Source organism: Paenibacillus sp. lzh-N1 (assembly GCF_002872435.1).
In the GTDB taxonomy this organism is placed as follows: domain Bacteria; phylum Bacillota; class Bacilli; order Paenibacillales; family Paenibacillaceae; genus Paenibacillus; species Paenibacillus polymyxa_C.
Map to the genome: position 1 here is coordinate 2354730 of NZ_CP025696.1, position 57671 is coordinate 2412400.

Consider the following 57671-nt stretch of genomic DNA (forward strand, 5'->3'; position numbering starts at 1 on the left):
GATATAGAATATTGGGGTTCATTCATTCATTATTATATAACCTCTAGAAAAATAGATATCTTGTTTATTTCAAACAGCTACTTTGGATACTATTTAATCCCTTGGTTGAGAAAAGAGTTTCCCGATATATCTATCATTGATTATGTCCATATGGAAGAATGGTATTGGCGTGCAGGAGGCTATGCAAGGACTTCAGGGGCTTTTGGTGATTTTATAGAAAAAACCTACGTATGTAATGATCATCTAAGGCATGTCATGATTGAATCCTTTGATAAAAAAGATCATGAAGTAGAAACAGTTTATATAGGTGTTGATGAAGAAGAATTTAATCCAGATTATACGAAGGAAGGTCACATCAGGGTAGATCTTAATATCAGCCAGGACCAGCCTTTGATTTTGTTTCCATGTAGGCTTCATCCACAAAAGAGACCGTTCTTAATGGTCGAAATTGTAAAAAGGCTAAAAGTGCTGTTGCCTGATGTTATTGTAGTTGTTGTAGGAGATGGTCCTCAATGGGATGAACTACTGACCGTTATAAAAAAAGAAAAACTACAGCACTCGATATATTGCGTTGGACGGAAGGATGACATGAGGCCTTATTACCGAGATAGTCAGGTCACACTAGTTTGCTCGCTTAAAGAAGGGCTAAGCTTAACAGCTTATGAATCGTTAGCTATGGGAGTACCTGTAGTTACCTCAGATGTTGGGGGACAGAAGGAGCTAATCAATAATGAAGTGGGAAGGGTGATACCACTTTATCAAAGTGAAGAGGCTGACCTAGATAATCGTCATTTTATGAAAAAAGAAGTGGATGAATATGTAGCTGCTCTTTTTGATATTCTTAGTATGGCAAAGGCAGATAAAGAAAAAATGGGCAAACAATGTCGTGAAAGAATTGAACAGGACTTTACGAAAACGAATATGGTCCGTTTCTTCGAGGAGGAATTCACAGCATGGAAATATCAGCGCAGTAAAGAAGAAAACAAGAGGATGTCTGAGTATCTTAAAACTTTTCCCAGACTAATTGATGATTATATATCTTTGTATATAGAGTATGAAATTACTGCAATATCTAGTAATAGAGCGTTCCAATTTCTAAGTTATGTCAAACAAGTATTAACTCTAAAGAAGAACCCGATATCTTTGATAAAGGATATTATCTATTTTAGCAAGAATAAGTATTACTTGAAACGTTATCTATATCGTTTCAAGTCCAATTCATTATTCCGTTATCTTACTAAATTAATCAAAATTAATAGGTAATATGTTATGACCTACTTGGGGGTAATTATGCAAATTATACAGAAATATTTCATGAACTTTAGTAAATATCGTTATTTGTTGAAGCAACTTGTTATCAACGATATTAAAATAAAGTATCGTCGTTCAATTTTAGGGGTGATTTGGAGTGTCCTTCAACCTTTGATGATGATGATCGTTTTAACTATGGTATTTGCTTCGCTATTTAAAAGTAATATACCACATTTTGCTGTATATGTCTTAACAGGAAGGATTATTTGGGATCTTTTTTCAAGCGGAACTATTATGGCGATGGATTCGGTAGTCAGTAATGCTTCGTTAATTAAAAAAGTTTATATTCCAAAATATATTTTTCCACTTTCCAAATGTTTCTCTTCATTAGTTAATACTGCATTTGCGTTAATAGCATTAGTTATAGTTGCGATAGTTAGTGGTGGAGTGAAATTTACTCCTAATCTTTTTTTAATTCCAATTCCTCTGCTCTACACATTTTTATTTGGTGTTGGATTGAGTTTTATTCTATCAGCATATACGGTTTTCTTTAGAGACTTGAAATACTTATACGAAGTTCTTCTTACTGCATGGATGTATTTTACACCTCAGTTTTTCCCAATGAGTATTATACCTAATAATCTGAAAATAGTTTTCGAGTTAAATCCACTATACTATACTCTTCAGATGTTTAGGGATGTTGTTATGTACGGAGTTACACCTACTTTACAACAACATTTGATTTGTGCCTCAATAGGAATTGTGACGTTAATTATTGGGCTTCTAGTTTTTAGAAGAAAACAAGATGACTTTATTCTATATATATAAATGGATGTGATATTAAATGAGTAGGGAATTGGCAATAGAGGTTAAAGATGTATCTATGACTTTTAATATGAGTGAGGAAAAAATAGATAACTTAAAGGAACACATTTTGAAATTAATTAAAGGCCAGCTTTTTTATCAGGAGTTTAATGCGCTGAAAAATATTTCTTTTGATATAAAAAAAGGCGAAGTTTTTGGGTTGGTAGGATTAAATGGTGCTGGTAAGAGCACATTACTCAAGATCATTGCGGGAGTTTTAAAACCTACTTCTGGTAGGGTAGTTGTTAATGGAACAATAGCTCCTTTAATAGAGTTAAGTGCAGGGTTTAACCTCGATTTAACAGGTAGAGAAAACATATTTTTAAATGGTGCGGTGTTCGGTCACTCTAACAAATTTATGAGTGAATGCTTTGAGAGAATTGTTGACTTTTCAGAGCTACATGATTTTATAGATGTACCTTTGAAAAATTATTCATCAGGCATGTTAGCCAGACTTGCATTCTCTATAGCAACAATTGTAGATCCAGATATATTAATAGTAGACGAAGTTTTGTCTGTTGGTGATTTTAGGTTTCAGGAAAAATGTGAGGCATATATATCTTCACTAATAAATAAAGGCACTACCGTTTTATTTGTTTCACACTCTATGAAACAAGTCGAAAAATTATGTCAAAGAGCTTTATTGTTGAATAAAGGAGAGCTTGTTCTTGTTGATGAAATATCCAAGGTTGTAGAAACATACAAAAATATATCCTAGGTGATTATAGTGAATAAGGTCTCTATTGTGGTACGAACTAAAGACAGGCCTCTTCTCCTTAAAAGGGCAATTAATAGTATCTTGTCGCAAACTTATGCAGACTGGGAAATAGTACTTGTAAATTCAGGAGAGGATAAAGAATTAATTGAGTCAATCATTCATGATTTCAAATCAAAAAGTTCGAATGATATTATACTTTTTCATATAAAAAGTAATCTTCATATAGATGAATTAATTAACTTTGGGGTTTCGAAAAGTACCGGATATTATGTCACACTTTTAGATGATGATGACACCTGGGATGCTTCCTTTTTAGATGAATGCATTTCGTTATTAGATGAAAACAAGGGAATAGACGGCGCTGTAACTCAGACTAATATCATTGAGGAAACATTAGAGGCTAATAAAATTTGTTTTATAAACAGTTATGTCTTCAATAACAGGCTGCAAAAAATTTCTGGTTGGAAAATAGCAAGATGTAACTTGTTTACAACTAATTCATTTGTCTACAAAAGAGAGGCGTATGACAGGATAGGGGGATATCGTAAAGATATACCTTTGCTGGGAGATTGGGAATTTAATATGCGTTTTTTTCTGAAACATAAAATCGTTGTTATACCGAAAGCCTTAGCTAACTATCACAAAAGGATAGATGCTGGGAATAATAGTGGAAAATTCTATGCGAATACCTCATTAACTAAACATCTTAGATACGACCGTATAATTAGAAGAGAATATCTCAAGCAAGGGGTAACGAATGGTCCCTTCCTTTTCTGCCTTTTAGTTTATCTTTTTGGTTATATAAATGTGATGATTAAATTGACCAAGAGTTTCATTTATCGTAAGTGAAAAACGAAAATACTTCAATGATAGTACTTTACTATCATTGAAGTTGAGGGGGAACATTGCGTGAAAATAGCAATTGCGGGAACTGGATATGTTGGGTTGGTTACTGGTATATGTTTGGCTGAAATAGGGCATGAGGTAGTTTGTATAGATAAAAATCAAACGAAAATCGAACTATTAAAATCAGGGATGCCCCCTTTTTATGAAAATGGATTAGAGGGTCTATTGAAAAAGAACCATAATATACAATTCACTTCTGACTTTAAGACTGCTTATAAAGAGGCAGAGATTATATTTATAGCAGTAGAGACACCAGAAAATGTCGATGGTTCTGCAAATTTGACTTATGTATATGAAGTTTCAAAAGAAATAATTAACAACCTTCAGCATGATTGTACTGTAGTGCTTAAATCAACAGTTCCTGTAGGAACAAGTGATGAAATTGAAGAGTTTATGAAAAAAAATATACACAACAATATTAATGTTGAAGTATTATCTAACCCAGAATTTTTATCTCAAGGGACAGCAATTAAAGATACAATGGAAGCTAGTCGTATTATTATTGGTGCTAATTCGACAGAAGCAGCTAACATACTGAAGCAGGTTTACGAACCTTTTAATAGACCATTTGTAGTAACAAGTCGAACTAGCGCAGAAATGATTAAATATGCTTCTAATGACTTCTTAGCTCTAAAAATATCCTTCATCAATGACATAGCTAACTTATGTGAACTGGTAGGTGCAGATATTGAAGATGTTACTAAAGGTATGAGTTTTGATGAGAGAATAGGAGCAAAATTTTTAAGGGCAGGAGTAGGATACGGTGGATCCTGCTTTCCCAAGGATACTAAGTCACTACACTGGTTATCAAAAGACCGTGGTTACGAGTTAAAGACAGTCAGAGCAGCTATAGAAGTTAATGAATTACAAAAAACAAGATTGATCCAGAAAGCTAAAAAACAATTTGTCTCATTTGATGGAATTAGGGTTACTGTACTTGGACTAACGTTTAAACCAGGTACTGATGACTTGCGAGAAGCACCATCTATAAATAATATTGATATTTTACTGAATGAGGGCGCAATTGTTACTGTTTATGATCCGGTGGGAATGGAAAATGTGAAAAAGATGTACTCTAATAAGATTACATATGCCCAAACACCTGAAAGCGCACTCCAAGATTCTGAAGTCTGCTTTATCTTTACAGAGTGGGAACAGATAAAGCAAATTTCACCTAGCCAGTTTAAAAAAAATATGAAAACACCAAATGTTTATGATGGGCGAAATTGTTATAGAATATCTGATATGATTGATGCAGGAGTTAATTATATTTCAATAGGAAGACCCTGAAAATTTTTAGGAGGTGTTTGGTTATATGGATTACAAGATCAGTGTAATTGTACCAATATATAATGTTGAAAAATATCTCCCTGAAGCAATCGATTCTATTAAAAGGCAAACAATTGGATTCAATAACATAGAGGTTATCTTGGTTGATGATAACTCTACTGATAAAAGCAAGAATATCGCTGATCAATTTGCAAGTGAGAATCCTAATGTCATCTCTATACCCTTGAGTAGCAGTAGTGGAGCAGCTGGAAAACCACGGAATATAGGCATTAAGAATGCAAGCGCAGAATATATAATGTTTTTAGACCCAGATGACTACTACACTGATAATGCCTGTGATTTACTTTATCAGAAAATATCTGAAAAAAATACTGATTTTGCTTTTGCTTCATACAGGACTATATCAGAAGACGGAAGTATCATTTTGGATAATGTGTTACCGAAGGGATTTCCTGATGAAATTGATTCAAAAACTATAGAAGAAAATCAACAGTTGTTAGAAATAGCCCCTTCAATATGGACGAAAATTTATAAAAAATCATTTGTAGAAAACAACAATATTGAATTTCCTGAGAAAATTGTTTCCCAAGACTTTGTATTCAATATTCATGCTATGTTAAGTGCTAGGGGGATATATTTCTTTAATGATATTGTGTATAACTATAGAATTAGAAATAAAGACAGTAAATCAATTAGTTATATATTGAATGAAAATTATTTTGATGGAATTAACAAAAGCCAATTAATGGCGTATGAACTTTTTAGAAAATTTAACAAGGAACATCTTTTTAACATCATTTTAGCTAAATATTTGGATTTTAATATTAAAAATATTTTTTTCAGTCAGTTAATATCTAATTCGCAAAAAAAAGATATTATTCATAAAATGTACTGGTTTTTTGAACAATGCTTTGAAAAGAAAATTAAGCCTAAAGAAAAGTTAAATGAGAAGTTGTATGCTTTAATTTTTGAAAAAAAATATAATGAAGCTTTGGATCTATATAATCATATTTACCCTCTTATTTCAGAATATGAGGAATGGATAGTGAAACAAGAGGAAGGTAAAAAGTGGCTGGAAGATCAGCTCGCAAAACTTGAATCTAATCTTATTGCAAAAGAAAATATCATTATCGATTTAAAAAAATATAATAACGAATTGATAGAAGGAAATAAATGGTTAGAGGGGAAACTCAGTGAAAGTAAAGAAAGTATCTCTTCACAAATTAATGTCATAGAAGATATGAAAAACTGGATTAATGAACTTGAAAAAGGAAAAGGTTGGCTCCAAACTCAACTTGATAATTATAAAAAAGAAGTAGAAAACCTAAATATTATTATTGATGATTTGAAAATGTGGAATCAGCAGCTTATAGAAGCCAAAGAGAGCCTGGAGAAGGAAAATAATGATAAGTGATAAAGGAGATTTTGGAAATTGAATTATAACTATGAACAGCAGCCGGGAATAAAAATGAGTAAGAAAAAATGGGGTTACACTGAAGCTCCTTTAGTCAGCGTTATTACGCCGTTTTATAATAGCGCCCAATATATAGAACAGACAGCAAACAGTTTATTTAATCAAACCTTCCCCTATTTTGAATGGATTATTGTGAACGATGGAAGTACTAATAAAATGGATGTTGAGAAGCTTGCTGTACTTGCTGAAAGTGATACTAGAATTTTACTGCATCATCAGGAAAATGGTGGGCCATCTGCTGCTCGCAATAAAGCTGTTGAATTGTCTTCTTCTGAAATAATTATACCTCTTGATGCTGATGATTTACTTGATCCTACTTATATTGAGTGTGTATATTGGTCTCTTCATTGTAACCCTCAAGCTAGTTGGACATATAGTGACAGCTTAGGGTTTGGAACTCAGGAGTACCTTTGGAAGAAAAACTTTAATGCTCAGCAAATGAAAACTGAAAACTTGCTTACATGCACAGCAGGGATCAGAAAAAAGGACTTTTTCGAAGTTGGGGGATACGACGTTTCAGAAAGTCTGCACTACGAGGACTGGGCTCTCTGGCTAAAGCTACTTTCAAAGGGGAAATATCCAGTACACATGGGTTGGTATGGTTTCTGGTATCGAAAGACCGATACAGGTGGTTTAGCGAATACTAGCAGAAATGCAGATAAGCATGAACATGCTATGAGTATTATAAAAAAATTAGGGAAAAAAGTTGATACCAATGTTCAGGCTATTGAGTTTCCAAGATTCAGAGGGGTGAATTTTGAAAAACCTCGAAAATGGGACTGGTCTAGAAATAGGCTTGATTTTAATAATAAAATAAAAATGCTCATGATCTTACCTCATATGGTTATGGGTGGAGCTGACCTTTTTAATCTCGATATTGTATCTCGTTTGAATAAAGAGGAATTTGAAGTGTCGGTAATTACTACTAATCCAGGGGATTCGACATGGAGACAAAGATTTGAAAAACATACAAATGATATTTTTGACTTAACTACATTTCTTGATGTTAAAGATTGGAGTGCATTTATCCATTACTTTATAAAAACAAGAAAAATAGATGTTGTAATGGTTTCAAATAGTTACTATGGATACTATCTAATCCCATGGTTAAAAAAAGAGTTTCCGCAGCTTAAAATCATTGATTATGTACACATGGAAGAAATGGGATGGAGAGCTGGTGGTTATGCAAGAACTTCCGCTGTAGTTAGTGATATAATTGATAAGACTTATGTATGTAATGATCATCTAAGGGAACTGATGATACAAACATTTAATAGGAAACCAAGCGATGTAGAAACTTTATATATAGGCGTAGACATAGATGATTATAACCCTGCTAAATATCCTAAATTATCAGTTAAAGATAAGTTAGGAATTAGCGCAGAACGTCCTGTTGTGTTATTTCCGTGTAGGATAGCTGAGCAAAAAAGGCCATTTTTAATGATTGCTATAGCAAAAGAGGTTGTGAAGAAAATCCCGGATATTGCATTTTTTGTTGTCGGAGATGGCCCTCAGCTAGAGGAAATCAAGCAAAAAATCAAAAATGAAAAGCTTGAAGATAATGTTTATCTTTTAGGAAGGCAAAACGATATGAAGCCCTTTTATAAGGACAGTGATCTGACATTGATATGTTCTATTAGAGAAGGGCTGGCATTAACCGCATATGAATCATTAGCAATGGGAGTGCCTGTTATTAGTTCAGATGTAGGCGGACAAAAAGAACTTGTTGATGATGAAGTTGGGAAAATCCTCCCATTTTTACAAGAAAGAACAGAATTTATTGATATAGAGGTTAGTAAAGAGTACAGTCGAAACGAAATAAATCAATATGTTGAGGCTATTGAATCACTTTTAAGAAATAATGATCAATACAACACAATTAGCAAAAATGCTAGAGAAAGAATTATAGATAAGTTTGATAAAAATAATATGATTAAGACTTTAGAAGTGGTATTAGTGAACTTATTAAATAACAAATGTGAGGATGAAAAAGTTCACAACTTAAAATCGTTATCTAATTTAATTGATGATTATCTTACGTTGTATTGTGAATTTCTACAGCGCGAGGCTGATCTTGAGTGGATATGGAATGAAAGAAATAGATACAATTTGGATGTGAGGTCAAATGATTTAAATAATGTAAATAATAATTCGATTACTGAAGCTGCTTCCTTATTGGAGTTACAAAAAATTTATAGTATGAGATCATGGAAATTGATTGGAAAATATCAAAATTTTATGGACAACTCCCGAATTGGTTTATTGCTTAGTAAATTAAGAAATTTTGTATTGAAAGTTAAATGATAAATAAAGATGTAAAGGAGATTTACATGAAAGGTATAATTCTTGCAGGCGGGACTGGTTCTCGCCTTTTTCCTTTAACCAAGGTAACTAATAAGCATTTGCTTCCTGTCGGTAAGTATCCCATGATCTTTCATTCCATATATAAGCTGAAAAAAGCCGATATTATGGATATTCTTATTGTAACAGGTAAAGAACATATGGGGGATGTTGTAAATTTGCTTGGAAGCGGTCGCGATATGGGCGTAACCTTTACTTATAAGGTGCAAGACGAAGCCGGTGGTATTGCCCAAGCATTATACTTGGCAAAACAATTTGTTGGCACGGATCAGATGGTTGTCATTTTAGGAGACAATGTGTTTGAAGATGATATCTCTCCGTTTGTGGAAAATTTTCGTGAACAGAATGTCGGTGCTAAATTATTATTGCAAAAGGTTCATGACCCGCAGCGATTTGGTGTGGCAGAAATTCAAAATCAACGTATTCTATCTATAGAAGAAAAACCCCAGGTACCTAAAAGTGATTATGCAGTTACGGGTATTTACATGTTTGACCACAGAGTGTTTGATATTGTTAAAACACTAAAACCTTCGACACGTGGAGAATTGGAAATCACGGACGTAAATAATGCATATATTGCTAACGGAACATTGACCTATGATATTCTTCAAGGTTGGTGGACGGATGCAGGAACGCATACTTCGCTTGCAAGAGCAAATGAACTTGCGCAAAACATTATATTTGGTGAGGAATTTGGTAAATTAAAGCTTTAAAGGGAAGTTTCACAGCATTGAGGGAAGGAGGTATAGTATGAAGGTGATACCTTTAAGATTGGCAGGCGCCAGTGTAATAGAGCCAATTGTTCATGGTGATCAACGTGGTTTTTTTATGGAAAGTTATAATCAACAGGTAATGCAAGATGAGGGGATTACTCATACGTTTATTCAGGATAACCAATCACTTTCTGCTGATGCAGGAGTTATACGTGGGTTGCATTACCAATTAAATCCGAAGGCACAAACTAAACTTATCAGGGTACTCACAGGTGCTATCTATGATGTGATTCTGGACATTCGAATAAGTTCTCCTACGTTCGGACAATGGATGAGTGTCATTCTAAGTGAGTATAATCATCGCCAGTTACTGGTACCTAAGGGGTTTGCTCATGGTTTTTGTACGCTTGTCCCAAATACGCAGGTGTTGTATAAAGTTGATGAATATTACTCTCCTTTACACGACAGAGGGATACTGTGGAATGACCCTACACTGAGTATTGATTGGCCTACCTCTAAGGCGATACTTTCAGAGAAGGATAAACAGCAGCCATTACTGAAAGATGCGGAAATCAATTTTAATTAAAAATTAATATGAAAATTAATATTTTGTATGCTTTTGAGCTAAGAAGATGAGTCAGAAGTCTAATATTACATTGCTCAGCATAGGAGGCTTTATGAAACTCTTTGTTACCGGCGGTGCCGGATTTATTGGCAGTAACTTTGTATTGTATATGTTGAAACAGCACCCCGATTACGAAATTGTGAATATTGATGCTCTTACGTATGCGGGTAACCTTGAAAATTTGAAATCCATTGAAAACCACCCTAAACACACCTTCGTAAAAGCAGATATTACTGATGCACAAGTGATTGACCAACTGATGCAGCAGGGAATTGATGTGGTGGTGAATTTTGCGGCAGAGTCGCATGTGGATCGGAGTATTTTGGCGCCGGAAGTGTTTGTAAAAACAAACGTACTGGGCACGCAGGTGCTGCTTAACGCCGCCAAGAAAAATAATGTGACCAAATTTGTACAGGTATCAACAGATGAAGTATACGGTTCTCTGGGTGAAACAGGACTGTTCACAGAGGAAACTCCGTTGCAGCCTAATAGTCCCTATTCTGCCTCCAAGGCAGGCGGTGATCTGTTAGTTCGTGCATATCATGAAACCTTTGGTTTGCCAGTGAATATCACGCGTTGTTCTAACAACTATGGTCCATATCAGTTCCCAGAAAAACTAATCCCTCTAATGATCTCCCGTGCACTGAGCGATCAACAGCTTCCAGTATACGGGGATGGCTTGAACATTCGCGATTGGTTGTATGTAGAGGATCATTGCAGTGCAATTGATCTGGTCATTCATCAGGGAAAACTGGGTGAAGTATACAATATCGGGGGAAATAACGAGCGAACGAATGTGCATATCGTCAAAACGATATTGGAGGAGCTGGGCAAGCCAGAATCTCTAATATCGTATGTACAGGATCGTCCGGGTCATGATCGCCGTTACGGTATTGACCCGAGCAAAACCATGAACGAGCTGGGTTGGAAGCCCAAGCACTCTTTTGAGACCGGCATTAAAGAAACGATTCGCTGGTACTTGGACAATGAGGAATGGTGGACCCGCATTCAATCCGGTGAATATCAGCAATATTATGCAAAGCAGTATGGTTCCCGCTTGGAGGATGCGTAGAATGAAGGTATTGGTTACTGGAGCATCTGGCCAACTCGGCAAGGATGTGGTAAAGGTCTTCCAAGAGCAGGGACATGATGTTGTTGGCTATGATCGGGAACAGCTGGATATTACGGATATGGACCAGACGATGAAAATAGTAGGACAATATCAGTCTGATGCCATAATCCACTGTGCAGCGTATACAGCGGTGGATGCGGCGGAGACTGATATGGATACAGCTTATCAAGTAAATGCGGCAGGAACACGTAATATGGTACTGGCTGCAGAAGAAGTAGGAGCTAAACTGGTTTATATCAGTACAGATTATGTATTTGATGGGACCGCCGAGCAGCCTTATCACGAATATGATAATACGAATCCACAGAGTATCTATGGGAAGTCCAAACGGGCGGGAGAGGTGTTAACCGAGACGCTTTCCTCTAGGTACTTTATTGTTCGTACGTCATGGGTCTATGGGTTGTACGGGAACAATTTCGTTAAAACCATGTTGAAGCTTGGACAAGAGAAGTCGCAGCTTCAGGTGGTAAATGATCAGAAGGGTTCACCTACCTATACGGTGGATTTGGCACGTTTTTTGGCGGAATTGATTCAAACGGAGAAGTATGGCGTATATCATGCATCCAATAGCGGTTCTTGCACCTGGTATGAATTTACACAAGCAATTTTTCAAGATGCGATAGAATTTCTAGGCACTAAAATTAGGGCCACCTTGGAGCCATGTAGTACGGAACAATTTCCTAGACCTGCAGCTCGCCCGCGTAATTCGGTTATGGAGCATATTGCAATCCGGACGAATGGGCTGCGTGATTTGCGTGATTGGCGTGAAGCATTGCGGGATTTCCTGAAAGAGTATATTAGCTAATCATAACTAATTCTGCTAACTCAAGTGAAAATTCAAAATAGTCTTACCTTAGGTAGTACTGATTTCAAATAAGTTATTTGAAAGTCGGGTTGATACTCGACTTTTTTTATTTTATTGAAACATTTTCCATGTTGCTGCGTCTGATAGATATAATGTAAACACTTTGCTGATTACAACAACTCTTTGAAATTATACTGGTTTGAACTATGATAGGTATAAGGACAATTGGAGTATATACGCCAAAATCTTATAAATGAGGAACTTGTAATCTATGATTAAATCCGTAAGTGTTCATATTGTAACGTATAACAGTGAAGAAGATATCAAAGAGTGCTTAAAGGCTGTCAGTATGCAAAGCTACCCCCTACAAGCAGTGGTTGTTATAGATAACCAGTCTAAGGATCATACGAAAGATAAGGTTAAAGAAGTAGCCCATTTGTTTGGTTCAAAACTCAAATTCATCCCTAATGTTCAAAATGTCGGTTTTGCACCTGGTCATAATCAGGCTATAGCGTTGAACGATACGGATTACGTGCTAGTACTTAATCCAGATGTTACTATAGGCTCTGATTACGTTGAGCGCTTGGTTGCAGTGATGGAGCACAATCAGCACATAGGAAGTGCTACAGGTCAATTACTGCGTAAGGCGAACCGGGAGATGATCGATAGCACGGGTATTGTTATGAATTCTGCTAGAAGAGCCTTTGATCGTGGAGCAGGAGAACCTTCAGTACTGTGGTCTGAATCAGGGAAAGTATTTGGCGTTTCTGGTGCAGCTGCGATGTACTCCAGGCGAATGATTAATGATATCGCTCTAAATGGGGAGTTTTATGATGATAGTTTTTTTGCGTACAAAGAAGATGTGGATGTGGCGTGGCGGGCAGCCTTACTTGGCTGGGAGGCTTACTATGATGCTCGAGCGATAGCCTACCATGAACGTGGTTGGAAGGAAGCGAGTCGTACATCCCAAACATTGTTTGTGCGAAGACTTTCATATATTAATCGTTATAAGATGATATATAAAAATGATACTTTCTCAAATTGGATGAAAAATATTATTTCTCTCCTTTCATATGAGATAGCAAGTAATCTCTATTTCCTTTTCAGAGAGCCAAAAGTGCTAGTAGCTTGGAAGACTTTTTTCAAAGAACTGCCCGAGCTTAGGGAGAAAAGAAGTCAACTTAGAAAGAAGATTGCCCTTCGTCATCATCAAGATAAATCAAAAATTCAATAAATACATTGATTTACTGAAAAACCCATCGAATGCGTGTTCCTTTTTGGAAATATATAGTATAATTGAAACGTGCAACCGATAGAGCTGGCAAGGGCGGTCGGCTAACTCTCCCGAGGAGGGGGGTGAAGCCTGTGACAGTGTTTGAGGCGCTCAGTTTAATGCTGACGTTCGGGGCGTTAATCGTCACACTGTTAGAGTTTAACAAACGAAAATAGACCGCCCCCGCAAGGAAGGGTCTATTTTCGGCCTGATTGTTCTAAAACCGTCCGCTCTTGGAGCGTTGGTTGCGCGGGGCTGGCTGGCACCAGCCCTTTTTCCATGTATATCTTACCACGATGAAATTTAGACCTCAACCGAGGATTTTACAAAAATCTAATAAACGACTTCCAATGAACAATATATAGATCAAAATGGTTTCGTTTGTCTATATTTGCACTTTGGAGCGACTGGAATCGAATTTTGTGAAATTCTACTAACTATGCAAGGTTACAAGTTATGTGCTTTTTTGCGCCCCGTGGCCTGCGCGGTATGCTATAATAGGCGATAGTAGAATAGATTACTGAATTTGTCAGGAGCGTTTTAAATATGGATGTAAGCATACTGGTCGTCAACTATAATACGTGTCGATTGACGCTGGATTGTTTGCAGTCAGTGTATGCGTCAAAGACGCAGTATCGATATGAAGTGATTGTTATCGATAATCACTCCAGTGACGGGTCTGTTGAGGCTATTCGTGCTGCGTACCCGGATATTACATTGATAGCTAATAAGGATAATACAGGGTTTGCCAAGGCGAACAATCAGGGGATGGAAGTAGCTAGCGGGCGTTATGTATTGCTATTGAACTCCGATACGTTGGTGCAGCCGGATACGCTGGATACAATGATTCAGTTTATGGATACACACCCGGAGATGGGGGCATCGGGCTGTAAGGTCATTCTGCCGGATGGCTCGCTAGACAAGGCTTGTAAGCGAGGGTTTCCAACGCCGTCGGCGTCTTTTTACTATGCTTTCGGCTGGTCGAAGCGTTACCCGGATAACCCGAAGTACAACCAATATCAGCTTGGGCATCTAAGCCCCGATGATGAGTATCCTGTAGATGTACTGGTTGGTGCTTTTATCCTGGTGCGTAAGGAGACGATTGACCAGGTCGGCGGATTGGACGAAACCTTTTTTATGTATGGTGAGGATATAGACTGGTGTTATCGGATTAAACAAGCCGGTTGGGGCATTTACTACTACCCACGCACATATATTATTCATATCAAAGGAGGCAGTGCTCGCCGTCGTCCTTTGAAAATTATTTATGAGTTTCATAGAGCGATGTGGGTATTTCATCGTAAGCATTATAAACAGCAATACAGCTGGATCACCAACATGGCTGTATATACGGGAATTACGGTGAAGTTTGGAATGGCTTTTCTTAAAAATAAGTTGTCTGCACCGGTTAAGCCGGACGGCGGGGAACAATCTCGTACTGAGGTGAAAGCATGATACGCAGAAATCAGCGTTTTTTAACCCAATTATATATTGTGGCGGATTTCGCGGTCATTCAGTTATCTTTTCTGATCGCTTGGTTTTTCAAATTTGAAAGTGAATGGATCACTTATAAAGAGCCGCTTCCTATTCAAGTATATGGAGGGTGGAGCTTAATATACGGTCTGATTGCTGTAGTGCTGGGGATGTTATTCTCACTCTATTCGCCAAAGCGCAAAAAGAGGTTTGCAGATGATGTATTTCGCGTTACCCAGATTCACATTGTTGGTCTGTTTGTGCTGTTGAGTGTAATGTTTTTCGTAAAGCAAATCGACATCTCGCGGTCCTACCTGGCGATCTATATGGTTGGTAATGTGCTGATTATTTTGTTTTATCGTTATTTTTTGAAGCAAATTCTTAAAATTCTCCGTCAAAAAGGATACAATAAGCAATTCATGCTCATTCTTGGAGCAGGTTCTTTAGGCCAACGATTTTATCATAATCTTGGACAATATCCTGATTTAGGTTATGAAGTAGTGGGATTTCTAGATGATAAACGGCATTGGAACGAAGAGGAAGAAGCTCATTTTCGTCCGATTCTTGGAGGATTAGATCAGTTGGAGGCAACGCTGTCACGCCTGATGATTGATGAGGTCATTCTGGCGCTGCCGCTGGATGCTCATGATAAGTATCCCAAGATTATCAACATGTGTGAAAAGGCTGGAGTACGCACGCTTATTATTCCCGATTTCTTTGATTATTTGCCGGCACGACCTTACTTTGACAACTTTGCAGGTATGCCGATGATCAATGTACGAGATATTCCACTGGATGTAGCAGGGAATCGATTGTTTAAGCGTCTGTTTGATATTTTATTTTCTTTATTCGCCATTATTCTGACCTCTCCCATTATGCTGGCCGTGGCGATTGGTGTGAAGGTCACATCGAGAGGCCCCATTATTTTTAAGCAGGAGCGGGTAGGCTTGAATCGTCGCACCTTCCGGATGTACAAATTTCGTTCGATGAGGGTACTGCCACCTGGAACTGAAGATACGGGCTGGACGACTGCTAATGACCCAAGACGCACACGTTTTGGTACTTTTATTCGTAAAACGAGTCTCGATGAGCTGCCACAGTTTTTCAACGTACTGTTAGGTGATATGAGTGTCGTTGGTCCACGTCCGGAACGGCCCTATTATGTGGATCAATTCCGTGAGGAAATTCCAAAATACATGGTGAAGCATCATGTTCGTCCTGGAATTACAGGTTGGGCACAGAGTAACGGTTTACGTGGAGATACATCTATTGAGGAACGGATTAAGCACGACATCTTCTATATTGAGAACTGGTCGCTCTTATTCGATATTAAAATTATTTTTCGTACAATCCGTAACGGCTTCAAAAACGCTTATTAATTCAGAGCGCCCTTCGGCTTAGCCGGAGGGTATTTTTGTGTCTATTACACTTCCATAGCCAACGTCCCGAGATTTCAATAATAAGGCCAATGAATACGCGCTTCACCAGTTCAGTACTATTTTGCCTACTTATATGTACATTTTTTAGTTCAGCTGATATAGATCTGTTTTGAGTAGGTGTATGTAGGGTATTGACCTGTACGAAAAGGATGTGACACCCTATGAAACGAGTGATTGCTGCGGTTATTCTTTTAATGTTAATCGGTACATTTTTACTGGCTTACAAAGGACAATCTACAGAAGAACATACTGGCTTTACCACACACCGCGTAATTTCGCATGCCATGGGAGCCGTTGATGGTTTGGCTTATACCAATGCGCGTGAAGCGTTTGTAGAAAATTATAAAAAAGGCAGCCGTGTATTCGAGGTCGACCTGATGTTTACTTCGGATGGACATTTGGTGGCACGCCATGAATGGACAGAATCCTTTACAAAACAAATGCAACAGGAACACGCAGTTGCTACAGAGCAGGGCGGAAAGCCCTGGAGCTATTATCAATTTAAAAACACCCCTATACACGGTTCCTATACTCCACTAGATTGGAAGGATGTATTGGATTTATTGGAAAAGTACCCGGATGCCTATATTGTGACCGATACGAAAGAGCAGGACTCTGCCCAAATCAAACGGTTGTTTGCACAACTGACCCTTCAGGCTCAGGAGAAAAATCCCGAACTTTTATCTCGTATTGTCCCTCAAATTTATAATGAGGAAATGCTGCAAACATTGCGGAGTATCTATCCTTATACATCCATTATTTATACGCTCTATGCTACAGAGGATACGGATGACCAGATCATTCAATTTGTTCAACAACATGATATAACGGCAGTAACTTTACCGGAAAATCGCGTGAGTGGTGCCTTAGTTGAAAGTCTGCGTCAGGCAGGGGCAGTGTGCTATGTAAATACGATTAACGAGTTGAAGGATGCTACTGAGTACGAACAGATGGGTGTAAGAGGTTTCTATACAGATGTTTTAACGGAAAAAGAACTTAGTAGAGGCAGTTGGTTGTATGCGCTGAGACCATAAGCTGTCTGAACTCGGTGTTCCCATTTGATACGAACATTGACACCTTTTAAGCACTGTCATAGACTTAGCATAGAACGCTTTTGGATATTAAAATTCGGCTCGTCTGGATGATGACAAAAGCAATGGATGCTGGAGGAATGTGTGTTGGCAGATTCAATTCAATCATGGAGGCATGTATTTAAGCTTGATCCTGACAAGGAACTGAATGATGAAGCGCTTGATGCCGTGTGTATGTCTGGTACGGACGCCATTATGGTAGGCGGTTCATCGGGCGTAACGTATGAAAATACGGTGGATTTGCTGTCACGGGTTCGGCGTTACGAGGTGCCGTGTGTGCTTGAGGTATCCGATCTGGAAGCTGTAGTGCCGGGGTTTGATCTATATATGATTCCCATGGTGCTGAATACCAGTGACAGTAATTGGATCATGGGCCAGCACCAACGTGCGATTGAGCAATTTGGTTATATGATCCCTTGGGATTTGCTTGTGACGGAAGGATATATTGTTTTGAACGGTGATTCCACCGTCGCTAAGCTTACCAGTGCGGATACTTCGCTGAGTGCTTCTGCTGCCGCTTCATATGCACAGATTGCTGACAAGCTTATGCATCTACCGATTGTATATGTGGAATATAGCGGTGTCTTTGGAGATATGGAGCTGGTACAACAAATACATCGTGGTATGGAGCGATCTCGTGTCCTATACGGAGGAGGGATCGTGGATAAATCTACCGCGTTACAAGCGGCAGCTGTTTGTGACACCATTGTAGTAGGAAACATTATTTATCGTGATTTGGCGAAAGCGCTGGAGACGGTAGCTGTGAAATTGGAAGTATAGAGCGTGAATTTTATGAAAGCTTAGGGAAAGGAGCATGCACGCATGCAATCAATAGATATACACGAGGCGGTAGCGCGCCTTAATCAGCCTCAGCGTCAGGCCGTGGAGGCGGTAGATGGTCCGCTGCTGATTATGGCTGGCGCAGGCAGTGGTAAGACACGGGTGCTCACGCACCGAATAGCTTACCTCATTGCGACCCGCAAGACGGCTCCATGGGGTATTTTGGCGATTACCTTTACGAATAAGGCCGCGCGTGAAATGCAGGATCGCGTATCCAAGCTAATTGGCCCGCAGGGGAGAGATGTGTGGGTATCCACCTTTCACTCCATGTGTGTGCGTATTTTACGCCGGGATATTGAGCGGATCGGATTTACCTCCAATTTCAGCATCTTGGATTCTACGGATCAATTGTCTGTCATTCGGAGCTGCATGAAGGACTTGAATATAGATACTAAGAAGTTTGAACCCAAAGCGGTTCAGTCTATGATGAGTACGGCTAAAAATGAATTGGTCACTCCCGAAATGTATGAGCGCAAGATTGGCGATTATTTTGAAGGAATTGTGGCGAAGGTATATACCAAGTATCAACAACGGCTCAAAAATAACAACTCTCTTGATTTTGATGATCTGATCATGGCAACGATTCAGCTCTTTAAAGAAGTGCCTGAGGTGCTTGATTTCTACCAAAAGAAATTTCAATACATTCATGTTGATGAATATCAGGATACGAACCGTGCGCAGTACATGCTGTGCAAAATGCTGGCTGACAAGCATCACCGGCTATGCGTTGTAGGTGACAGCGACCAATCCATCTATCGGTGGCGGGGGGCGGATATTAGCAACATTTTGAACTTTGAAGAGGATTACCCAGAAGCACGTACGATTTTGTTGGAGCAGAACTATCGCTCAACTTCGAATATTCTTAATGCAGCTAACGAAGTCATTGGCCAAAATACAGGCCGTAAGCCGAAAAAACTATGGACCGACAAAGAAGGCGGTGCCAAGATTAAGGTTTATCGTGCTGACTCCGAACATGACGAAGGCTACTTTATCGCCTCAGAAATTCATAAGAATATTAAGGCGGGCAAAACCTATAGCCATCATGCTATTTTGTACCGTACGAATGCCCAGTCCCGGGTAGTCGAGGAAATTTTGATTAAATCGGATATTCCTTACCAAATCGTGGGCGGAATCAAGTTCTATGATCGTAAAGAGATTAAGGATTTACTGGCGTATCTTCGCCTACTGTCCAATCCTGACGACGACATCAGCTTGATCCGAATCATTAATGTACCGAAACGAAGCATCGGCGACACAACGGTCGGCAAATTGCAGGCAGCTGCAGCGGAACGTGGCGTTTCAATTTTCCGTGTACTTCAAGTGGTAGATGACTTAGGCTTTGCTGGACGCACGCGCAATGCGCTTGTAGAGTTTTACGATATGATCGAGGGTTTAAGTCGGATGGTGGATTATCTGTCAGTTACTGAGCTGACCGAAAAAATGCTGGAAACCACCCAATATCGATTAGAACTGCAAAACGAGAATACACTCGAGTCACGCTCGCGTTTGGAGAATATTGATGAGTTCCTGTCGGTAACTATGGAATTTGAAAAAGGAACGGAAGACAAGTCACTTGTTTCCTTCCTGACCGATCTTGCTCTAATTGCCGATATTGATTCCATGAATGACGATGAAGAGGAGCAGAGTGATGCGGTTGTATTAATGACCATGCATAGCGCTAAAGGACTGGAGTTTCCTATCGTATTTATCGTTGGGATGGAGGAAGGGGTATTCCCTCACAGCAGGGCCTTTTTGGATAATGAAGAGCTGGAGGAAGAGCGCAGATTGGCGTACGTCGGGATTACCCGTGCTGAGGAGCAGTTGTTCCTCACATGCGCACAGATGCGCACTCTGTTTGGACGTACCACAGCTAACCCGCCTTCCCGCTTTCTCGAAGAGATTCCGGATGAGTTAAAAGAAGATACGATCATCAAGCGTGACCGCTACCGTCGTTCAGGCAATGTAGGAGGATCTTATGGTGGTCGCGGACTGGGCAAAAGCAGTGGCAGCAACTTTGGTGGAGAGCGCTCGTTTGATACGATGAGCCGTAGTGGCTCGTCTGCCTCCGCGTCGCCCCGCGTAACAGTGACCACTTCCTCGCCCGCAAAACCAACTTCGACTGCTTCGACAGGAGGTCCATCCATTTTTGCTGCCGGAGACAAGGTACAGCATGGCAAATGGGGAATTGGAACCATTGTAGCTGTAAAAGGGACGGGCAATGATATGGAACTTCAGATTGCTTTCCCTGCTCCGGTAGGGGTTAAGCGACTGTTGGCTGGATTTGCGCCGATTACAAAAGTAGAGTAAATCTCAAATCTCAAATTTCATTAAATCTCGAACCTCATAGGGCAGCTTGGCTTAGGTCTCTGCCCTAATGAAGTTCCCGGAGGGATACGCCTGCATGAACCCAATGCACAGGATGGAGCAGCTTGTTGCTGAACTGAACACATATAACTATCACTACTATACATTGGATGACCCCCAGATCAGCGACAAAGAATATGATGTGCTTTATGACGAACTGGTAGCGCTTGAACAAACAAGCGGTCTTGTTCTGCCAGATTCGCCAACACAGCGTGTGGGCGGGGAGATACTCAAGGGCTTCACACCGCATCGCCACCTCGCTCCATTATGGAGCCTTGATAAAGCTCAGAATATGGAGCAGCTGCGTGCATGGAACGCGCGTGTCGTGAAGCTGGTCAATGATTACAATACCAAGAACCCGGAGCAACCCTTGCCATCTCCAGGCTATGCGATAGAACTAAAATTTGATGGACTGACGCTGAACCTGACGTACACGGATGGACAACTGGTGCAGGCTTCTACCCGTGGTAATGGTGTGGTAGGTGAGGGGATACTGGCACAGGTAAAGACGATTAAATCCGTGCCACTTAAAATTCCTTTTCAAAATGGAACTATTGAGGTGCAGGGAGAAGGGATCATGAATCTCTCCGTACTGTCCAATTATAATGAGAAGGCCGTAGAGCCTCTTAAAAATGCACGAAATGCCGCAGCAGGGGCTTTGCGTAACTTGAATCCCAAAGTAACAGCAGAGCGGCGTTTGAATGCATTTTTCTATAATGTAGGCTATGCGGACCGTATTCAGTTTAACAGCCACCAGGAGATGATGACCTTCCTGCGTGAAAATCATTTCAAGGTAAACCCATACCTAACTTACTTTGATAATTTTGATGATGTAATGGAGCAGTTAATTGAGATTGAAGAATCCCGTGCCGGTTTGGATTATCTTATTGATGGGGCAGTATTGAAAATTACAGATATGCGCACACGTGAGGTTCTCGGATATACCGATAAATTCCCACGCTGGGCGGTGGCATATAAGTTCGAAGCAGAGGAAACGACTACGGTGCTTAACTCGGTCGAGTGGAATGTAGGAAGAACCGGGAAGATCACTCCACTGGCTAGGGTAGAACCGGTAGAGCTGGCGGGAGTCACTGTACAAAATTGTACGCTGAACAATGCTGGTGATATCGAGCGTAAGAACCTGAAGTTTGCCTTGGGGGCGCGTGTGTTTATTCGTCGCTCAAACGATGTTATTCCTGAGATTTTGGGAAAAGTAACATCTGAGAACGATGGGGAGGAAATTGTTGTTCCAGAGCATTGTCCAGCTTGTGGATTTCCGTTGCAGCAGCGAGGCGCCCATTTATTTTGTGACAATAAGCTAGGTTGTAAACCACAAATTGTGGCCCGCATTTCCCATTTTGCATCACGTGATGCCATGGACATTGAGACGTTCAGTGACAAAACAGCTATCCAACTGCATGATGAATTGGGAGTTCGTGAACCTGCGGATCTGTATACACTGCAATATGATGATCTTGTGAAGCTGGAGCGGTTTGGTGAGAAAAAGGCCAATAACCTCTTGGTGGCACTTGAAAAGAGTAAGGAGAGAGATTTGGCCTCTTTCCTTTATGCTCTGGGCATACCGAATACCGGTAAAGCGACGACACGCATGCTGGCTGAACACTATCGTGATTTGCACAAGACGATGTCCGCTACGGTGGATGAACTGATAGAACTGCCGGATGTAGGTGGGATTGTAGCTGAAAGCATTGTTGCATTCTTTGCCGATCCATTTACTCAAGCAGGGATTGAAAAGATGCTGTCTCTAGGAGTAAAAGCTCAGGCCCCCGAAGCTCCACAGGTGAAAAAGACAGACAGCTTTTTCAGTGGGAAAACGGTTGTGCTTACAGGTACCTTGCATCAGCTTACGCGTGATGAAGCTGCATCAAGGTTGGAGGCGCTGGGAGCCAAAGTTGCCGGATCTGTATCGAAAAAGACGGATCTAGTCATAGCTGGTGAAAAGGCTGGGAGCAAGCTGGCTAAGGCACAACAGCTCGGAATCGACACCATAGAAGATGAGGATGAATTCATCAGACTGTTAGAACAAGAATAATAGTTTTTGTAATGAGGGCAGTCATTCCGTTCCAGAGCGGAGTGGCTGCCTTATTATCTGTTATGTAGTAAAGAACAAGAGTATAAAAAAGTGCTTGCTAAATAACTTTAGACATGATATATTATTAGACGTTGCTTTGAGAATAGCATTTCTTGAAGCGAGGTTGTTGAAAAGATAATCAAAAAAAGATTTGACAAGTAAGTAACTAACATGATATGATCTAATTCCTGACTCGTTAAACAAACGAAGACAGACAAGTTCTTTGAAAACTGAACAAATGGATGATGAATAAAGATTACTTCTTTTATAAAGAAGAATCGCTAGCTTTAAAAATGAGCTAATCGCTCTTTCTATAACCAACTTCGGTTGGTCTTTAATGGAGAGTTTGATCCTGGCTCAGGACGAACGCTGGCGGCGTGCCTAATACATGCAAGTCGAGCGAGGTTATTTAGAAGCTTGCTTCTAAATAACCTAGCGGCGGACGGGTGAGTAACACGTAGGCAACCTGCCCACAAGACAGGGATAACTACCGGAAACGGTAGCTAATACCCGATACATCCTTTTCCTGCATGGGAGAAGGAGGAAAGGCGGAGCAATCTGTCACTTGTGGATGGGCCTGCGGCGCATTAGCTAGTTGGTGGGGTAAAGGCCTACCAAGGCGACGATGCGTAGCCGACCTGAGAGGGTGATCGGCCACACTGGGACTGAGACACGGCCCAGACTCCTACGGGAGGCAGCAGTAGGGAATCTTCCGCAATGGGCGAAAGCCTGACGGAGCAACGCCGCGTGAGTGATGAAGGTTTTCGGATCGTAAAGCTCTGTTGCCAGGGAAGAACGTCTTGTAGAGTAACTGCTACAAGAGTGACGGTACCTGAGAAGAAAGCCCCGGCTAACTACGTGCCAGCAGCCGCGGTAATACGTAGGGGGCAAGCGTTGTCCGGAATTATTGGGCGTAAAGCGCGCGCAGGCGGCTCTTTAAGTCTGGTGTTTAATCCCGAGGCTCAACTTCGGGTCGCACTGGAAACTGGAGAGCTTGAGTGCAGAAGAGGAGAGTGGAATTCCACGTGTAGCGGTGAAATGCGTAGAGATGTGGAGGAACACCAGTGGCGAAGGCGACTCTCTGGGCTGTAACTGACGCTGAGGCGCGAAAGCGTGGGGAGCAAACAGGATTAGATACCCTGGTAGTCCACGCCGTAAACGATGAATGCTAGGTGTTAGGGGTTTCGATACCCTTGGTGCCGAAGTTAACACATTAAGCATTCCGCCTGGGGAGTACGGTCGCAAGACTGAAACTCAAAGGAATTGACGGGGACCCGCACAAGCAGTGGAGTATGTGGTTTAATTCGAAGCAACGCGAAGAACCTTACCAGGTCTTGACATCCCTCTGACCGGTCTAGAGATAGACCTTTCCTTCGGGACAGAGGAGACAGGTGGTGCATGGTTGTCGTCAGCTCGTGTCGTGAGATGTTGGGTTAAGTCCCGCAACGAGCGCAACCCTTATGCTTAGTTGCCAGCAGGTCAAGCTGGGCACTCTAAGCAGACTGCCGGTGACAAACCGGAGGAAGGTGGGGATGACGTCAAATCATCATGCCCCTTATGACCTGGGCTACACACGTACTACAATGGCCGGTACAACGGGAAGCGAAGGAGCGATCTGGAGCCAATCCTAGAAAAGCCGGTCTCAGTTCGGATTGTAGGCTGCAACTCGCCTACATGAAGTCGGAATTGCTAGTAATCGCGGATCAGCATGCCGCGGTGAATACGTTCCCGGGTCTTGTACACACCGCCCGTCACACCACGAGAGTTTACAACACCCGAAGTCGGTGAGGTAACCGCAAGGAGCCAGCCGCCGAAGGTGGGGTAGATGATTGGGGTGAAGTCGTAACAAGGTAGCCGTATCGGAAGGTGCGGCTGGATCACCTCCTTTCTATGGAGAATCGTTTCCTGCAATGGAAACATTCAAATATGAAGCAGAGCTTCAACAGTTCATCATTCCATTTGTTCAGTTTTGATGGAACTTGTGAGGGGCCATAGCTCAGCTGGGAGAGCGCCTGCCTTGCACGCAGGAGGTCAGCGGTTCGATCCCGCTTGGCTCCACCAATTACAATTTCATCTATAATTGTTTGAAGATCATTAACTCTTCAGGAGTTAATTGATAATCACACAGCTTTGCACCTTGAAAACTGGATACCGAAACGAAATTGCGTTTTAGAATATTCCTTTAAGCTGATCTTGTGTAAACAAGTGAAATAAAGGTAGCATATCGTATTTACATTGTAGATACTAGGTTAAGCTACAAAGAGCACACGGAGGATGCCTAGGCGCCAGGAGCCGACGAAGGACGTGGCGAACAACGATAAGGCCTCGGGGAGCTGTAAGCAAGCTTTGATCCGGGGATGTCCGAATGGGGAAACCCGGCTGTCTTCATCGACAGTCACTACTCACTGAATTCATAGGTGAGTGAGAGGCAGACCAGGGGAACTGAAACATCTAAGTACCCTGAGGAAGAGAAAACAATAGTGATTCCGTCAGTAGCGGCGAGCGAACGCGGATTAGCCCAAACCAAGGAGCTTGCTCCTTGGGGTTGTGGGACGTCTCACATGGAGTTACAAAGGAATCGGTTAGATGAAGAGGTCTGGAAAGGCCCGCCAGAGAAGGTAAAAGCCCTGTAATTCAAAACTTGTTCCCTCCGAGACGGATCCCGAGTAGTGCGGGGCACGTGAAACCCCGTATGAATCCGGCAGGACCATCTGCCAAGGCTAAATACTCCCTGGCGACCGATAGTGAAGCAGTACCGTGAGGGAAAGGTGAAAAGCACCCCGGAAGGGGAGTGAAATAGATCCTGAAACCGTGTGCTTACAAGAAGTCAGAGCCCGATCGATGGGTGATGGCGTGCCTTTTGTAGAATGAACCGGCGAGTTACGTTCCCGTGCAAGGTTAAGGTGAAGAGCTGAAGCCGCAGCGAAAGCGAGTCTGAATAGGGCGAATGAGTACGTGGACGTAGACCCGAAACCGGGTGATCTACCCCTGTCCAGGGTGAAGGTGCGGTAACACGCACTGGAGGCCCGAACCCACGCATGTTGAAAAATGCGGGGATGAGGTGGGGGTAGCGGAGAAATTCCAATCGAACCCGGAGATAGCTGGTTCTCCCCGAAATAGCTTTAGGGCTAGCCTCGGAAAGAAGAATCGTGGAGGTAGAGCACTGATTGGGTGCGGGGCCCGCAAGGGTTACCAAGCTCAGTCAAACTCCGAATGCCATAGATTTAGTTCCGGGAGTCAGACAGTGAGTGCTAAGATCCATTGTCGAAAGGGAAACAGCCCAGACCATCAGCTAAGGTCCCCAAGTGTGTGTTAAGTGGGAAAGGATGTGGAGTTGCACAGACAACCAGGATGTTGGCTTAGAAGCAGCCACCATTGAAAGAGTGCGTAATAGCTCACTGGTCGAGTGACTCTGCGCCGAAAATGTAACGGGGCTAAACACACCACCGAAGCTATGGCTTGATGCATTTGCATCAGGGGTAGGGGAGCGTTGAATGCGGGTTGAAGGTGTACCGGAAGGAGCGCTGGACTGCATTCAAGTGAGAATGCCGGTATGAGTAACGAAAAGATCTGTGAGAATCAGATCCGCCGAAAGCCTAAGGGTTCCTGAGGAAGGTTCGTCCGCTCAGGGTAAGTCGGGACCTAAGGCGAGGCCGATAGGCGTAGTCGAAGGACAACAGGTCGAAATTCCTGTACCACCGTAATCCGTGATGAGCGATGGGGTGACGCAGTAGGGTAGTGACGCGGACTGATGGATGTCCGTCTAAGCAGTGAGGCTGATGTGTAGGCAAATCCGCACATCGTAAGGCTGGGCTGTGATGGGGAGCGAAAATTATAGTAGCGAAGGTCATGATCTCAGACTGCCAAGAAAAGCCTCTAGCCAGGAGAAGGTGCCCGTACCGCAAACCGACACAGGTAGGCGAGAAGAGAATTCTAAGGCGCGCGGAAGAACTCTCGTTAAGGAACTCGGCAAAATGACCCCGTAACTTCGGGAGAAGGGGTGCCTCGGTAGGGTGAATAGCCCGAGGGGGCCGCAGTGAAAAGGCCCAAGCGACTGTTTAGCAAAAACACAGGTCTGTGCGAAGCCGCAAGGCGAAGTATACGGGCTGACGCCTGCCCGGTGCTGGAAGGTTAAGGGGAGTGGTAAGCTCGCAAGAGCGAAGCTATGAACCGAAGCCCCAGTAAACGGCGGCCGTAACTATAACGGTCCTAAGGTAGCGAAATTCCTTGTCAGGTAAATTCTGACCCGCACGAATGGCGTAACGACTTGGGCGCTGTCTCAACGAGAGATCCGGTGAAATTTTAATACCTGTGAAGATGCAGGTTACCCGCGACAAGACGGAAAGACCCCATGGAGCTTTACTGCAGCTTGATATTGAATTTGGGTACGATCTGTACAGGATAGGTGGGAGCCGTTGAACCTTGAGCGCCAGCTTGAGAGGAGGCATCCTTGGGATACCACCCTGATCGTATCTAGGTTCTAACTTGGTACCGTGATCCGGTGCGAGGACAGTGTCAGGTGGGCAGTTTGACTGGGGCGGTCGCCTCCTAAAGAGTAACGGAGGCGCCCCAAGGTTCCCTCAGAATGGTTGGAAATCATTCGAAGAGTGCAAAGGCAGAAGGGAGCTTGACTGCGAGACCTACAAGTCGAGCAGGGACGAAAGTCGGGCTTAGTGATCCGGTGGTACCGCATGGAAGGGCCATCGCTCAACGGATAAAAGCTACCCTGGGGATAACAGGCTTATCTCCCCCAAGAGTCCACATCGACGGGGAGGTTTGGCACCTCGATGTCGGCTCATCGCATCCTGGGGCTGAAGTAGGTCCCAAGGGTTGGGCTGTTCGCCCATTAAAGCGGTACGCGAGCTGGGTTCAGAACGTCGTGAGACAGTTCGGTCCCTATCTGTCGTGGGCGTAGGAAATTTGAGAGGAGCTGTCCTTAGTACGAGAGGACCGGGATGGACGTACCGCTGGTGTACCAGTTGTTCCGCCAGGAGCACCGCTGGGTAGCTATGTACGGAAGGGATAAGCGCTGAAAGCATCTAAGCGTGAAGCCCCCCTCAAGATGAGATTTCCCAATTAGTAAGACCCCTTGAAGACGACGAGGTAGATAGGTTGGGGGTGGAAGTGCAGTAATGCATGGAGCTGACCAATACTAATCGGTCGAGGGCTTATCCTAAAGATAAGACGCAAGGAAGTTTCGGATCCAGTTTTCAGGGTATAAGTTCAGTATATCGTCAGCTCAAGTAGCTGAAGTTACACGGACAAACACACAGCATTTGGCGATGCTGATTCCTGAAAAAGAATTTACGGTGTAAATTCATGTTTGGTGGCGATAGCGGAGGGGTTCCACACGTACCCATCCCGAACACGACCGTTAAGCCCTCCAGCGCCGATGGTACTTGGACCGCAGGGTCCTGGGAGAGTAGGACGCCGCCAAGCAAAAGTGAAAAAGGATGATAACCTTAGCAGGTTATCATCCTTTTTTTTATGTATTTTGTGGATGGACACCTGCTTCTAAGGTTGACAGAGAGAAGATGCTTTGCGACACTCTAAGTGCGTATTTTTTTAAAAGGTCCAAGTATACGAGCGAGGTGACGAAGTTATGAAGATCAGGCAATTACAACGTGAGGAATTTGAAGCAGCTATTGAATTATCCCAGTATGCTTTTCAGTTTACAATGCCCCCGGAGGATCTGGAGAAAGCTAAGAAGAAATTCAAACCAGAACAAACATGGGGAATCTTCGACGGGCACGAATTGAATGCTAAACTGACTTTGCTGCCGCTACAAGTATACATACATGGTCAGGTTTTTGATATGGGGGGCATTGCTGGTGTGGCAACGTGGCCGGAAAAGCGTCGCGGGGGTATGGTTTCACGTTTGTTGACGCATGCGCTTGAAGAGATGAAGACTGCAGGACAAAGCCTTTCTTTTCTGCATCCATTCTCATTTGCCTTTTATCGTAAATTTGGATGGGAAACATATACGGAGTACAAAAAGTACGTCATTCCAATTGATAAATTCCCTGCTAAACTTAAAACAGAAGGTATAGTCAAACGGGATATCAAAAATATTTCAGAATTGGACCAAGTGTATCAATCGTATGCTTCACGTTACAATGGTATGCTGGTACGAGATAAGGAATGGTGGCAGGAACGGATTTTAAATGAAAATTATCGAACTGTAGTATATTACACGGATGCAGGCGATCCTCAGGGATATGCACTATACAAAATAGAAGATAAACAGTTAAATTGTGATGAGTTGGTATATGAAAATGAGACGGCACGTCGGGCTTTGTGGACTTATTTTGCAAATCATGACTCAATGATAACCCAAGGTAAATTTATTTACGTTCCAGCAGATGACAACCTGCCCTTTTTACTCGATGATCCGCGAATTCAACAGGAAACGGTGCCTTATTTTATGGGGCGTATTGTGGATGCAGTTGCTTTTGTAGAGAGATACCCTTTTGAGCAGATTGGAGAAGAAACAAGTTTGACCTTACATCTGACAGATCGGTATGCCCCTTGGAATGAAGGAGTATGGAGATTAACAATTACTACGGAGGGGCAAGGACATCTGGCAAGAGTGGATACAAGCAATTTATCTGACAACGCCTTAGCAGCTGACTTGAAACTGGGAATTCAGTCATTAACAACTTTAATGCTCGGCTACCAGCAAGCTGATAACCTGTCTAATTGGGGGCGTATTGAAGGAAGCAGTAAGTCTGTGGCTGCACTTAAACGTGTAATACCAATAAAACAAACATTCTTATTGGATTTTTTCTGATAAAGGTCCAATTGGTTCTTCTTAATGTCCAACTTTTTTTTAACCAAATAGGATGTGGTTTATCATAATTACTCAAAGCTCTTTCCATAATGGGAAGAGTTTTTTGTAATATGGTATAAAACATAATTAGATTGCGAAAAATGGTATTGACCCCTTGGCAAAAATGAAATTTGTGCTATAATACGAATATAGTCAAAGAAAGTCAAAGTCAATTGGAATCAGTGTGATTCCACAAAAGTATTATGTTGTTGGATTGGCCGTATATAACAATTTGACAGCAAAAAAGTAAAAAATAACGACCTGATTTGCGTATAGTTAGGAGCTGCTTCTTATGGACAGAAGAGAAGTGTATGATTTATCGCAAATAAAGGTCACACTAGAAACAAAACGGTACAATTCCAATGGATGTAGAACAGGCAATAGCCTGAATACAGCTTAGATTCGTGACTATACCGTTTGGTTAAGTTCAATATACGGCGGACTCTGTGGAGCGTGAAATGTACTTGAATACTTGCGTTTCCGTTAGTGGAGGATGATGAAATGCGCAATGTTTCCGACATTATTGAACAATATTTGAAGAGCATGCTGTTGGAAAGTCCCCAAGGCTTAGTGGAGATTCAGCGCAATGATCTGGCTGACCGCTTTTCCTGCGTACCGTCGCAAATTAATTATGTAATTAGTACCCGGTTTACGCTGGAAAAAGGTTATGTGGTGGAAAGTAAACGCGGTGGTGGAGGCTACATTCGAATTCAGCGAATTCAATTACCTGCACAACATGCGATCCATACACACCTTCATCAGAGCATCGGGGAGGAAATTAGCCAATCGGCAGCAGAAGGATTGATTTATCAGTTAGAGGAAGCTCATTTTTTAAGCAAAAGGGAAGCTGGTCTAATGAAGGCTGCTTTATCAAGAGATACATTATTGCTAAAGCTTCCCTATCGTGACCAACTGCGAGCAAGATTGCTTAAGGCTATGCTGATCTCGTTGCTGGCGGCCAAATAGCTAGTATCCACTAACCAGTGAATAGAGATTTGCAATTCAGATGTAGGGATTTGTAAAAATCCTGACGTTGAAGGAGGTGCTTTTATGCTGTGCCAAGAATGTAATATGCGGCCGGCAACTTTGCATTTCACCAAAATTGTGAATGGCGAAAAGACAGAGTTTCATATTTGTGAGACATGTGCGAAGGAAAAAGGGGAGATGATCCCTGGAACACCTAATGGCTTTTCGATTCATAGCTTGTTGTCGGGGATGTTGGATTTTGACTCCAGCACAAAGAGCCAGTCTTCAGGTCACACTGTTCCCCAAAATCTGCAATGCAAGGATTGCGGTATGACTTATACACAGTTTAGTAAGCTAGGACGTTTTGGATGTCCATCATGCTATCAATATTTTGATAGTCGTCTGGACCCTCTGTTCAAGCGTGTGCATGGTAGTACGAGTCATGTTGGGAAAGTTCCGGTCCGTACTGGAGGCCGATTAAAGGTTAAACGGCAAATTGATGATTTAAAAAAAGAGATGCAACAACACATTGTACAGGAAGAATTCGAATCAGCTGCTGAGCTTAGGGATCAAATCAGAAAGCTTGAAAAAGAAATGACTGAAGAGTAAAGTTTGTGAAGAGTAGGAGGGAATGCGTGATGCCCAATATCCGATTTACGGAAAAGCCGCTAAGTGATTGGATGCGTGGTGATGCTGCGGATTCGGAGATTGTCATTAGCAGCCGGGTAAGAATTGCGCGTAACTTGCAGCATTTGCCTTTTCCCATGCTTGCTACCAATCAGCAGTCGGAAGAAGTGCTTCAACGCTTAACGGATATCCTTCAGTATGATGATTTGCGTCGTTTTGGTACTTTTCATACCTTGAAAATATCCGAGTTGGATGAGATCGACAAGCAGGTACTGGTTGAGAAGCACTTAATTAGTCCTAATTTGGCGAACGAATCTCGCAACGGTGCTGTGTTGATTAGTGATGATGAATCAGTTAGTGTTATGATAAATGAAGAGGATCATCTGCGTATTCAGTGCTTATATCCGGGATGTCAGGTGAGAGAAGCCTGGGAACGCGCTATGGTCATTGATGATGCATTTGAAGCTCATGTTGATTATGCATTTGATGATCGGAGGGGGTTTCTGACCAGTTGTCCGACGAATGTCGGCACAGGTATGCGAGCTTCGGTGATGATGCATTTGCCCGCATTAGTTATGACTCATCAAATCAATCGTATATTGTCCGCTGTTTCACAGGTAGGTCTTACGGTTCGCGGCATTTATGGTGAAGGCAGTGAAGCAGTTGGAAATTTGTTTCAGGTATCTAATCAGATTACCCTGGGACAAACCGAAGCGGAAATTATCGAGAATCTGCATGGCGTGGTGCTGCAAATTATAGAGCACGAACGTTCTGCCAGAGAACGATTGATGAATGAATCCATGCTGCGGATTACAGATCGGGTGATGCGTTCATTCGGTATTTTGTCATATGCAGCAGTTTTGGATTCCAAGGAGGCTGCACAGCGGCTGTCCGATGTACGTCTCGGTGTAGATTTAGGGATTTTGGAGCGTCCTTCCATTGCAGCGATGAATGAGCTTAATGTGATGACGCAACCTGGCTTTCTGCAAAAAAGCTTTGGGGATAAAATGAATACCGGTGAGCGCGATATGTACCGGGCGAAGCTGATCCGGCAAAAATTAGGCACAACCCTTTAATATATAGAATGATCTGAAATACACATTGTGGAGGTGCAGGATATATGATGTTTGGAAGATTTACGGAACGTGCACAGAAAGTGCTTGCCTTGGCCCAGGAAGAAGCTGTTCGATTGGGACACAACAACATTGGCACAGAGCACATTTTGCTAGGACTCATTCGTGAAGGCGAAGGAATAGCAGCGAAAGCCTTAATCGGTTTAGGGCTGGGACTGGAGAAAATCCAGGATGAAGTGGAAACACTGATTGGACGCGGTCAAGAGCAACCGACGAACATTGCCTATACTCCACGTGCCAAAAAAGTCATTGAGCTGTCTATGGATGAAGCACGTAAATTGGGTCATACCTATGTAGGTACCGAGCATATTTTGCTAGGTCTTATTCGTGAAGGTGAAGGCGTGGCAGCACGTGTTCTGAACAACCTGGGTATCAGTTTGAACAAAGCGCGTCAGCAAGTGCTTCAATTGCTCGGCAGCAGCGAGGCAGTTTCCAGCCATCACGGTGCTCCAGCTAATGTCAGCACGCCAACCCTGGACAGTCTGGCACGCGATCTGACAGCTTCTGCGAAGGAAAATAACCTGGACCCCGTTATTGGGCGCAGCAAGGAAATTGAGCGCGTTATTCAAGTGCTCAGCCGCCGTACAAAGAACAATCCTGTTTTGATTGGTGAACCTGGGGTAGGTAAAACAGCGATTGCCGAAGGATTGGCACAAAAAATCATAGCGAATGAGATTCCTGAAACCTTGCGCGACAAACGCGTAATGACACTCGATATGGGCTCTGTAGTAGCAGGTACTAAGTATCGTGGTGAATTTGAGGATCGCTTGAAGAAGATTATGGACGAGATTCGTCAAGCCGGAAATATCGTACTGTTCATTGATGAGCTGCATACGCTGATTGGTGCTGGTGGAGCGGAAGGCGCAATTGATGCGTCCAACATCCTGAAACCTGCTCTGGCACGTGGCGAGCTGCAATGTATCGGTGCTACTACGCTGGATGAATATCGCAAATATATTGAGAAAGATGCTGCTTTGGAGCGTCGTTTCCAACCTATTACAGTGGATCAACCTTCTCCAGAAGAAGCAATCCAAATCTTGTATGGTCTGCGCGACCGTTACGAAGCGCATCACCGTGTAAAAATCACGGATGAGGCTATTGAAGCTGCAGTAAGATTGTCAGATCGTTATATTACTGATCGCTTCCTACCGGATAAGGCTATTGACCTTATTGATGAAGCAGGTTCCAAGGTAAGGCTGAATTCCTATACAGTACCGCCAAACCTGAAACAGCTGGAAAACCGTCTGGAAGATATCCGCAAGGAAAAAGATTCAGCGGTACAAAGTCAGGAGTTTGAAAAGGCAGCTGCGCTACGCGATACAGAGCAAAAGATTCGTGAAGAGCTGGATGTCACTAAAAACCAATGGAAAGAACAACAGGGGCGTACAGATTCCGAAGTTACACCAGAGGATATCGCTCAGGTTGTTGCCATCTGGACTGGTGTCCCAGTCAGCAAGCTAAAAGAAGAAGAAACACATCGTTTGCTGAATATGGAGCAACTGTTGCATGAACGGGTGATTGGGCAGGACGAAGCTGTTAAGGCAGTAAGCCGGGCGATTCGCCGGGCACGCGCCGGTCTGAAAGATCCGAAGCGTCCAATTGGCTCCTTTATTTTCCTCGGTCCAACTGGGGTTGGTAAAACAGAGCTGGCACGCGCCTTGGCTGAATCTATGTTTGGTGATGAAAATGCGGTTATCCGTATTGATATGTCCGAATATATGGAGAAGCACTCCACATCCCGTCTGGTAGGAGCGCCTCCAGGGTACGTTGGATATGAAGAAGGCGGTCAACTGACTGAGAAGGTACGTCGTAAGCCTTACTCTGTTGTGTTGCTGGATGAAATTGAAAAGGCACACCCAGAAGTATTCAATATTCTGCTGCAAGTGTTGGAGGATGGACGTCTGACGGATTCCAAAGGTCGTGTTGTTGACTTCCGTAACACACTCATCATCCTAACTTCCAACGTTGGTGCGCAGGCAATCAAACGCAACTCCACGCTTGGCTTTACAGCTGTTGTGGACGCTGGGGCGGATTACGATAACATGAAGGGCAAAGTGATGGATGAACTGAAGAAAAGCTTCCGTCCTGAGTTCTTGAACCGGATAGATGAAATTATCGTTTTCCATTCTCTCGAAGAAAAACATATTGCCGAAATTGTTTCACTCATGTCTGAGGAGCTGCGTAAGCGTCTGAATGAGTATGAGGTGGACTTTGAGTTGACAGACAAGGCTAAGAATTTCCTTGCTAAGGAAGGCTTCGATCCAGCGTATGGTGCGCGTCCATTGCGTCGTGCAATCCAGAAGCATATTGAAGATCGCCTGTCCGAGGAACTGTTGACTGGAAACATTTCTAAAGGCGACTCTCTCTACATTGATGAAGAGAACGGCGCATTGACAGTAACGAAAAAGGATAATGTATCCGCGAAGTCCTAAAGCAGTTTAGTAAATAAAACATTAGAAAAGGGTGTCTCGCAGGCTGGAAAGCTATTGCGAAGGCACCCTTTTTGTGTATTGAATACCTTGAATGGGTAGGCTAAAAGCTTTGGGAAAGTTTGTGATACTGCTTTACGTCCGCCAAGCTTCAATGGTAAACTTTTATTGTTACAGCTCTTTCAGGTGCTGTGTGAAGAATAAATTTGACATCATCGTCGTCAAGAAGGAGCCAGGGAATAAAGTATGGCTAAAGTGAAAACTAAATTTTCCTGTACGGAATGTGGCTATGAATCGCCTAAATGGTACGGAAAATGCCCTGGATGCCAGGCATGGAATTCCATGGTCGAAGAAACGGAAAGCGTTGTAAAAACTCAAGGAATGGGATCTTCCCTTCTTACTCATAGCACAAAAGACAAACCGCTTCCTATTATTGAAGTGGAAAGTGGCAAAGAAACACGAATTTTGACGGGAATTGGTGAATTAAATCGTGTACTTGGTGGAGGTGTGGTGCCAGGTTCACTTGTTCTGGTGGGTGGTGATCCGGGGATCGGCAAGTCTACGCTTATGCTGCAAACCTCTAATGAGCTGGCTTTAACTGGTTTAAAGGTTCTGTACGTGTCTGGTGAGGAATCCGTCCGCCAAACAAAGCTACGTGCAGATCGCCTCGGTGCCTTGTCTCCCAGTCTGTACGTATTATGTGAGACGAATTTGGAGACGATTGAAGAAGCAGTGGACAGCTTGAAGCCAGAGTTTTTGGTCATCGACTCGATACAGACTGTATATTTACCTGAGGTGACAAGTGCGCCTGGTAGTGTAGCACAGGTGCGCGAGTGTACTTCACGATTTATGCGGATTGCCAAAGGATTAGGTATTGCTACAGTACTGGTAGGGCATGTGACCAAGGAAGGCGCTATTGCAGGTCCGCGTTTGTTGGAGCATATGGTCGATTGTGTACTTTATTTTGAAGGAGAGCGTCATCATACGTATCGGCTGTTGCGTGCGGTTAAGAATCGCTTTGGTTCTACAAATGAAATTGGTATTTTTGAAATGGCCGAAAGTGGTTTGCGTGAGGTGGCGAATCCTTCTGAACTTTTCTTGTCCGAACGGCCACTGGGGGTGGCAGGTTCCACCGTCGTTGCCAGTATGGAGGGAACCCGACCTGTATTGGTTGAACTGCAAGCACTAATTGCAGCTACACATTTCCCATCTCCACGCCGAATGGGTACGGGGATCGACCATCATCGGATGGGATTAATCATTGCCGTCCTAGAAAAGCGGATGGGCATGTTTTTGCAAAACCAGGACGCTTATCTCAACGTTGCTGGAGGCGTAAAGCTGGATGAACCAGCGGTGGATTTAGCTATAGCGGTGAGCATTGCTTCCAGCTTTAGGGATGCTCCTACCAAGCCGTACGATGTGATTTTTGGTGAAGTAGGACTGACAGGCGAGGTGCGGGCTGTATCCCGAGCAGAACAGCGAGTGCGAGAAGCGGAGAAGTTAGGTTTCAAACGGGTGATCATGCCCGAGAAAAGCTTAAAGGGCTGGACACATCCGAAAGGGATACAAATTATAGGAGTTGGAACGGTGGCAGATGCACTGGCAGCCGCATTAGATTAGGGGGCATTGAGAATGAAGGAAGCGAGCCAACTGGATAAAATGAACGATTTGCTGCGGCTTGTGGCACCGGGAACTCCCTTTCGCGACGGATTGGAAAACGTTTTGCGTGCCAAAACGGGTGCTCTTCTGGTCGTTGGCTATAGCCCGGAAGTAATGGAAGTCGTGGATGGCGGTTTCTCTATTAATTGTGATTTTTCACCGAACTATTTGTATGAGCTGGCTAAAATGGACGGCGCAATCATATTGAGCGAGGATTTAAAACGAATTTTATATGCCAATACGCAATTGATTCCCGATTCCTCCATTTCGTCCATAGAAACAGGGATTCGGCATCGCACGGCGGAACGAGTTGCGAAGCAGACTGGCAAACTGGTTGTGTCTATTTCCCAGCGTCGTAATATTATTACGTTGTATCAGGGGACTTTACGGTATGCGCTCAAGGAAATCGGGGTTATTTTAACGAAAGCTAATCAGGCCATTCAGACGCTGGAAAAATATAGATCCGTATTGGGGCAAGCCTCAACGAATTTAACTGCTTCTGAATTCGAAGAGCTGGTTACCATGCCAGAGGTTGTTAATGTCATTCAACGGATCGAAATGGTGCTGCGCATCAAAATGGAGATCAAACGATTTATTAACGAGCTCGGAAATGAGGGCAGGCTGATTAGCATGCAGATGGAGGAGCTTGTCAGCAATATCGAGGAAGAAGCTTGGTTGCTGTATAAGGATTATGCCAAAGACGACAGCGACGAGAAGATTCGTGAAATTATATTGGGACTCAAACGTTCTACGGACGACGAATTACTGGATGTAAATCATATTGTACGTTTATTAGGCTACCCTTCTTCAGCAGCGACATCAGAAGAATATATTGCTGCACGAGGATATCGGGTGCTGAACAAAATACCTCGTTTGCCAAATGTAATTATTCATAATCTGGTAGAACGATTTGGGTGTTTTCCACATGTCATGACAGCAACGATTGAAGAACTAGATGAAGTAGATGGCATAGGAGAGGTTCGTGCACGTACGATTAAAGAAGGGCTTAAACGTTTGCAGGAACAAGTTTTCATTGACAGACAAATGTAAATGTAATACAGTGAAAGGATTATAATGGAACAATTCATACATTGAGGTGAAGAGATGATTACCAAATCAATTCCGAACATGTGTACCTTGGGTAACTTGTTTCTCGGAATGATCGCCATTTTATTGGCCGTAGACGGAAAATACAGCCTTGCCGCTATTATGGTTATTGTCGCCATGTTGTTGGACGGACTGGATGGAAGGATGGCCCGGGCTCTGAATGCCCAGAGCGAATTCGGTAAAGAACTGGACTCCTTATCAGATATGATATCTTTTGGTGTTGCTCCCGCAGTTATTATGTACATGGTTGCTTTTCATGATGCGAATTCGGCTCTCGCTTGGACGGTTACAGCCATTTTTCCGATGTGCGGAGCATTGCGTTTGGCTCGTTTTAACGTACGTCCCGGTGTACCAGGTTATTTCACAGGTTTGCCCATTCCGGCAGCAGGTGGCGTATTAGCCACTTTGTCCTTATTCCATAACGAGATTTCTTTGTTATACATGTCGATTGCCATGTTGCTGGTCTCTTATTTGATGGTTAGCTCCATGAGATATCCGAATTTCAAAAAGGTCGGTCTTCCGAAAAAAGCGATCTGGATTGCTCCATGGGTCGTAATTGCAGCGGTGTTTCTGGCCGTTAAATTTCCTGATCAGCTGTCGAAGCTGATTTTTGTACCATTGGTGCTATATGCATTGTACGGTATGAAGCTGAACATTCGGAAGCTATCACGCAGACGTGGACGGGAACGAGATCGTTCTAATCAAGAAGAACAGGACGACCAATATCGTCATTCGCAACGTTAGTGTCAGACAAGAACTAGAAGAAGCATTTATTTCCTTGATTCATTCAGGGAGATAAATGCTTTTTTTATGCATAAAAAGTGAAAACACAGGGTTAGTTATGCGAGAAATGGATCATACTGGTAAGGGAAGTGCTATGTATCGAATAAATAGCAGACTATTGAAAAGAAAATAAAGGAGGTATAGAGACTCAATGTGGAGAAAGGCTATTTTAACTTTTACAGGATTGTGCGGCGCGTGGTTTGGCTATACGTTATACCAGCGGATAGGAGGCATCGTATCGTGGATGCCACAATGGTTGAGTGATGGTTCTTTACCAGGAATGGCTGTTTGGATGTTAGCGGGAGCAGTGCTATTTATGGCTGGCTGCTCATTCGCAGGGGCGTCCGTGGCGAATCGATTGCAGCAGGGTATTGAAGGCTTGGTACGAATTCCGATGAATGAGATGATGGCAGGTGTGATGGGGTTAGCAGTGGGGCTGATCCTTTCCTTGGCAGTTTACCCACTCTTTTCAGGATTGGGGGCACCTGGTCTACTTATCCAGACCGCGGTTACCTTGGTATGCGGATATGTGGGATTGATGGTAGGGCTAGAAAAACGGGACGAGCTGTCATCCTTTTGGAGCTCAGGTTTTTTTGGTCGGGGAGCGGATGTAGAAGAACGCAAGCTGGAGGAACATAAAATTTTGGACACCAGCGTCATTATAGATGGGCGTATTGCGGATATCTGCAAAACAGGGTTTATTGAAGGAACCATTGTGATTCCTGAATTTGTGCTGGAGGAGCTTCAGCATATCGCAGATTCTTCAGATTTACTTAAGCGTAATCGTGGGCGGCGAGGTCTGGATATTTTGAATAAAATCCAAAAAGAGCTAGATGTGAATGTGCTCATTTATGAGGGGGATTTTGAGGAAATTTCAGAGGTCGACAGTAAGCTGGTTAAGCTTGCAAAGGTGTTGCAGGGTAAAGTTGTAACTAATGATTTTAACCTGAATAAAGTATGCGAACTTCAAGGTGTGTCTGTGCTGAACATTAATGATTTGGCGAATGCAGTGAAGCCTGTCGTACTGCCCGGTGAGGAGATTATGGTGCAGATTATCAAAGACGGCAAGGAGCATGGGCAGGGGGTAGCTTATCTGGATGATGGTACGATGATTGTTGTGGAGGGTGGGCGTGACTATATTGGCTCTCTCATGGAAGTGCTGGTCACAAGTGTACTTCAGACCTCTGCGGGTCGCATGATCTTTGCTAAACCGAAATTATTGGAAAAAGCTCAATAAACGAGGTATGATGAAGTAGATGTGTTATCATACGGATCGTCCAAGTGCGATCAGGGCAGGAGTTATTTGAATGAACAATCAGGTAGGAGTCGTGATTGTGGCGGCCGGGCGCGGCTCCCGTATGGGAACGCAGGAGAGCAAGCAATTTCTGCTTTTGCGAGACAAGCCCATCTTCATACATACACTTGAAATATTCGCAGCAATGCCTGAAGTGGATGAAATGGTGATGGTTACTGGAGCTGGAGATGTGGAACGTTGCAGAGACTGGGTTCATCAATACAAGATTGGTAAAAATGTACGAGTGGTGGCTGGTGGCAGTGAGCGCCAGCATTCGGTTTATCGCGGTTTGCGCCACTTGCAAACAGATTGGGTGATGGTGCATGATGGTGTGCGTCCACTGATTCAATCTGAGCTTGTACGTTCATGCCTGGAGGCTGCCCAGCGTACTGGTGCTTCTGTAGCGGCAGTACCTGTAAAGGATACAATCAAGCAAGTGAACGGGGATGGTATCATTACAGCAACGCCGGATCGCCGAAGTCTGTGGAGTATTCAAACGCCACAGACTTTTCGTCTTTCCGATCTGCTGCGGGCCTATGAGGAAGCGGAGCAGTCAGGATTTTTGGGGACAGATGATTCTATGCTGGTGGAGCGGCTAGGCATTCCAGTTACTGTCGTCCAAGGCAGCTATAAAAACATCAAAATTACTACGCCTGAGGATTTGGAGATGGCGGAGTTATGGGTAAAGACAGAGGGAGAGGATATCAAATGATCAGAATAGGGCAAGGATTTGACGTCCACCAGCTGGTGGAAGGAAGGCCATGCATCATCGGAGGCGTACATATTCCGTATGAAAAAGGTTTGCTAGGCCATTCCGATGCAGACGTGCTGCTGCATGCCATTAGCGATGCCATCCTGGGCGCGCTTGGCTTGGGAGACATCGGAAAGCATTTTCCGGATAACGACCCTGAATTTAAGGACGCTGATAGCCTGAAGCTACTGGAGCATGTGTGGGGGCTGGCTAAAGAGCGGGGATATCGCTTGGGGAATATCGATTCTACGATCATTGCGCAGAAGCCAAAGATGGCATCATACATTCCGCAGATGAATGAAATCATCGCCCGGGTGCTGGAAGCAGAGGAGTCGTCCCAGGTAAATGTCAAGGCGACGACGACGGAGCAGCTCGGGTTTACTGGGCGGAGCGAAGGCATCGCAGCTCAATCGGTTGTCTGTCTAATCAAGTAAATGCTATCATTTTGAGTAATTCTATTTGGAGGAGATTATATGAGCACGGAAGTTCGTGTACGCTATGCACCAAGTCCTACAGGACATCTGCATATTGGAAATGCCAGAACGGCATTATTTAATTATTTGTTTGCCCGCAATCAAGGCGGGAAATTTATTATTCGCATTGAAGATACAGATGTGAAGCGCAATATTGAGGGTGGAGAAGAAAGCCAGCTTAAATATTTGAAATGGTTGGGTATGGACTGGGATGAGAGTATAGACGTGGGCGGCGAGTTTGGACCTTATCGCCAGACCGAACGCTTGGACATCTACAAAACATACTGGCAGGATTTGCTGGATCGTGGTCTGGCATACCGCTGTTATTGCACGGAAGAGGAGCTTGAACGCGAGCGTGAAGAACAGATGGAACGTGGGGAGACACCACGTTACTCAGGAAAACACCGTGATTTAACAGAAGAACAGTGCCAAGCTTTTGAAGCCGAGGGCCGTGTACCAAGTATTCGTTTTCGCGTACCAGAAGATCGTGAATATACGTTTGATGATATGGTTAAAGGTCAAATTACGTTCAATTCCAAGGAAAGCGGCGATTTTGTTATCGTCAAAAAAGACGGTATTCCGACATATAACTTCGCCGTAGCGGTTGACGACTATTTGATGAAAATATCGCATGTACTACGGGGCGAAGATCATGTATCCAATACACCGCGGCAGTTGATGATTTTTGAAGCTCTCGGCTGGGAGCCTCCACGCTTTGGTCATATGACGCTGATCGTAGGCGAGGATCACAAAAAGCTCAGCAAACGAAATGAATCCATTATTCAGTTCATGGAGCAGTACGATAAGCTGGGCTATCTGCCGGAAGCTATATTCAACTTTATTGCACTGTTGGGCTGGTCTCCGGAAGGCGAGGAAGAGATCTATGATCGGGAACAACTGATTTCGATTTTCGATCCTAATCGTTTGTCCAAAAGCCCAGCTGTATTTGATACAAACAAGCTTGCTTATTTGAATAATCATTATATTAAAAAAGCTGATCCTGAGCGGATTGCCAGCATGGCTATTCCACATTTGCAGGCAGCAGGGCTGTTGCCGAATGAATTATCGACGGAACAACAGGATTGGGCTAAAGCTCTTGTCTGCTTATACCAAGAACAAATGACTTCAGCGTCTGATATTGTGGCGTTGTCTGAGTTGTTTTTTCGTTCACATCTGGAGTTGGATGCCGATGCAGCGGCTGTTCTGGCCGAAGAGCAGGTTCCTGATGTACTTAGAGCCTTTGCAGCTAAGGTTGAAACGAGCGAGGAATTTACAGCTCCACAAATGGCCAAGCTGATCAAGGAAGTTCAAAAGGAAACTGGTTTTAAGGGGAAACAGCTGTTCATGCCGATTCGTGTGGCCCTTACAGGTCAAACTCATGGACGGGATCTGAACGAGACCATCTATCTACTTGGACGTGACAAGGTGTTGGACCGTCTTAAGGCACAAATTAAAGGCTGATATTTCTTGTCAATTTGTTGTCTTTTCGCTATAATGACTCCATTGATATGGATTGATACTTACGTGTAAAGGCTGCGAACAGGAGAAGTACACTGCATAAGGGCATCTACCAGAGAGGACGGTCGAGGGGAAACCCCAGGCTGAGAACCGTCTAGATGACCTGCGGAGGAAATGCGCCTGGGAGCCGTGCGCCCGAACCCTCGTTAGCCTACAATGCTAATGCGGCAAGGGCTTGCCGATTCGTTCCCGTTACAGGACGCCAAAGACGGACTTTTTTGCTTTTTTTGTAGCAGATATGTTCGAAGCAGAGTGGGACCACGTATATGCGTCTCTGCAGCCTAGGCTGCGGAGGCGCTTTTTCATTTTTATCAGATTTAGACTCGCTGTAGATTGAAAATTGTCGAAGCGTGCTAGTGACTACGAAAATTGGCGAAATCTGAAGTGTGATGCGGCGAGGATATGGAGGGAAGAGGAGGGCGACATGTTCAGGCATTTCAAATCCGATATTCAAACTGTTTTGGATAATGATCCGGCCGCCCGGAGTAAGCTGGAAGTCATTTTTACGTATTCTGGCGTTCATGCCCTTTGGGCACACCGAATCGCACATTGGTTTTATTTGCGAAAGTGGTGTACTCTAGCCCGTGTTATATCCCAGGTATCGAGGTTTATGACAGGAATTGAAATTCATCCTGGCGCTCGTATCGGAGATCGGCTGTTCATTGACCACGGCATGGGTGTTGTCATTGGCGAAACCTGTGAAATAGGCGACGATGTCGTGTTGTATCAGGGAGTTACTCTTGGAGGGACTGGAAAAGAGAAAGGGAAGCGCCACCCCACCATTGGGAATAATGTCGTTATAGGCTCCGGTGCAAAAATATTGGGTTCATTTACGATTGGGGCGCAATCCAACATTGGCTCCAACTCGGTTGTGCTAAAAGAAGTTCCGCCAAACAGTACGGTAGTGGGCATCCCAGGGCGAGTGGTCAGACAGGATGGCAGACGTCCAGATCGACTTAGTCACCAATTGCCTGATCCGGTCGTCGATTCTATACGGTCTCTTCAAATGGAAATAGAACGATTGCGAGCAGAATTGTCTGATTTGAAGGAGGAGCAATCTGCTCAAGAAACATCAGGTGACCCAAGAGAATAAATTACAAGGATAATTTTCATGAGGGAGGAACATAACGATGTCGCTTCAAATTTATAATACAATGACGAGGAGCCGGGAGCCTTTTGTGCCACTGGAGCCTGGAAAGGTTAAAATGTATGTATGTGGTCCTACAGTGTATGATTACATTCATATTGGTAATGCACGGCCTGTAATTGTGTTTGATGTGGTACGCAGCTACTTGGAGTATTTGGGCTATGATGTAAACTATGTGGTGAATTTTACGGATGTCGATGATAAGTTGATCCGCAAAGCTCGGGAACTTAATATGGAGGTTCGGGCAGTTGCTGAGAAGTTTATTGCTGCCTATCATGAGGATCTGGCAGGATTGAATGTTCCTGCTGCCAGCATAAATCCTCGTGTAACTGAGAGCATGGATCTGATTATTGATTTTATCAAGGATCTGGTAGACAAAGGCTATGCCTATGAGAATGATGGTGATGTCTTCTACCGAACCAAAAAGTTTAAAGACTACGGACAGCTGTCAGGTCAAAATTTGGAGGAGCTCCAGTTTGGGATTCGCATCAATGTGGATGAACGCAAGGAGAATGCCGAGGATTTTGTACTCTGGAAAGCAGCGAAACCGGGAGAAATTTACTGGTCAAGTCCTTGGGGAGATGGACGCCCAGGCTGGCATATCGAATGCTCTGCTATGGCTCGTCACTATTTGGGGGATACGCTGGATATTCATGGAGGCGGACAGGATCTGCAATTTCCGCATCATGAATGTGAATGTGCACAATCTGAAGTGATTACGGGTAAACCATTATCTCGCTACTGGATGCATAACGGATATATTCGCATAGATAATGAAAAAATGTCGAAATCACTCGGTAACGGTATTTTGGTTAAAGATCTGCGTGCTCGTCACAAGCCCGAGGCTTTACGTTATTTTATGCTGTCGACACATTACCGCAATCCTTTGAACTACAACCAAGAGACGATGAGTCAGGCGGAGAATAGTGTCGAACGGATTGCCAATGCAGTCGCCAATGTAAAGCATCGTTTAGCCATTGCATTGAAAGGTAATGAAGAAGTATCGGCTGAGCTGCAAATGAAGCTTGACGGGATATTGCAGCAATTTGGTGAAAAAATGGATGATGATTTCAATACGCCTGATGCGATTACTGCGGTGTTCGAATGGGTCAGCGAAGCCAATCTTTTGTTGCAGCGTGATGTTGTCAATCAGGCGGAATTGCAAGCGGTGCTGCATACCTTCCATTCGATGAATACGGTGCTTCGCATTTATTCAGAACCGAGTGAAGAACTGCTGGATGGCGAAGTTGAGCAGTTAATTGCAGAACGTGTCGAAGCTCGTAAAACTAAAAACTGGGGTAGAGCTGACGAAATTCGCGATTTGTTAGCTACTAAAGGCATTGTGCTTGAAGATACGGCACAGGGGATGCGGTGGCGGCGGAAATGAGTGATAAGCCACTGAATTCAGGAGCTGTGGAAGGCGCAGGAAACTGGTTTCCGTATCCTGCGTCCAAGCCGGCTCGCTTGATGCCCCCTATTGCGTTAGCTTACATTGGTGATGCAGTGTATGAGGTGGCTGTCCGGCAATATCTGTTGGCACACCCCAACCTGCGTCCCAATCATTTACATCGACGAGCTACAAAGCTAGTCTCTGCCAAGGCACAGTGTCGTATGTTGGGGTTGCTAGAAACAGTGCTGACGGATGAAGAGCGTGACATTGTCCGACAAGGGAGAAATGCCAAGTCAGGGAGCCTGCCCAAAAATGCTGATGTGCTTGAGTATCGACACGCTACAGCACTGGAAGGATTGATTGGTTATCTGTATTGTGATGGACATTTGGACAGATTGACAGAGTTGATTACGTACGGAATTGCACAAATGGAAAATACCGAAAAATCATAAATTGGAGACGGATTGGATGAATTGAATATCAACCGTTTTCCGGGAGGAAGCTAGATATGGAAGAAGAATGGATTGCCGGTAAGCATTCGGTAACAGAGGCGCTGCGTTCAGGCAGGACGATAAATAAAATTTGGATTGCGGATAATGCACAAAAGCATTTGACATTGCCGATTACAGCTGAGGCGAAAAAAGCAGGAATCATTGTTTTGCAGGTAGACAAGCGTAAGCTCGATCAAATGGTTCCAGGCATTCAGCATCAGGGAGTGGTTGCGCAAGCAGCACCTTTTGCCTACGCTGAAGTGGAAGACTTGCTTGCTATTGCTCGTGCTAAAGGAGAAGAGCCGTTTTTGATTTTGCTGGATGAAATTGAAGATCCTCATAACTTGGGCTCTATCCTTCGTACGGCGGATTGCACTGGAGCACACGGTATTATAGTGCCAAAAAGGCGTTCAGCAGCTGTAACTGTAACGGTGTCTAAAACATCGGCGGGTGCTGTGGAGTACGTTCCAGTGGCACGGGTGAGCAATCTGGGGCAAACCATTGACCGTCTTAAAGAAGAAGGTGTATGGGTAGTTGGCACGGATGTTACAGCAACCGATCCCGTCTTTGGGAATGGGGTATTCACCGGTCCTGTAGCGATTGTCATTGGTAACGAAAATAAAGGAATGGGCCGTTTGATCCGTGAGAAATGTGATGTACTTGTCAAGCTGCCAATGGCGGGACAAATCAATTCTCTCAATGCTTCTGTAGCTGCAGGTGTCGTCATGTACGAAGTCTTGCGCGGACGACAGGCACGGAGCTAACGATATGGCTGACACGCGGGATGTTCTGCTTGTGGACGGTTACAACATGATTGGAGCCTGGCCCGAACTTTCCGCGCTGGTACAATCTGGTATGCAGGAAGCGAGGGACAGACTTCTTGAACGACTGGCGGATCATCAGGCGTATTCGGGCAGAAGAGTCATCGTCGTGTTTGATGCTTACAGGGTGCCAGGATTAGGTAAAACCTTTGCCCAGAGCAAAGTCCAGATTTATTTTACGAGAGAAAAAGAGACAGCCGACGAATGCATCGAACGATTGGTTCGGGAGCTGAGCAGCAAGAGAAGAAGCGTTTACGTAGCGACAAGTGATCAGGTAGAGCAGCATGTTGCTTTTGGCCAAGGAGCACTCAGAGTATCGGCACGAGAATTGCTGATCGAGATTGAGGAATCTGAAAGGGAAGTCCAGAAGCGAATTCAGCAGGATAACGCCAAATTGTCCCGCAACTCGTTGGATGCCAAGCTGAGTCCGGAGCTTCGAAAGCTGTTCGAACGATGGAGAAGAGAATGATCCAATAATTGGTGCACCCTCCATTTTGAAACCATTGACAATTTTGTTAGCGCTCTTCTTTTTTAGGTTGTTGTGGTTGACGGTATCAGGTTACATCGCGTATACTTGTCGTATATTTGAGAGAGTAACGGGTACCTTGCGTTGCAGCCGGAGGGATTGTTAGTGAGTGTGGACCTCAAAGATATCATGTTGTCAAAGTTTGATTACAAAAATGATGAAGACATTGTCGGAGCAGTCCATGAAGGTGATGGGGAAGCGCTGGAGTTTCTGATTAACAAATACCGGAACTTTGTGCGGGCCAAGGCCAGATCCTACTTCCTGATTGGTGCTGATCGCGAGGATATTATTCAGGAGGGCATGATTGGTCTCTACAAATCCATTCGTGATTTTAAGGGAGACAAGCTTGCTTCGTTTAAGGCTTTCGCCGAGTTGTGCATTACACGACAGATTATTACGGCAATTAAGACGGCTACACGACAAAAGCACATTCCTCTGAACTCTTACGTATCTCTGGACAAGCCCATCTATGATGAAGAGTCAGACCGGACGTTGCTCGATGTGATTTGTGGAACACAAGTAAGTGACCCTGAAGAGCTGATTATCAATCAGGAAGAGTTTGTGGGTCTTGAGGACAAAATGTCCGAGATTCTGAGCGAGCTAGAACGCAAGGTACTTATGTTGTATCTGGACGGACGTTCGTATCAGGAGATTGCAGAGGATCTTGACCGCCATGTTAAATCCATTGATAACGCGCTGCAACGGGTCAAGCGTAAACTTGAAAAGTATCTGGAAGTAAGGGATAGTTGAAAGTAGAGGCTGACATGGAAAAGGCTCGAGTTTGAGTCTTTTTTTATTCGTTTTGGGTAAGCTGTGCAGGTTTATAAGTGTTGTAAATGATTTATACTAAAAAAGATGAATAATAGATATCGCTTTGATTTTGAAGCAGTATTTCAGAGAACAGCTCCAAAGGATGGGCAGATGTAAAAATGCACCACAACCGAGACTGCGAAATGTATGCAAACATTCGTTGACATGGAAAACCCCGTGTGATAAAGTGTTTTAGGTAGGCCTAAATTCGCGGTTTTTTTTAGGATCAATTATGAGACTTCCGGTGTTGGATGTCTTCGGGAGGTGCACATCATGCGGGTAATTATTACTTTGGCTTGTACAAATTGCAAACAAAGAAATTACACAACGACGAAAAACAAGCGTAATCACCCCGACCGCATGGAGATGAAGAAATTCTGTAAGTCCTGTAACGAACAGACTTCTCATCGGGAAACCAGATAGTTTTTGGAGGTGTAGTCGGCGTGAAACGCAGTTTCAAGTCTCTGTTTTCCTTTTTCTCTGAAAGCTGGGCTGAACTCAAGAAAGTTCGCTGGCCCAATCGTAAAGAACTGACCAACTATACGCTGATTGTCATAGGGACGATTGCGTTCGTCACGATTTATTTTTGGGTTCTCGATATCGGCATTTCCGCTGTGATCGAAGCGATTATCTAGGAAGGGTTCCAGGTGGCTTGATATGGAAAAAAGATGGTACGTCGTTCATACCTATTCAGGGTATGAGAACAAAGTCAAAGCCAATTTGGAAAAACGCGTTGAGTCCATGGGCATGGAAGACAAGATATTCCGTGTTCTTGTTCCTATGGAAGAAGAACTGGTAACCAAGGACGGTAAGAAAAAAACCGTTATGCGTAAAGTCTACCCTGGTTATGTCTTGGTCGAAATGGTCCAAACCGATGATTCTTGGTATGTTGTACGCAACACACCAGGTGTTACGGGATTTGTAGGGTCGACAGGCTCGGGTTCCAAACCGACGCCATTGCTTCCGGAAGAAGTTGAACAGATTCTGAAGCATATGGGCATGGTAGAGCCGAAACCGAAGATTGAATTCGATGTTAAGGAATCCGTGCGAATTAAAGTTGGTCCTTTTGCGAATTTTGTGGGCTCCGTGGAAGAAATTTTGGTTGAGAAGAGCAAGCTTAAGGTTCACGTCAACATGTTTGGACGGGAAACCCCGCTTGAGTTGGATTATACTCAAGTGGAGAAAATATAGATTTTTCTTACAGGTTTCTTGTGGGAGGATCAATAGGTCCGTCTACCACTATTGAGTCAAGGAGGTGTCATCCATGGCAAAAAAGGTAATTAAAATGGTAAAACTGCAGATTCCTGCAGGGAAAGCTAATCCAGCGCCTCCAGTAGGTCCAGCTTTGGGTCAAGCAGGTGTCAACATTATGGCATTCTGTAAAGAGTTCAATGCTCGTACTGCTGATCAAGCAGGCCTGATTATTCCGGTTGAAATTTCGGTATTTGAGGATCGTTCTTTTACGTTCATCACCAAAACTCCACCGGCTGCTGTTCTGTTGAAAGTTGCTGCTAAAATCGAAAAAGGTTCCGGTGAACCGAATAAAACGAAAGTTGCAACTGTAAATCGCGCTGCTGTTCGTCAAATTGCAGAGCAAAAAATGCCTGACCTTAACGCAGCTTCCGTAGAATCGGCAATGCGTATGGTTGAAGGTACTGCTCGCAGCATGGGTATCACCATCGTAGATTAATTTTATTAATCTACGTGTGCCGGCAGTTTGACTGTCCGGTAAGTGTGGGAGGAATATCCGCTAATACCACATAAGGAGGAAAAGATAATGGCTAAACATGGTAAGAAGTACCTGGAAGCTGCTAAGCTGATTGACAGCGAAGCAACTTATGAGCCTTTGGAAGCCGTTGAATTGGTGAAAAAGGCTGCAACTGCTAAATTCGACGAAACCGTTGAAGCTGCAGTTCGTCTGGGCGTAGATTCCCGTAAACAAGACCAGGCTGTTCGTGGTGTTGTTGTCCTGCCACATGGTACGGGTAAAACACAACGTGTTCTGGTATTTGCAAAAGGTGACAAAGTGAAAGAAGCGGAAGCGGCTGGCGCTGATTTTGTTGGCGATCAAGATATGATCAACAAAATCCAACAAGGCTGGTTCGAATTCGACGTCTGCGTTGCGACACCTGATATGATGAGTGAGGTTGGTAAACTGGGTCGTTTGCTCGGTGGTAAAGGTTTGATGCCTAACCCTAAAGCAGGCACAGTTACTTTCGATGTTGCCAAGGCTGTTCAAGAAATTAAAGCCGGTAAAATCGAATACCGTCTCGACAAAGCAGGTCAAATTCACGCACCAATCGGCAAAGCTTCTTTCAGTGCTGAACAACTGAACGAAAACCTTAAAGCCTTGATTGAAGCCTTGAACCGTGCGAAGCCAGCGGCTGCTAAAGGTGTATACCTGAAAAACATCGCTATTTCTTCGACTATGGGACCAAGTGCACGTGTGAACGCATCTGTTTACAGATAATATTTTTATTGACAGGTTCAATTGAATTTGTTATTCTGTAAAAGTTGTGAGTCATTGTGACTGACCGTTAAAGTTGAATATGCTTACCGTAGACAGTAGGTGCCTTCGGGCTTAATTTCCTACCGAGGTGTTATGATAGAACGTTTCATGTGACGGGCTTGTCCCGTCCATGTAGATTTATCAAGCCTTCGTACTCTACGGAGGCTTTTTTCATGCTCATGAAAACGACTTTGGTAGATCACCAGAATGGGTGTTTCGAACAAAGTAGATAAATTGATCAGGAGGTGTACAGTTTGGCAAATGCAAAGGTGATTCAAGCAAAACAAGAAGCTGTTGAAGTTGTAGCTGCAAAATTGCGCGAGAGCGTAACAACTGTAGTTGCAGACTATCGCGGTCTGAATGTTGCCCAAGTAACTGAGCTGCGTAAGCAGCTTCGCGAAGCCGGAATCGAATTTCAAGTGCTGAAAAACACACTGCTCCGCCGTGCAACTGCGGAAGCAGGATTGACTGAACTGGACGCAGTATTGACAGGTCCTACTGCAATCGCGTTCGGTAAAGATGATGCAGTGTCTGCAGCTAAAATCTTGAACGATTTCGCTAAGAAAAACAATGCATTGGAACTGAAAGGTGCAGTTGTAGAAGGTCGTGTGATCGGTGTTGAGGAAATCAAAGCGCTGGCAGAACTGCCATCCCGCGAAGGTCTCCTTTCCATGCTCCTCAGCGTGCTTCAAGCTCCTATGCGCAACTTCGCGCTTGCGGTTAAAGCTGTTGCAGATAAAGAAGAGCAAAGTGCATAAGTTGGGATTTAAACCTGCTGTATAGCAGTTAAGAACAAAAAAATACGAATTTAAATGGAGGTTCAACCATGAGTAAAGAGCAAATCTTGGAAGCAATTAAAGGTATGTCCGTATTGGAACTGAACGATCTCGTGAAAGCAATCGAAGAAGAATTCGGCGTAACTGCAGCAGCTCCAGTAGCTGTAGCAGGTGGCGCAGCAGGTGGCGCAGCAGAAGCTGAGCAATCCGAGTTCGACGTAATCTTGACAAGCGCTGGCGCTTCCAAAATCAACGTTATCAAAGCAGTTCGCGAAATCACAGGTCTTGGCCTGAAAGAAGCAAAAGAACTGGTTGACAACGCTCCAAAACCACTGAAAGAAAAAGTTGCAAAAGAAGAAGCTGAATCCGTTAAAGCAAAATTGGAAGAAGCAGGCGCTTCTGTAGAAGTAAAATAATTGACTGCTCTCTAGCAGACAATGAATTAAAACAAACCCCTTGAGGTGATCTTCAAGGGGTTTGTTGCTGTAAAACGGTATTATAAACAGGTCTGAGATATTATTCTAAAGGCTATGATGTTAGTACGACCGTACAACCGAAAGAGGTGGGCGTGAATGGCTGATCATTATTACTCCAAACGGCCAGAGACGGCGAATGAACGACGAAGTTTAGAAACAGTGCTACGTGGACGTTCCTATCGATTTGCCAGCGATTCAGGCGTTTTTTCAAAGCAGGGAATTGATTATGGGAGTCGAGTGCTGATCGAAGCTATGCAACTTCCTACAAATGCCTCGGTATTGGATGTAGGATGTGGTTACGGACCGATTGGTTTGACGGCGGCAACGCTTGTCCCAGACGGACACGTTACAATGGTTGATATTAACGAGCGAGCCGTTCAACTAGCGATAGAGAATGCGGAGCGTAATAGGATTAAAAATGTCACCATTAAGCAAAGTGATTTGTTTGCAGAAGTGCAACACGAACGTTTTGACGTGATCTTGACGAATCCTCCTATACGTGCAGGGAAGGAAACGGTGCACACCATTTTTGAACTTGCATATGAGCATTTAAACGAGGGTGGAGCTTTGTGGGTCGTCATCCAGAAAAAACAGGGTGCTCCTTCGGCGAGCGCTAAAATAGAGAGCCTTTTCGGTTATGTGGAGGAAGTTACGAAGGATAAAGGTTATCGGATTCTGAAGGCAGAAAAAACTTTTAGAAAAATGCAATAGGACCATTGACTTGAATCCTGGTCTGTGATATCATTATAAAATGTCAGTATTAGGATGCCCTCCATGGCTTTAGTTTGTTGAAATGTCAATAGATTTATGCGTAACAGGGTATAGTATTTATACCTATTACGTATAATATAACCATTTTGGGCAAATCTACAAGTGATGAAGATCTTCCGGCAAGAGGATTCCGCAGATACGTCGCTCTTTTTTCGAATGCATTCGAGTAAGGGCTTTTCTGTATTTGTAAGATCGAATCTTCTGTATGTGTCTTATTATAAGGTCACAAACAGAGGTTCGCAATGTATTTTTAAAGTGAGTAGACATGAGGGGTGAGTTTAAGTTGGCAGGACATCTTGTTCAATATGGTCGACGCACTCGGCGCAGTTATGCACGTATTAATGAGGTACTCGAGGTTCCCAACCTGATTGAGATCCAACAAAAATCCTATGATTGGTTTTTGGAGGAAGGATTACGGGAAATGTTTCGGGATATTTCTCCAATTCAAGATTTCACAGGAAATCTGATTCTGGAGTTTATCGATTACTCTCTCGGAGAACCCAAATATACCGTTGACGACGCAAAGGAACGCGACGTTACGTATGCAGCACCGCTTCGGGTAAAAGTCCGGCTTATTAATAAAGAAACCGGGGAAGTGAAAGAGCAGGAAGTATTCATGGGAGACTTCCCGCTGATGACTGAAACGGGTACGTTTATTATTAACGGTGCGGAACGGGTTATTGTCAGCCAGTTGGTTCGCTCTCCCAGCGTCTATTTCAGCACAAAAGTCGACAAGAATGCGAAAACAACATACACCGCAACGGTAATTCCTAACCGGGGGGCTTGGCTCGAACTGGAGATGGATGCGAAGGATATTATCTATGTCCGGATTGACCGTACCCGTAAAATTCCGGTTACGGTGTTGCTGCGTGCGCTTGGCTTTGGCACTGATGCTGAGATTCTGGATTTGCTCGGCAATGACGAATATATCCGCAACACACTTGATAAAGACAACACGGATTCCACGGAGAAAGCGCTGATCGAAATTTATGAGCGTCTTCGTCCGGGTGAGCCGCCTACATTGGATAACGCGAAGAGCTTGCTTGTTGCACGTTTCTTTGATCCAAAACGTTATGATCTGGCCAACGTAGGCCGTTACAAAATCAATAAAAAGCTTCACATCAAAAACCGTCTGTTCAATCAACGGCTTGCTGAGACCCTGATTGATACGACAACTGGTGAAATCATTGCTGAAGCAGGGCAAATGGTAGACCGCCGCCTGTTGGACGAGATTTTGGCTCAACTGGAAGAGTCGGTTGGACACCGTACGTATCATGTTGCTAGTGGTGTTTTAGAAAGCAACGATATTCCGCTTCAAACGATCGATGTATTCTCGCCAATTGAAGACGGTAAAGTGGTAAAACTGATTGCCAATGGGAATATCGATAAATCGGTTAAGAACATTACGCCTGCCGATATTATTTCCTCCATCAGTTATTTTATTAACTTGCTTCACGGAATCGGAAGTACGGACGATATTGACCATTTGGGTAACCGTCGTTTGCGTTCTGTAGGTGAGTTGCTTCAAAATCAGTTCCGGATCGGTTTGTCCCGTATGGAACGCGTGGTGCGCGAAAGAATGTCGATTCAGGATGCTAATGTAATCACGCCACAGGCGCTGATTAACATACGTCCGGTCATTGCGTCGATTAAAGAGTTCTTTGGTAGCTCCCAGCTGTCTCAGTTTATGGATCAGACAAATCCGCTTGCTGAATTAACGCACAAACGTCGTCTGTCTGCACTCGGACCCGGCGGTTTGACGCGCGAACGCGCGGGCATGGAAGTACGTGACGTCCATCCAAGTCACTACGGCCGTATGTGTCCTATCGAGACACCAGAGGGACCGAACATTGGTTTGATCAACTCTTTGTCCACTTTCGCACGTATCAACGAGTACGGATTTATCGAAGCTCCTTATCGTTGGGTAGATCCGAAAACCGGAAAAGTTACAGACCAGATTGATTACCTGACTGCTGATGAGGAAGATAACTACATCGTTGCTCAGGCAAATGCGGAACTAACAGAAGAAAACACCTTTAAGGATGAAATCGTTATTGTCCGCTATAACAAGCAGTCTGATAACATTATTCCAATGGCAAGTAGCCGTGTTGATTACATGGACGTATCGCCTAAACAGGTCGTATCGGTCGCAACTGCACTGATTCCGTTCCTGGAGAATGATGACTCGAACCGCGCACTGATGGGTTCCAACATGCAGCGGCAGGCTGTGCCACTGCTGATTCCGAAAGCGCCTTTGGTAGGAACAGGGATGGAACATAAGTCTGCAAAAGATTCTGGTGTTTGCGTTGTCTCCAAGTACAACGGGGTAATTGAACGTTCTTCGGCTAACGAAATTTGGCTGCGTCGTATTGAAACGGTAGACGGTACTGAAGTAAAAGGCGATATTGTTAAGTATAAATTACACAAATTTATGCGTTCTAACCAAGGAACATGCATTAATCAGCGTCCGATTGTGAACAGAGGCGATATTGTCAAGGTTGGCGATATTCTTGCCGATGGTCCTTCCACCGAGATGGGTGAGTTGGCACTGGGACGTAACGTTGTCGTAGCGTTCATGACTTGGGAAGGTTATAACTACGAGGATGCGATCTTGCTGAGCGAGAAGCTGGTTAAAGAGGATGTATATACCTCGATCCATATCGAGGAATACGAATCTGAAGCTCGTGATACGAAGCTTGGACCAGAAGAAATCACTCGTGATATTCCGAATGTTGGTGAAGAAGCGCTTCGCAATCTAGATGAACGCGGCATCATTCGCATCGGTGCGGAAATCGCCGCAGGTGACATTCTTGTTGGTAAAGTAACACCTAAGGGTGTGACTGAGTTGACAGCTGAAGAACGTCTATTGCATGCGATCTTCGGTGAGAAGGCACGCGAGGTTCGTGATACTTCCTTGAGAGTTCCTCACGGAACCGACGGGATCGTTGTAGATGTTAAAGTATTTACACGTGAAAATGGCGATGAGCTGCCACCGGGTGTAAACCAGCTGGTGCGCGTATACATTGCTCAAAAACGTAAAATTTCCGAAGGCGATAAAATGGCTGGACGTCACGGTAACAAGGGTGTCGTTGCCCGTATTCTGCCTGAAGAAGATATGCCATTCTTGCCGGATGGCACCCCAGTACAAGTCGTACTGAACCCGCTGGGCGTACCTTCGCGGATGAACATCGGACAGGTGCTTGAAGTGCATCTGGGTATGGCTGCAATGCGTCTTGGTATTCATGTGGCAACTCCAGTATTCGATGGTGCCAAGGAATATGACGTATTTGATACGATGGAAGAAGCGGGTATGCAACGCAATGGTAAAACGGTGTTGTATGATGGACGTACAGGTGATCGTTTTGAACGTGAAGTTACTGTCGGTGTCATGCACATGATCAAACTGGCGCACATGGTAGACGATAAAATCCATGCCCGTTCTACAGGTCCTTACTCTCTCGTTACGCAACAGCCATTGGGTGGTAAAGCTCAATTCGGTGGTCAGCGCTTCGGGGAGATGGAAGTATGGGCACTGGAAGCTTACGGTGCAGCGTACACGCTTCAGGAAATTTTGACTGTGAAATCCGATGATGTGGTTGGACGTGTTAAAACTTACGAATCCATCGTCAAAGGTGAAAATGTCCCTGAACCAGGTGTTCCTGAATCATTCAAGGTCTTGATCAAAGAGCTGCAAAGCTTAGGTATGGACGTGAAGATTCTGTCTGAAGACGAACAAGAGATCGAAATGAGAGAGCTTGATGATGAAGATGACACAACTGGCGATAAGCTGAGTTTGAATCTGGAAGGCTCTGAGGTTGGCGTAGAGTAGTGTGACTGCTGACTGACTCGTATCAGCTTTGTTATATGCTTTGATCCATTTTTGGATGGATCAGGCTTCTTGATACCGCCCGGTGCTGCCGGGCGGTATCAAACCTAAAAACTCAGGATTTGGTTAAGGAGGGTTGCTCCTTGTTGGACGTTAACAATTTCGAATATATGAAAATCGGGCTTGCTTCCCCCGAAAAGATTCGTTCTTGGTCCCGCGGAGAAGTCAAAAAACCGGAGACGATTAACTATCGTACGCTTAAACCGGAAAAAGAAGGACTATTTTGCGAGAAAATTTTCGGACCTACGAAAGATTGGGAATGTCACTGTGGTAAGTACAAACGTGTACGCTATAAAGGTGTTGTCTGTGACCGCTGTGGAGTAGAAGTTACTCGCGCTAAGGTTCGCCGTGAGCGTATGGGCCACATTGAGTTGGCTGCTCCTGTATCGCACATTTGGTACTTCAAAGGCATTCCGAGTCGTATGGGTCTTGCTCTTGATATGTCTCCAAGATCTTTGGAAGAGATCATTTACTTCGCATCTTATGTTGTAACCGATCCAGGAGATACGCCTTTGGAGAAAAAGCAACTCCTGTCCGAGAAAGAATACCGCAGCTACCGTGAGAAATATGGCTACGGATTCCAGGCGGGAATGGGTGCTGAAGCGGTTAAAAAGCTTCTTCAAGATTTAGATATAGACAAAGAATTGGAATTCTTGAAAGAAGAGCTACGTACAGCTCAAGGGCAACGTCGAAACCGTGCGATCAAACGCCTTGAAGTTATTGAGGCATTCCGTAACTCTGGTAACCAACCGGATTGGATGATCATGGACGTACTGCCTGTTATTCCTCCTGAGCTTCGTCCAATGGTACAGCTGGACGGTGGACGTTTTGCTACTTCTGACCTTAATGACCTGTATCGTCGGGTTATTAACCGTAATAACCGTCTGAAACGCTTGTTAGATCTGGGTGCGCCAGATATTATCGTGCAAAATGAAAAACGGATGCTGCAGGAAGCTGTTGACGCTCTGATTGATAATGGTCGTCGTGGTCGTCCTGTTACAGGTCCGGGTAATCGTCCTTTGAAATCCCTCAGCCACATGCTGAAAGGTAAACAAGGACGTTTTCGTCAAAACTTGCTCGGGAAACGGGTTGACTATTCTGGTCGTTCCGTTATCGTAGTAGGCCCGTACTTGAAGATGTACCAATGCGGTCTGCCGAAAGAAATGGCGCTGGAGCTGTTCAAGCCTTTTGTTATGAAAGAGCTTGTTAACAAAGGTTTGGCACACAACATTAAGAGCGCGAAGCGTAAAGTAGAGCGTGTGAGTGCTGAAGTGTGGGATGTACTCGAAGAAGTAATCAAGGAGCATCCGGTTCTTCTAAACCGTGCCCCTACGCTGCATAGACTAGGTATTCAAGCGTTTGAACCGATCTTGGTTGAAGGTCGTGCGATTCGTTTGCATCCGCTCGTATGTACGGCATACAATGCCGACTTTGACGGTGACCAAATGGCGGTTCACGTTCCGCTGTCTGCAGAGGCTCAAGCGGAAGCTCGTTTGCTCATGCTGGCATCCGGTAACATTTTGAATCCAAAAGACGGCAAGCCTGTTGTTACTCCTTCCCAGGATATGGTCCTCGGCTCATTCTATTTGACTATGGACAACAAGGAAGAAGAAGGAAGTAACATGATCCTTCGCAACCCGAATGAGGCTATCTCGGCTTACCAACGCGGAACAGCGGGTCTTCATGCTCGTGTAGCTATTCCGGTTAAAGCTTTGAATAAAACGAGCTTTACACAGAAGCAGCAGGATGCGATGTTGATTACAACCGTGGGTAAAATTATCTTTAATG

At 43.8% G+C, this 57671-nt stretch carries 47 protein-coding genes, 1 tRNA gene, 3 rRNA genes and 1 other annotated feature (2 of these 52 cut by a window edge); all 51 genes read left to right on the forward strand.

The features are described from left to right. Nucleotides 1–1263: the 3' portion of a glycosyltransferase gene (locus tag C0638_RS10625; protein WP_102163481.1), read on the forward strand. The gene continues 1050 nt to the left of window position 1, outside the view; 1263 of the gene's 2313 nt are visible here — the last part of the coding sequence; the start codon falls outside the window, past its left edge; its stop codon occupies nt 1261–1263. Nucleotides 1264–1290: 27 nt separating this feature from the next. Then, nucleotides 1291–2079 carry an ABC transporter permease gene (locus C0638_RS10630; protein ID WP_233902306.1) on the forward strand — a complete coding sequence of 263 codons (789 nt, stop codon included), beginning with the start codon at nt 1291–1293 and terminating at the stop codon, nt 2077–2079. Nucleotides 2080–2095: 16 nt separating this feature from the next. Beyond that, nucleotides 2096–2833, forward strand: coding sequence for an ABC transporter ATP-binding protein (locus tag C0638_RS10635; protein ID WP_058712616.1), 738 nt, complete (start codon nt 2096–2098; stop codon nt 2831–2833). Nucleotides 2834–2842: 9 nt separating this feature from the next. Beyond that, a complete protein-coding gene (locus C0638_RS10640) occupies nt 2843–3682 on the forward strand; it encodes a glycosyltransferase (RefSeq protein WP_058712617.1) in 840 nt (279 codons plus the stop codon). A 60-nt stretch (nt 3683–3742) separates the two neighbouring features. Beyond that, nucleotides 3743–5029, forward strand: a complete 1287-nt coding sequence (locus C0638_RS10645) for a UDP-glucose dehydrogenase family protein (RefSeq protein ID WP_058712618.1) — start codon at nt 3743–3745, stop codon at nt 5027–5029. Nucleotides 5030–5054: 25 nt separating this feature from the next. Then, nucleotides 5055–6443 (forward strand): glycosyltransferase family 2 protein, encoded by a 1389-nt coding sequence (locus C0638_RS10650; protein ID WP_102163483.1) that lies wholly within the window; start codon nt 5055–5057, stop codon nt 6441–6443. 18 nt (nt 6444–6461) lie between these two features. Next, the gene (locus C0638_RS10655) at nt 6462–8807 is read left to right on the forward strand and encodes a glycosyltransferase (protein WP_102163485.1); all 2346 of its coding nucleotides are present in this window, start codon (nt 6462–6464) and stop codon (nt 8805–8807) included. Between the two features lie 26 nt (nt 8808–8833). Further along, entirely contained in the window at nt 8834–9577 is a 744-nt protein-coding gene (locus C0638_RS10660; protein ID WP_058712587.1) for a sugar phosphate nucleotidyltransferase, read from the forward strand. A 37-nt stretch (nt 9578–9614) separates the two neighbouring features. Beyond that, nucleotides 9615–10163, forward strand: coding sequence for a dTDP-4-dehydrorhamnose 3,5-epimerase (rfbC, locus tag C0638_RS10665; RefSeq protein ID WP_058712586.1), 549 nt, complete (start codon nt 9615–9617; stop codon nt 10161–10163). Nucleotides 10164–10254: 91 nt separating this feature from the next. After that, nucleotides 10255–11274: a dTDP-glucose 4,6-dehydratase gene (gene rfbB / locus C0638_RS10670; protein ID WP_058712585.1), complete on the forward strand. Its 1020-nt coding sequence runs from the start codon at nt 10255–10257 to the stop codon at nt 11272–11274. 1 nt (nt 11275) lies between these two features. Continuing rightward, nucleotides 11276–12139 carry a dTDP-4-dehydrorhamnose reductase gene (rfbD, locus tag C0638_RS10675; RefSeq protein ID WP_058712584.1) on the forward strand — a complete coding sequence of 288 codons (864 nt, stop codon included), beginning with the start codon at nt 11276–11278 and terminating at the stop codon, nt 12137–12139. 271 nt (nt 12140–12410) lie between these two features. Beyond that, a complete protein-coding gene (locus tag C0638_RS10680) occupies nt 12411–13373 on the forward strand; it encodes a glycosyltransferase family 2 protein (protein ID WP_102163487.1) in 963 nt (320 codons plus the stop codon). A gap of 158 nt (nt 13374–13531) precedes the next feature. Continuing rightward, complete coding sequence (locus C0638_RS26155; RefSeq protein ID WP_413782955.1) at nt 13532–13588, forward strand: hypothetical protein; 57 nt, start codon at nt 13532–13534, stop codon at nt 13586–13588. 370 nt (nt 13589–13958) lie between these two features. Beyond that, on the forward strand, nt 13959–14867 hold the full coding sequence (locus tag C0638_RS10685) for a glycosyltransferase family 2 protein (protein ID WP_058712367.1): 909 nt from the start codon (nt 13959–13961) through the stop codon (nt 14865–14867). Next, nucleotides 14864–16264, forward strand: coding sequence for an undecaprenyl-phosphate glucose phosphotransferase (locus C0638_RS10690; protein WP_013373301.1), 1401 nt, complete (start codon nt 14864–14866; stop codon nt 16262–16264). The genes C0638_RS10685 and C0638_RS10690 overlap by 4 nt, the downstream gene beginning before the upstream one ends. A 221-nt stretch (nt 16265–16485) precedes the next feature. Beyond that, on the forward strand, nt 16486–17358 hold the full coding sequence (locus C0638_RS10695) for a phosphatidylinositol-specific phospholipase C/glycerophosphodiester phosphodiesterase family protein (RefSeq protein WP_102163489.1): 873 nt from the start codon (nt 16486–16488) through the stop codon (nt 17356–17358). Between the two features lie 126 nt (nt 17359–17484). After that, on the forward strand, nt 17485–18195 hold the full coding sequence (locus tag C0638_RS10700) for a heptaprenylglyceryl phosphate synthase (protein ID WP_013373299.1): 711 nt from the start codon (nt 17485–17487) through the stop codon (nt 18193–18195). A 42-nt stretch (nt 18196–18237) separates the two neighbouring features. Then, complete coding sequence (gene pcrA / locus C0638_RS10705) at nt 18238–20562, forward strand: DNA helicase PcrA (RefSeq protein WP_013373298.1); 2325 nt, start codon at nt 18238–18240, stop codon at nt 20560–20562. A gap of 94 nt (nt 20563–20656) precedes the next feature. Continuing rightward, nucleotides 20657–22672 (forward strand): NAD-dependent DNA ligase LigA, encoded by a 2016-nt coding sequence (gene ligA / locus C0638_RS10710; protein ID WP_064961729.1) that lies wholly within the window; start codon nt 20657–20659, stop codon nt 22670–22672. Between the two features lie 373 nt (nt 22673–23045). Then, nucleotides 23046–24599: ribosomal RNA gene (locus tag C0638_RS10715) — 16S ribosomal RNA — on the forward strand. A gap of 97 nt (nt 24600–24696) precedes the next feature. Continuing rightward, nucleotides 24697–24772, forward strand: a tRNA-Ala gene (locus C0638_RS10720). Between the two features lie 186 nt (nt 24773–24958). Then, nucleotides 24959–27887 (forward strand): 23S ribosomal RNA (locus tag C0638_RS10725). A 146-nt stretch (nt 27888–28033) separates the two neighbouring features. After that, nucleotides 28034–28150, forward strand: a 5S ribosomal RNA gene (gene rrf, locus C0638_RS10730). The 16S, 23S and 5S rRNA genes sit together here with 1 tRNA gene alongside, the layout of an rRNA operon. A gap of 163 nt (nt 28151–28313) precedes the next feature. Next, nucleotides 28314–29501, forward strand: a complete 1188-nt coding sequence (locus tag C0638_RS10735; RefSeq protein WP_058712143.1) for a GNAT family N-acetyltransferase — start codon at nt 28314–28316, stop codon at nt 29499–29501. Between the two features lie 540 nt (nt 29502–30041). Beyond that, entirely contained in the window at nt 30042–30506 is a 465-nt protein-coding gene (locus C0638_RS10740; RefSeq protein ID WP_013373295.1) for a CtsR family transcriptional regulator, read from the forward strand. An 84-nt stretch (nt 30507–30590) separates the two neighbouring features. Beyond that, entirely contained in the window at nt 30591–31115 is a 525-nt protein-coding gene (locus C0638_RS10745; RefSeq protein WP_013373294.1) for a protein-arginine kinase activator protein McsA, read from the forward strand. Between the two features lie 29 nt (nt 31116–31144). Beyond that, complete coding sequence (locus C0638_RS10750; RefSeq protein WP_013373293.1) at nt 31145–32209, forward strand: protein-arginine kinase McsB; 1065 nt, start codon at nt 31145–31147, stop codon at nt 32207–32209. A 44-nt stretch (nt 32210–32253) separates the two neighbouring features. Continuing rightward, nucleotides 32254–34698, forward strand: a complete 2445-nt coding sequence (clpC, locus tag C0638_RS10755) for an ATP-dependent protease ATP-binding subunit ClpC (protein WP_016818634.1) — start codon at nt 32254–32256, stop codon at nt 34696–34698. A gap of 243 nt (nt 34699–34941) precedes the next feature. Next, entirely contained in the window at nt 34942–36315 is a 1374-nt protein-coding gene (gene radA, locus C0638_RS10760) for a DNA repair protein RadA (RefSeq protein WP_013373291.1), read from the forward strand. Between the two features lie 12 nt (nt 36316–36327). Continuing rightward, the gene (disA, locus tag C0638_RS10765) at nt 36328–37404 is read left to right on the forward strand and encodes a DNA integrity scanning diadenylate cyclase DisA (protein WP_040102781.1); all 1077 of its coding nucleotides are present in this window, start codon (nt 36328–36330) and stop codon (nt 37402–37404) included. 54 nt (nt 37405–37458) lie between these two features. Continuing rightward, on the forward strand, nt 37459–38205 hold the full coding sequence (gene pssA, locus C0638_RS10770) for a CDP-diacylglycerol--serine O-phosphatidyltransferase (RefSeq protein WP_013373289.1): 747 nt from the start codon (nt 37459–37461) through the stop codon (nt 38203–38205). A 190-nt stretch (nt 38206–38395) separates the two neighbouring features. Further along, entirely contained in the window at nt 38396–39481 is a 1086-nt protein-coding gene (locus C0638_RS10775; protein ID WP_058712142.1) for a PIN/TRAM domain-containing protein, read from the forward strand. A gap of 70 nt (nt 39482–39551) precedes the next feature. After that, on the forward strand, nt 39552–40250 hold the full coding sequence (ispD, locus tag C0638_RS10780) for a 2-C-methyl-D-erythritol 4-phosphate cytidylyltransferase (RefSeq protein ID WP_040102784.1): 699 nt from the start codon (nt 39552–39554) through the stop codon (nt 40248–40250). Continuing rightward, nucleotides 40247–40723: a 2-C-methyl-D-erythritol 2,4-cyclodiphosphate synthase gene (gene ispF / locus C0638_RS10785; RefSeq protein WP_040102785.1), complete on the forward strand. Its 477-nt coding sequence runs from the start codon at nt 40247–40249 to the stop codon at nt 40721–40723. Before ispD ends, ispF begins: the two co-directional genes overlap by 4 nt. A gap of 39 nt (nt 40724–40762) precedes the next feature. Then, nucleotides 40763–42223 (forward strand): glutamate--tRNA ligase, encoded by a 1461-nt coding sequence (gltX, locus tag C0638_RS10790; RefSeq protein ID WP_058712141.1) that lies wholly within the window; start codon nt 40763–40765, stop codon nt 42221–42223. Nucleotides 42224–42704: 481 nt separating this feature from the next. After that, nucleotides 42705–43373: a serine O-acetyltransferase gene (gene cysE, locus C0638_RS10795; RefSeq protein ID WP_058712140.1), complete on the forward strand. Its 669-nt coding sequence runs from the start codon at nt 42705–42707 to the stop codon at nt 43371–43373. Nucleotides 43374–43410: 37 nt separating this feature from the next. Next, nucleotides 43411–44814 (forward strand): cysteine--tRNA ligase, encoded by a 1404-nt coding sequence (gene cysS / locus C0638_RS10800; RefSeq protein WP_058712139.1) that lies wholly within the window; start codon nt 43411–43413, stop codon nt 44812–44814. Next, the gene (locus C0638_RS10805; RefSeq protein ID WP_058712138.1) at nt 44811–45269 is read left to right on the forward strand and encodes a Mini-ribonuclease 3; all 459 of its coding nucleotides are present in this window, start codon (nt 44811–44813) and stop codon (nt 45267–45269) included. Before cysS ends, C0638_RS10805 begins: the two co-directional genes overlap by 4 nt. Nucleotides 45270–45325: 56 nt before the next feature. Beyond that, complete coding sequence (gene rlmB / locus C0638_RS10810; RefSeq protein WP_058712137.1) at nt 45326–46072, forward strand: 23S rRNA (guanosine(2251)-2'-O)-methyltransferase RlmB; 747 nt, start codon at nt 45326–45328, stop codon at nt 46070–46072. 4 nt (nt 46073–46076) lie between these two features. Continuing rightward, the gene (locus C0638_RS10815; RefSeq protein WP_058712136.1) at nt 46077–46598 is read left to right on the forward strand and encodes an NYN domain-containing protein; all 522 of its coding nucleotides are present in this window, start codon (nt 46077–46079) and stop codon (nt 46596–46598) included. 162 nt (nt 46599–46760) lie between these two features. After that, nucleotides 46761–47405, forward strand: coding sequence for an RNA polymerase sporulation sigma factor SigH (sigH, locus tag C0638_RS10820; protein ID WP_016324748.1), 645 nt, complete (start codon nt 46761–46763; stop codon nt 47403–47405). Nucleotides 47406–47738: 333 nt separating this feature from the next. Beyond that, entirely contained in the window at nt 47739–47888 is a 150-nt protein-coding gene (gene rpmG, locus C0638_RS10825) for a 50S ribosomal protein L33 (RefSeq protein WP_013373278.1), read from the forward strand. Nucleotides 47889–47908: 20 nt separating this feature from the next. After that, nucleotides 47909–48100: a preprotein translocase subunit SecE gene (gene secE, locus C0638_RS10830; protein WP_013312170.1), complete on the forward strand. Its 192-nt coding sequence runs from the start codon at nt 47909–47911 to the stop codon at nt 48098–48100. A 22-nt stretch (nt 48101–48122) separates the two neighbouring features. Beyond that, nucleotides 48123–48656 carry a transcription termination/antitermination protein NusG gene (gene nusG, locus C0638_RS10835; protein WP_007432596.1) on the forward strand — a complete coding sequence of 178 codons (534 nt, stop codon included), beginning with the start codon at nt 48123–48125 and terminating at the stop codon, nt 48654–48656. Between the two features lie 73 nt (nt 48657–48729). Beyond that, nucleotides 48730–49155, forward strand: a complete 426-nt coding sequence (rplK, locus tag C0638_RS10840) for a 50S ribosomal protein L11 (protein ID WP_007432595.1) — start codon at nt 48730–48732, stop codon at nt 49153–49155. 87 nt (nt 49156–49242) lie between these two features. Continuing rightward, nucleotides 49243–49935: a 50S ribosomal protein L1 gene (rplA, locus tag C0638_RS10845; protein WP_007432594.1), complete on the forward strand. Its 693-nt coding sequence runs from the start codon at nt 49243–49245 to the stop codon at nt 49933–49935. A 68-nt stretch (nt 49936–50003) separates the two neighbouring features. Then, nucleotides 50004–50155: a sequence feature (ribosomal protein L10 leader region), on the forward strand. 73 nt (nt 50156–50228) lie between these two features. Continuing rightward, the gene (rplJ, locus tag C0638_RS10850; RefSeq protein ID WP_040102790.1) at nt 50229–50732 is read left to right on the forward strand and encodes a 50S ribosomal protein L10; all 504 of its coding nucleotides are present in this window, start codon (nt 50229–50231) and stop codon (nt 50730–50732) included. 68 nt (nt 50733–50800) lie between these two features. Next, nucleotides 50801–51166, forward strand: coding sequence for a 50S ribosomal protein L7/L12 (rplL, locus tag C0638_RS10855; RefSeq protein WP_013373275.1), 366 nt, complete (start codon nt 50801–50803; stop codon nt 51164–51166). 156 nt (nt 51167–51322) lie between these two features. Then, the gene (locus C0638_RS10860) at nt 51323–51937 is read left to right on the forward strand and encodes a class I SAM-dependent methyltransferase (RefSeq protein WP_058712135.1); all 615 of its coding nucleotides are present in this window, start codon (nt 51323–51325) and stop codon (nt 51935–51937) included. Between the two features lie 343 nt (nt 51938–52280). Further along, entirely contained in the window at nt 52281–55826 is a 3546-nt protein-coding gene (gene rpoB / locus C0638_RS10865) for a DNA-directed RNA polymerase subunit beta (RefSeq protein WP_013373273.1), read from the forward strand. A 140-nt stretch (nt 55827–55966) separates the two neighbouring features. Next, nucleotides 55967–57671: the beginning of a DNA-directed RNA polymerase subunit beta' gene (rpoC, locus tag C0638_RS10870; protein ID WP_058712134.1), read on the forward strand. 1910 nt of this gene lie beyond the right edge of the window; 1705 of the gene's 3615 nt are visible here — the first part of the coding sequence; the start codon lies at nt 55967–55969; its stop codon lies beyond the right edge, outside the window.

What these genes read in the sequence shown, in the direction of transcription:
- C0638_RS10630 (WP_233902306.1), top strand. Translation starts at nt 1,291, where the DNA reads ATGCAAATTATACAGAAATATTTCATGAACTTTAGTAAATATCGTTAT.
- C0638_RS10635 (WP_058712616.1), top strand. Translation starts at nt 2,096, where the DNA reads ATGAGTAGGGAATTGGCAATAGAGGTTAAAGATGTATCTATGACTTTT.
- C0638_RS10650 (WP_102163483.1), top strand. Translation starts at nt 5,055, where the DNA reads ATGGATTACAAGATCAGTGTAATTGTACCAATATATAATGTTGAAAAA.
- C0638_RS10660 (WP_058712587.1), top strand. Translation starts at nt 8,834, where the DNA reads ATGAAAGGTATAATTCTTGCAGGCGGGACTGGTTCTCGCCTTTTTCCT.
- rfbC (WP_058712586.1), top strand. Translation starts at nt 9,615, where the DNA reads ATGAAGGTGATACCTTTAAGATTGGCAGGCGCCAGTGTAATAGAGCCA.
- rfbB (WP_058712585.1), top strand. Translation starts at nt 10,255, where the DNA reads ATGAAACTCTTTGTTACCGGCGGTGCCGGATTTATTGGCAGTAACTTT.
- rfbD (WP_058712584.1), top strand. Translation starts at nt 11,276, where the DNA reads ATGAAGGTATTGGTTACTGGAGCATCTGGCCAACTCGGCAAGGATGTG.
- C0638_RS10680 (WP_102163487.1), top strand. Translation starts at nt 12,411, where the DNA reads ATGATTAAATCCGTAAGTGTTCATATTGTAACGTATAACAGTGAAGAA.
- C0638_RS10685 (WP_058712367.1), top strand. Translation starts at nt 13,959, where the DNA reads ATGGATGTAAGCATACTGGTCGTCAACTATAATACGTGTCGATTGACG.
- C0638_RS10690 (WP_013373301.1), top strand. Translation starts at nt 14,864, where the DNA reads ATGATACGCAGAAATCAGCGTTTTTTAACCCAATTATATATTGTGGCG.
- C0638_RS10695 (WP_102163489.1), top strand. Translation starts at nt 16,486, where the DNA reads ATGAAACGAGTGATTGCTGCGGTTATTCTTTTAATGTTAATCGGTACA.
- C0638_RS10700 (WP_013373299.1), top strand. Translation starts at nt 17,485, where the DNA reads ATGCTGGAGGAATGTGTGTTGGCAGATTCAATTCAATCATGGAGGCAT.
- pcrA (WP_013373298.1), top strand. Translation starts at nt 18,238, where the DNA reads ATGCAATCAATAGATATACACGAGGCGGTAGCGCGCCTTAATCAGCCT.
- ligA (WP_064961729.1), top strand. Translation starts at nt 20,657, where the DNA reads ATGAACCCAATGCACAGGATGGAGCAGCTTGTTGCTGAACTGAACACA.
- C0638_RS10735 (WP_058712143.1), top strand. Translation starts at nt 28,314, where the DNA reads ATGAAGATCAGGCAATTACAACGTGAGGAATTTGAAGCAGCTATTGAA.
- C0638_RS10740 (WP_013373295.1), top strand. Translation starts at nt 30,042, where the DNA reads ATGCGCAATGTTTCCGACATTATTGAACAATATTTGAAGAGCATGCTG.
- C0638_RS10745 (WP_013373294.1), top strand. Translation starts at nt 30,591, where the DNA reads ATGCTGTGCCAAGAATGTAATATGCGGCCGGCAACTTTGCATTTCACC.
- C0638_RS10750 (WP_013373293.1), top strand. Translation starts at nt 31,145, where the DNA reads ATGCCCAATATCCGATTTACGGAAAAGCCGCTAAGTGATTGGATGCGT.
- clpC (WP_016818634.1), top strand. Translation starts at nt 32,254, where the DNA reads ATGATGTTTGGAAGATTTACGGAACGTGCACAGAAAGTGCTTGCCTTG.
- radA (WP_013373291.1), top strand. Translation starts at nt 34,942, where the DNA reads ATGGCTAAAGTGAAAACTAAATTTTCCTGTACGGAATGTGGCTATGAA.
- disA (WP_040102781.1), top strand. Translation starts at nt 36,328, where the DNA reads ATGAAGGAAGCGAGCCAACTGGATAAAATGAACGATTTGCTGCGGCTT.
- pssA (WP_013373289.1), top strand. Translation starts at nt 37,459, where the DNA reads ATGATTACCAAATCAATTCCGAACATGTGTACCTTGGGTAACTTGTTT.
- C0638_RS10775 (WP_058712142.1), top strand. Translation starts at nt 38,396, where the DNA reads ATGTGGAGAAAGGCTATTTTAACTTTTACAGGATTGTGCGGCGCGTGG.
- ispD (WP_040102784.1), top strand. Translation starts at nt 39,552, where the DNA reads ATGAACAATCAGGTAGGAGTCGTGATTGTGGCGGCCGGGCGCGGCTCC.
- ispF (WP_040102785.1), top strand. Translation starts at nt 40,247, where the DNA reads ATGATCAGAATAGGGCAAGGATTTGACGTCCACCAGCTGGTGGAAGGA.
- gltX (WP_058712141.1), top strand. Translation starts at nt 40,763, where the DNA reads ATGAGCACGGAAGTTCGTGTACGCTATGCACCAAGTCCTACAGGACAT.
- cysE (WP_058712140.1), top strand. Translation starts at nt 42,705, where the DNA reads ATGTTCAGGCATTTCAAATCCGATATTCAAACTGTTTTGGATAATGAT.
- cysS (WP_058712139.1), top strand. Translation starts at nt 43,411, where the DNA reads ATGTCGCTTCAAATTTATAATACAATGACGAGGAGCCGGGAGCCTTTT.
- C0638_RS10805 (WP_058712138.1), top strand. Translation starts at nt 44,811, where the DNA reads ATGAGTGATAAGCCACTGAATTCAGGAGCTGTGGAAGGCGCAGGAAAC.
- rlmB (WP_058712137.1), top strand. Translation starts at nt 45,326, where the DNA reads ATGGAAGAAGAATGGATTGCCGGTAAGCATTCGGTAACAGAGGCGCTG.
- C0638_RS10815 (WP_058712136.1), top strand. Translation starts at nt 46,077, where the DNA reads ATGGCTGACACGCGGGATGTTCTGCTTGTGGACGGTTACAACATGATT.
- rpmG (WP_013373278.1), top strand. Translation starts at nt 47,739, where the DNA reads ATGCGGGTAATTATTACTTTGGCTTGTACAAATTGCAAACAAAGAAAT.
- nusG (WP_007432596.1), top strand. Translation starts at nt 48,123, where the DNA reads ATGGAAAAAAGATGGTACGTCGTTCATACCTATTCAGGGTATGAGAAC.
- rplK (WP_007432595.1), top strand. Translation starts at nt 48,730, where the DNA reads ATGGCAAAAAAGGTAATTAAAATGGTAAAACTGCAGATTCCTGCAGGG.
- rplA (WP_007432594.1), top strand. Translation starts at nt 49,243, where the DNA reads ATGGCTAAACATGGTAAGAAGTACCTGGAAGCTGCTAAGCTGATTGAC.
- rplL (WP_013373275.1), top strand. Translation starts at nt 50,801, where the DNA reads ATGAGTAAAGAGCAAATCTTGGAAGCAATTAAAGGTATGTCCGTATTG.
- C0638_RS10860 (WP_058712135.1), top strand. Translation starts at nt 51,323, where the DNA reads ATGGCTGATCATTATTACTCCAAACGGCCAGAGACGGCGAATGAACGA.